Here is a 57,671-nt window from a genome sequence, read left to right as displayed (position 1 = left end):
AGTCCATCGATGTGCAGTTGGTTTACCGTTAGATTGATCAGTTGGTGCACCTGGGAGACTTGGATTGGGTGGTAGTGCCCTTGATTGATACGCATGATGTCGGCTTTACGTAAAATCTGCTGAGCGTTGAAATCATGGCCTAGAGATTGGCGTACGATCGATTCCCAATGACCAATAATCGCCTGTAAAAAGTGCTGGTGGTTCAAAGAATACACAGATGTTGTCCCGAAATGTCACTTTGCTGTCCTGAAGTGTAATTAATAAATCCCAGTTTAGCCACTATAATAACCCTATCTTGAGAAGTCGCCTGAGCGGTTGCTCCAATAACTAGAGGAATTATCCATGTTTAAGCCAAAACGTGTTGAAATTGCGAAAGAGAAATTAGACCTATACCAAGACATCTACTGGAACAAGTCAGATGCGGATTTCTACATCAACGAAGACATTGCTCCTATGCAAGCTCGCATGGCTGAGCAAGGCGTTGAAGCATTTAGTTTGCTAGGTAAGCAGCACGTTGGTGCATTTGGTGCGCCATATGTGAACAGCTTCGAAGGCGTTGACATTGCAATGTACGGTCTAACCATGGATAAGTGCTCACCAAACGCTGGTGGTCACAAGTTCGGTCCTGCTGCTATCCGTGAAGCATCAAAAACGGGTATGGGCATGATTCACCAAGATGGCACTATGCCGTTCGAACTGTGTAACATCATCGACTACGGAAACTGGGATGGCCTAGGTCAATTCAACCTAGATGAAGAAATGCGTGCCGCGCAAGAAGTTGTTGATGACATGGTTATTAATCACGGTATCACGCCATTCTTCTTTGGTGGTGACCACACTGTGGCTTACCCAGGTCCTGCGGCACTGGCTAAAGTTCACGGCCCTGTATCGCTAATCCACATTGACGGTCACTTTGACCTACTGACTCGCAAAGATTTTGACTACGAGTCATACTCAGGTAACTGGTACTGCCGTCTCGCATCAGAAGGTGCAATGGATCCATCTACCAGTGTCAGTCTTGGTATGCGTGGTCGCTGGTGTGCATCACAGCAAGGTAAGGCGAAAGCGATTGGTGGTAACTTCTTCCTAGCGGATGAAATCTACGACCTAGGCATCGACTACATTGTTGAGCAGATCCTTGAGAAGCAAGGCGATGGTCGTCCAGTATACCTAACGTTTGACCTAGATGGCCTAGATCTTCTCGATCACAGTGCAAACTCAAGCCCAGATCCATTCGGTGTGACTGCGCGCATGTACTACGATATCTTCCGTAAGCTTCGTGCGACTAAGCGTATCAACCTAGTCGGTGCTGATATTGCTGAATTTGCTCCTCAGAAGAACTCTGACGAGAAAGATGCGCTACTAACAGCAGCATTCGGTTGGGAACTACTGACATGGTTGGCAGAGTGTCGCCACATCCGTGAAGGCAAAAAGAACCCAACAAACTGGCCAATGAACTTCGGTCGTAACATCGAGTTCTAAAAAGACCTGATACGCCTAAGTCGACGTCATCCCTGCGCAGGCAGGGATCTTTTCGCAACGTTCACCAAGCCTTTAGCCGATTCCTGTCTGCACAGATACACGGCTAGTGGAATGACATAAAAAATGCCCGCTCAATTGAGTGGGCATTTTGTTTTTGTAGTAAAGGAAACTATTTGCTGAAGTTCATCGCCATCGCAACAGCGATGTTGCGAGATGTCATCTCGACATTAAATGCCGCTTCTTTCAAAGCTGTTGGCAGGTCAGTCGCACCAAGTACTACGCTGTAAGCTGCATCGATACCGTGCTCATGCACCACCTCACAATCTTTTGCCGTGCTACCCGCTATCGCAATAACTGGAATATCGTATTGCTTAGCGGTGCGCGCCACACCAATTGGCGTTTTACCATGGATAGTTTGGCTATCAATTCGACCTTCACCAGTAATCACAAGGTCGGCATCTTTTACCACTTCGCTAAGGTTGACTGCATCCATTACGATCTGAATGCCTGGACGAAGCTCGGCATCGAATAGACCTAATAGTGCAGCACCTAGACCACCCGCAGCGCCAGCGCCAGCGGTATTCACTACGTCACGACCATTGGTCGATTTAATCACTTCTGCGTAGCGCGCAAGGTTACTGTCTAGAGTTTCAACCATCTCAGGCGTTGCCCCTTTTTGCGGGCCAAACACATGAGAGGCACCTTTCGGGCCGCATAGCGGGTTATCTACATCACACGCCACTTCTAGCTTGATGTCCGCTAGGCGAGGATCCAGCTCAGCAAGGTCGATACTCGCAAGCTTGCTTAGCTCACCGCCACCAAACCCCAGTGCATTGCCGTCGGCATCAAGCAGTTTTGCACCTAGAGCTTGCGCCATGCCAATACCGCCGTCATTGGTCGCACTACCACCGATGCCGACGATAATGTGTTTTACGCCACGATCCAGCGCTGCTTTTACTAATTCACCGGTACCAAAGGTGGTGGTTACCAGTGGGTTGCGTTTTTCTGGTTCTACCAAATGAAGACCGGATGCAGCCGCCATCTCAATGATGGCGGCTGAACCATCACCCATCAGACCGAAGAAGCCCTCAACGGTTTGCCCGAGCGGTCCTGTTACGTCACAACTAACAATAGAACCGCCAGTGGCATCAACAAGCGACTGCACTGTGCCTTCGCCGCCATCTGCCATCGGAAGTTTGATGTATTCGGCGTCGGTGAAGATTTTCTTAAATCCTGCCTCAATAGCGTCGGCAACTTCCATGGCCGTAAGACTTTCTTTGTATGAATCTGGAGCGATGATAATTTTCATAATTAAACCTTAAACAAATAGACCGAATACACCGAAGATCATTACCGAAACGAACGCGATCATTAGACCAACCGCAGACTCGTAAGGAATGAGTTTAAGACGCTCGCGAATATCCATATGCACGGCGCCACCTGTGGCGTGAAAGAAACTACCGTGTGGCATGTGATCCAATACAGTAGCACCTGAGTGAATCATGGCGGCACCCGCTAGAGCAGGAACGCCGAGTTCAAGAATGGTTGAGCTAAATACGCTGGATGCAACCGCAGTGCCTGCTGTGGTCGATGCCGTTGCCAATGCCATCATGGCACCAGAAATTGGCGCGAGAAGGTAAGAAGGCAAGCCAGACGCGGTTAGCACATCAATAAGACCGTCTTTAAGACCTGAGTTAGCGATGATGCCAGCAAGAGTACCTGTACCAAGAAGCATTACAGCTACTGGCGCCATGCGCGATAGGCCAGATACTGCAAAGTGGTTGGTATCGGCAAAGCGTCCCATCACGACAGCACCGATTAGGCCACCTAGTGGCAGTGCGATAAGCGGGTCAACGTTGATGCCAGCAATAGGGCGAAGCGCAAGTAGTGCGATAGCAACGAGAGGGGCAACAATGGCAGCGCCAAATGTAGGCAGCTTAGAGTGGTCAACCGCAACCACTTCGCTTTCTGCTACTTTAGAGCCTTTGTTTACCAGCTTTTTCGCGATGAAGTAGGCGAAGATCATGCCACACAGACCAGGGATAACACCCGCGGCCATTACCGAGGTAAGAGGAACGTTGAATGCGTCTGCAGCAGCGATCGCATTTGGGTTTGGCGACATCACGTTACCCGCTTTACCACCGCCGACCATCGCCAGCAAGATTGCAGTTTTAGAGATGTCAGCACGGCGTGCAATCGCCAGTGCTATTGGTGATACAGTAATAACCGCCACGTCAACGAATACGCCAACCGCAGTTAAAATCATAGTGGCAATCGCCAGGGCGAGAAGCGCGCGAGTTTCGCCTACTTTCTTGACAATGGTTTCAGCAATAGAAGTTGCAGCGCCGGATTCGATTAGCACGCCGGCCAAAACACCCGCTGCCAGAATACGTAGCACTGCAGTGACAATGCCTTGTGCACCACCGATCATTAGAGCAACAGTATCGGTGAGAGAAACGCCGCCGACAACACCACCGACAAGGGCGCCGATGATCATGCCGTAAGCAGGTGGAACTTTCTTAAGAATAAGGGCAATGGCAACAATCAGAGCTGCTAGTGCGCCTAAGGTAGAGACTTCAATCATGGTTTGTTTTCCGCAATTTTAATAATTTTTTCGTTGGGTCTAAAAGCCCTTATTGAGCGGAAGAGTAGCCATTTAGGGGGAGGTTTTCTTTATGCGAACTGACGAATTTATCACTGATGGTTATGGTTAATTTGTGCAGATGCACAAATTAACCATTTTGTTACAAACATTTTAACGCGAGGTAGAGTTGTACTTTTTCATCTAAGTTATTGATGTTTAAGTTGGTTAATTGCTCTATTTTGTCGAGTCGGTATCGCAAAGTGTTACGGTGTATATGGAGGGATTCACAAGTTTGAGCTAGATCGCAGTTTTGCTCAAAAAAAGTGCGCAACGTCTTCAACAGCGCGCCTTTGCTGTCCGCGGCAATCAGTTTTTCAATCGGAGTCTTTAGTTGATTGGCGCGCCATGGGTCGTGTTTGATGCTGCTTATTAGTACCGATAACTTGCGGTCTTGATAGAACAAAATAGGGCCATCTAGACTGTGGCTACTTTCGATCGTCGCTTTGGCGGTTTCATAGGATTTAGCAATACCGACCAGCTCTGGGAAGTAGTCACCTATCGCCATTTGAATTGAAAAATCACACTCTTGGTCGATACGTTTTAGCAGCTTTGCCACACGCTTCTCTTCTTCTTTGCGGCTCCACGAGTCATTGATAATCGTCACCGGCTTTAATACCACGATCTCATTCATTGATACCGAAGCGATCCCGACGATGTTATCGCGCTCCGGATACTCCAATAGATGCACCAGCTTTTGTAGGTGTTCAAGCGTTACTGGCTCTCCTGGTCGTGGGATCACTTTGATCACAGTAGCAACACGAGGCTGAGCAAGGTCGAGATCAAGCCTTTGCGCGATAGAGAGCAATTGGCCTTCGTTTAAACTCGAGCCTTCTATTAGTTGTAAAAGCAGCTCTTCGCGATGTCGTTTATTCCATTGCACCTGCGACATTAAGGCCGCCTGTTCTACGATAAGCTCTGCGGTCATTTTGACCAGCTCACCATAACTGCGTACCTCTTCCGGTGTACCAGAGATACCCACAACTCCAATCACGTTCTCGTCGTAGATAATAGGTAGATTGATGCCTTTTTTAACCCCTGAAAGGGTAGAGGCAACGGAGTCATTGATCTCTAAGGTGCGGTTATCGCGGATCGCTAGTAGCGCGCCTTCGTGGATCTGATGCAGCCTCGAAGGATCACTTGAGCCAATGATGACACCATTTTCATCCATCACGTTAATAGAGTAATCGATGATCTTTTTCGCACGATCGACAATTTGTTTAGCAATGAGAGAGTTAAGCTGCATACGTTGAACATGTTATCGGAAGATGCTTTTGAGTATACCCGATTGTCTTGCAAACTAAGGTATACTCACCGCGAGATTACCAAGAGAAACAGTGATGGAATTCGAGTTTATTAAAAACAGCTTTACTGGGGAGTACCTAGTGAGATGTGAAATGGGCCAAGAAGTGATAGCCCGATTACTACAAGAAGAGATCAGTACCAGTGACCACACCATCACGGAAATAACAGCTTTGCTCACTAAAGCTGCCCAGTTTTCGGGCAATGAGTTTAAGTGGCAAGGTAAAGAGATCTCATTAAGTGTGGTGGACTCGGAGGTTCATGTTTACGAAAATTCCTTAGCTTTTGATAGCTTAATGGAGATGGATGAAGAGTTTTCTGTCTACGAGAGCGAGAGCCATAGCGAGTGTGGACTGGAAGATTTTTGTTCAGTTTTGGAGCAATGGGAGCGCTTTATTCATAACAGGTGCTGATCGTTTGCCCCAAATTTGCACACTCCTAGTGCTAATAACATTAAACGCATTATTTTTGTGAATACCTTGCACCAACTAAGTGCAAGGTATTTTCATTTGTGCAACATGAAAATATCAATCCTTTGTTTTTCAATGAGTTAAAAAGTTGGCACGTACCTTGATTACTAGAATACGTAACAGGGATAAAAGGCGAAGGGGATGCCATGAAACTTATTAACGCAATCATTAAACCATTCAAACTCGATGATGTAAGAGAAGCACTTGCAGATGTTGGTATTGAGGGAATGACCGTTTCTGAGGTCAAAGGATTTGGCCGTCAGAAAGGACACACAGAATTATATCGTGGTGCGGAGTATCAAGTGGACTTTCTACCGAAAGTAAAACTTGAGATTGCGACGCACGCAGACAACGTAGACCGAGTTATTGAAGCGATCACTAACGCTGCTCAAACCGGCAAGATTGGCGACGGAAAAATATTTGTGTACGACCTAGCCCAAGCAGTACGTATTCGTACGGGCGAAATGGACGCTGAAGCACTTTAAGGGATTGGAGAACTTATTATGGAATTAGCAACGACTGTGAGCGAACTGCGTTACGCGCTGGACACTTTTTACTTTCTTATTTCAGGCGCATTAGTAATGTGGATGGCGGCAGGTTTCGCCATGTTAGAGGCGGGTTTAGTCCGCTCAAAGAACACAACAGAAATCTTAACCAAAAACTTCTGTCTTTACGCGATTGCGTGTACTTGTTACCTCATCGTGGGCTATCACATTATGTATGTTGATAACGGTGAAGGCGGTTGGCTACCATCATTTGGTGCGCTAATTGGCACTCAAGGTGAAGGCGCAGACCACTCTCTAGAGTCGGACTTCTTCTTCCAGGTAGTATTCGTAGCTACAGCAATGTCAGTTGTTTCTGGTGCGGTTGCTGAGCGTATGAAGCTTTGGTCTTTCCTAATCTTCTCTGTAGTGCTAACAGCGTTCATCTACCCAATGGAAGGTTACTGGACATGGGGCGGCGGTTTCCTATCAGAAGCTGGCTTCAGTGATTTTGCAGGCTCAGGTATCGTTCACATGGCCGGTGCGTCAGCAGCTCTAGCAGGTGTTCTACTACTGGGTGCTCGTAAAGGTAAATACGGTAAAAACGGTGAAATCCACCCAATCCCAGGTTCGAACATGCCGCTAGCAACACTTGGTACGTTCATCCTATGGCTAGGTTGGTTCGGTTTCAACGGCGGTTCTCAGCTAATGGTTTCTGACTTCGAGAACGCAACAGCGGTTGGTCAAATCTTCCTAAATACCAACGCAGCAGCAGCAGCGGGTGCAATCGCAGCAATGCTAGTGTGTAAGACAACTTGGGGCAAAGCTGACCTAACGATGATTCTTAACGGTGCACTAGCTGGTCTGGTAGCAATCACAGCAGACCCACTGTCTCCATCACCAGTTTACTCTGTAGCAATCGGTGCAGTAGGTGGCGCGCTAGTGGTATTCAGCATCATCGGTCTGGACAAGCTTAAGATTGACGATCCAGTGGGTGCTATCTCAGTTCACGGTGTGTGTGGTTTCTTCGGCCTAATGGTTGTTCCACTAAGCAACGGTGATGCAACGTTCGGTGCACAGCTTTTAGGTGCGGCAGTTATCTTCGGTTGGGTATTCGCAGCGAGCCTAGCGGTATGGGCGGTACTGAAAGCAACCATCGGTATCCGTGTAACGGAAGAAGAAGAGCTAGAAGGTATGGACATGCATGACTGTGGTGTAGGTGCTTACCCAGAGTTTGTTAGCATGAAGTAACGTTTAGTTACACTTTTATTAAAAACCTGCCATATTTGGCAGGTTTTTTTATATCAGATCATTGTTTTCCAAATCATTATGAATATAATAACGCAACTGATAAACGTTCTCATTATGAATTAAAGGAACTAAACAATGAAAAAACTGCTAACTCTTTCTGCAATCGCAGCAAGCTTTGCCGCTCCAGCGATGGCTGCGGAAGAAGTCAACGTTTACTCTTACCGTCAACCTTTCCTTGTTGAACCAATGTTCAATGAATTCACTAAAGAGACGGGCATCAAGGTAAACGTTAAGTTTGCTAAGAAAGGCTTGGCAGAGAAGCTTGCGCAAGAAGGCGAATACAGCCCTGCTGACGTTGTGCTAACAACGGACATCAGCCGCCTTGCAGAGCTGACTGATAAGGACGTTGTTCAAGCGGTAGATAGCGACGTGATTAACGCGAACGTTCCTGCTCAGTACCGTGATAAAGAGAATGAGTGGTTTGCACTGACTCTGCGTACTCGTAACGTTTACTCATCACGTGACCGTGTTGGTAAGCTAGGTGCAGAGTTCAACTATGCAGACCTTGCTAACCCAGAATACAAAGGCAAAATCTGTACTCGTAGCGGTAAGCACCCTTACAATGTATCTTTGGTTTCATCTATGATTGCTCACCATGGTGAAGCAGAAACGAAAGAGTGGCTAGAAGGCGTAAAAGCGAACCTAGCTCGTAAGCCACAAGGCAACGACCGCGCTCAAGTTAAAGCGATCAAAGAAGGCCTTTGTGATGTTTCTCTAGGTAACAGCTACTACCTAGGCAAAATGGTTAATGATAAAGAGCAAAAAGCGTGGGCTGATGCGGTTTACATCAACTTCCCTAATCAAGAAACCACTGGCACACACGTTAACGTGAGTGGCATGGCAATGGCGAAATATTCGCCAAACAAAGAAAATGCACTGAAGCTAATGGAGTTTCTAACAGGCGAAAAATCTCAGCAAATGTACGCAGAAGTGAACTACGAGTACCCAGTGAAAGAAGGCGTTAAGCGCTCTGAGCTTGTGGAATCTTGGGGTGACTTCAAAGCAGATACTATCTCGCTAGACGACATTGCTGGTTACCACAGCACAGCGATCAAATTGTTAGATGAAGTTAAGTTCGACCTATAATCGAAAAAAGGGGGTATAATGCCCCCTTATTCAATCTGGTTTATGACTTCTCGACTTCGCGTCGCCTGATGTATGTTTAGGCAATGAAAGAAAAAAATGTTGTTTGGAAAACCAGTAGTGGAGTGCTTACTCTGCTACTGGTTTTGCCTATTTTAGCGATCTTCTATACCGCACTTGGTGAATCAAGTGATCTTTTCGCACACCTGATGTCGACGGTGATGCCCACCTATATCCTCAATACCATCAAATTGGTGGTTGGCGTTCTACTGCTTTCGCTTATTTTTGGTGTGCCAAGTGCTTGGCTGATGGCTATGTGCCGCCTGCCGACGGAGCGAGTATTGCAATGGGCGCTGGTGCTGCCTTTGGCGATGCCGGGCTATATTATTGGTTATATCTTCACCGATTGGTTTGATTTTGCCGGCCCTATTCAAGTGTGGTTGCGTGATGTGTTTGCCTGGCAAGCGGGCGATTACTGGTTCCCGGATATTCGCACGGTTGGTGGCGCCACGGTTGTGTTGTCTTTAGTGCTTTATCCTTACGTCTATCTGCTGTGCCGCGCGGCATTTATGGAGCAAAATGTCTCTTTGCTGCAATCGGCAAGGCTGCTTAAGTGCTCGCCGTTGGAAAGCTTTTGGCGTATCTCATTGCCACTCGCTCGCCCATCAATTGCAGTGGGTTTGTCGCTGGTGGCGATGGAAACCATTGGTGACTTTGGTACGGTAAGCTACTTTGCAGTCAGTACCTTAACCACGGCGGTTTACGACACTTGGCTTGGCTATTCCAACTTGAGTGCGGCAGCCAAAATTTCCGCCGTGATGATGGTAGTGATTGTACTCCTGCTAGGTGCAGAGCGTTACAGTCGCCGCAAGCAGAAACTGTTTCAAAGTCAGTACAATAGCCATGAAGATTTTCGTTATGAGTTACGTGGCTGGAAGAAGTGGGCGGCATTAACTTGGTGTTGGGGATTGGTATCGGCAGCGTTTATCTTCCCGCTTGGTCAGTTAGTGATTTATGCCTACAAGTACTTTGAGCAAAGTTGGACAGAAGAGTTCCAGACTTATGCCATCAACAGTTTGCAGGTCTCTATCATTGCCGCCATCATCGGTGTGATCGTCGCTTTGGTGGTTAACTTCTATCGCCGCCTAGATCCAAGTCGCAAGGGTGTTGTTTTCATGCGAGCCTCGTCTCTGGGTTATGCCGTACCAGGAACGGTTTTAGCGATTGGTGTGATGGTGACCGTTCTGTTTATGGATCATTCGGTAAATGATTTTGCTAAAGCAATGGACTGGCAGCGTCCTGGCCTGATCTTCTCTGGCTCGATGTTTGCGCTGATTTTTGCCATGGTGGTGCGTTTTTCTGCGGTAGCGATTGGCAGTATTGAAACTAGTCTCAGCAAGGTTTCCCCTTCGCTTGATATGGCCTCGCGCACAATGGGTTGTAAGAAGAACCAGATGTTGGTTCGCGTGCATTTGCCGCTCATTAAACGTGGCGTTTTGATTGCAGGCCTTTTGGTGTTTATAGAGTCGATGAAAGAGCTCAATGCTGCACTGTTACTGCGTCCATTCAACTTTGAAACCTTGGCCACCTACGTATTTAACTTTGCCTCAGATGAGCATCTGGAGCTTGCTGCGATGCCAGCCGTCTTGTTGGTACTAGTTGGCTTACTGCCGCTCATTATTGTAAACCGTTCATTGGAGCAAAATCACTGATGACCACTGCACTGTCGATTGAAAATTTATCTTGTCAGTATGACGATCAAACGATCCTTGAGAACTTGTCTCTAGAGGTTAATCAAGGTGAAATTGTTTGTTTGCTAGGCGCCAGTGGCTGCGGTAAGACGACTTTACTGAAAGCCATCGCCGGTCTATTGCCGCTCTCAGCAGGTAAGATGACGCTGGGTGAGCGTGAGATTGATAATGGTGAAACTTGGATGCCGCCAGAGCAGCGCAACATTGGCATGATCTTTCAAGACTACGCGCTGTTTCCTCACCTAACGGTGGCGCAGAACGTGGCATTTGGACTTAAGGGCATTTCGAAGTCAGAGCAAGATACAATCGTGAAGGAAATGCTGTCACTTGTGCATTTAGAACAGTTCATTGACCGTTATCCTCATCAGTTATCGGGTGGTCAGCAGCAGCGAGTAGCGATCGCGCGCAGTTTGGCCTACAAACCGGATCTATTGCTACTGGATGAACCATTCTCCAACATCGATACCCAAGTGCGCCACGAGCTGATCCGCGAGATCCGAAAAATCTTCAAAAAGCAGGGTGTGACTGCCATTTTCGTGACTCATAGCCGCGAAGAAGCGTTCGCGTTTGCCGACAAAATGGCAGTGATGAACCAAGGTGTGATTGAGCAATATGGCTCGGCATCGGAGCTCTATTTCTGCCCATCAAGTAAGTTCGTTGCGGACTTCTTAGGAGGTGGCAGCTACTTGCAAGCCAAGCATGTCAATGACACAACCTTCGAGACGGCTATCGGCCAAGTTGAAGCCCAGTCCTGTGCCTTGATTGAACACGGTGCTGATTGCCAACTCTTGGTGCGTCCACAGCACATTCAATTGACCCAATCAGATAAAAGCACTATTACGGTTATTGAGCAGCAGTTTATGGGTGATCATTGCCGCTATGTGGTGGATATTGAAGGCACCCGCGTACTGGCGACCTCATTACAAGCACTTGATGTTGGCCAAAGTGTCGCGGTGAGTGTTGATGCCCAAGGCATCGTTGCTTTTGCTTAATGCGTGCTGTGGAAACTAGAGCTCGATACGCTGACCATTATTCAGATAGGTGGTGCAGGCCACACGAAGCAGAGAGGTGAAGTTACCGATTTCGCCTCGCTTTTCGACCACTTCTCGATAAATCCTCGATAGAAACTCCGCCACCGATATCTCGGCGTCTTCCGCAATCTCTTCAATGATCTTCCAAAATACGGCTTCCAGTCGAATGCTGGTGACGACTCCGTCAATGCGCACGCTACGCGACTTCAATTCAAACAAGTTAGTCTCAGCACCAGAGTAGATTTCACACATTTGTGAGGGCTCCAATGAACAGTGGGTTTGAATAGCATAGCGGCTACTTCGTGATTGTCTGTTGTGCTTTAGTCTTAGGTTAGCAGTTTGTTGAATTGAGCTAACCAAGCCGGATGCGCAGGCCATGCTGGCGCGGTGACAAACTGGCCGTCGGTAACAGCGTCGGTGACCTCAATATCAGCGTAGCTGGCACCAGCGAGTTTCACCTCTGGGGCACAGGCTGGATAGGCTGAGATAGTGCGCCCTTCAATGACGTTGGCGGCTGCAAGTAGCTGTGCGCCATGGCAAATTGCGGCAATCGGTTTTTGCGTTGCTGCGAACGCTTGTACTAACTCGATCACCTCTGAGTTCAGTCTTAAGTATTCTGGTGCACGTCCGCCAGGGATAAGTAGGGCATCAAAGTCAGTGGCATCAATGCTGCTGAAGTCTGCATTGAGGGTAAATAGGTGCCCCGGCTTTTCGGTGTAGGTTTGGTCGCCTTCAAAATCATGTATCGCGGTTTTGATGGTTTCGCCTGCTTTCTTTTCAGGGCAGACCACCGAGACTTGGTGTCCCAGCATGAGTAGCGCTTGGAAGGGCACCATGAGTTCATAATCTTCCACAAAGTCGCCTGCAATAATAAGTACCTTAGCCATCGTGTTCTCTCCTTGTTGCTTGTCATGGTTGGGAAGTGAATCGCCGAATTCTGACGTTAACAAATTTTTTACAATGTTTGGTAGTAGTGGATTACTACAAAAAAGCCCGGAGACAGTCGTTCCGGGCAAAGATGTTCTCCACCTATAGGGAGCTTTTTGCTAATGGGCGGTCAAGAAGGTGAGTCGAGACCGCTTAGGGCAAAAAGAAAAGGAAACAGTGACTACAAAGACAAAAAGTCTTTCATCTGTTGAAGAACATATTCTGCTTGTTCCTTGTCTTCCATTTCACAGAAGATGCGTAGCAGTGGCTCGGTTCCAGAGAAGCGAGCAATCACCCAGCCGCCATTATTAAAGTACACTTTCGCGCCATCAGCGTAGCTAACCTTATCAATATCGTACTCAAACTCAGGGAGCAGTTTTTCGATGTAGAGTTTGTGGTACAGGCTGTCTTTTTGTGATGGTTTAAAGGTGCAATCGCCTTCGGCGGTATAGGCGTAGCCATACTTGCCGTAGATCTCTGATAGCAGTTCCGAGAGCGTCTTCTGAGTAACACTGAGCATTTCGACCAACAGGCTAGAGGCAAATACGCCGTCCTTACCTTTGATGTGGCCGCGAATGGTTAAACCACCTGAGCTCTCTCCGCCAATCAGTGAGTCGTCGGCTTCCATTTGGCTACTGATGTGCTTAAAGCCTACGGGAACCTCAAAGCTCTTTTCACCGTAGTCGGCTGCAACTTTATCCAGTAGGTGCGTGGTAGCGATATTGCGAACCACCGAGCCTTTCCAGCCTTTGTACTCAAGTAGGTAGTAGTAGAGCAGTAGTAAGACTTCATTAGGGTGAATGAAATTACCTTGCTCATCAATGATGCCAAGACGGTCAGCATCGCCATCGGTACCAATACCGATATCGTAGCCCTCTGCCGCCACTAGATGCTTAAGACGATATAGGGTTGCCGCACTTGGTGAAGGCATTAAGCCACCAAAGTCTGGGTTTTTGCCATCGTTGATGACGTCCACATCACAGCGTCCGTTGATAAGTACCGTTTGCAGTGCGTTTTTCGCCACCCCAAACATCGGGTCGATGAGCACTTTAAGATTGGCTTGTTTGATAGCATCGATATCGATAAGGTCGATGATCGAATCAACAAACTCGTTCATTGGGTTAATAACGGTGATAGCGCCGCGCTCGACGCACAGCTCGAAATCGCCAGAAATGACTTCTTGATGAGTCAGGGTAGCTATTTGTGCTTCGATTTTCTCGGTGATCACCTCATCAGCGTCACGACCACCTTCAATAAACACCTTGATGCCGTTGTAATCTGCCGGGTTATGAGACGCGGTGATGCACGCAGAATACGCACAGCCCATGCTTTTCGCCTTGTACATAACAATCGGGGTAGGTACGAACTTATCGATAAAGCTCACTGGGATACTGTTGGCAGCCAATACTTCTGCAAACCAACATCCCGCTTTGTCGGATAAAAAACGGCGGTCATAGCCAATCACGAACCCGCGATCGGCAACATTTTCAGCTTTAATAATGTTGGCGAGCGCCTGAGCGACGAGCTTCACGTTGTCCTTAGTGAACTCTTCGCCAATAAAGGCGCGCCAGCCGCCTGTTCCAAATTTGATCATCTCTCTCTCCTAAGAGGTTATCTGCTCATGCAGTGTGACCAATGATGAGCTCACACAAGAGCTCATCATTGCCGAGCGAATTAGCCCAATACCACATGAACTTGGTTCACGCTGCCTTCCGCTTGCGGTGGAATAGCACCCTCAATCGCTTCGCCGTTTAGGGTGATAGATTTCACGCCTTTGCTGACGTTGTTTGGGTTGTCGACTTTGATTTGATACGTCGCACCGCGCCATTGGCGAGTCACTTCAAATCCCGGCCACTCTGTTGGAATACATGGGTCAACCACGAGGCCATCAAAGCTCAGTCTTACACCTAGGATATAGTTGGTCGCGGCGAAGTAAGCCCAGCCAGAGGTACCCGTTAGCCAAGGGTGGTTAGCACGGCCATGGTCTTGGTGGTCACGACCCATGATGAACTGCACGTAAGAGTATGGTTCTGTAATGCGCGTTTCGATCATGTCGTTTTGGTTATACGGGTTGAGCGCGTCATAGTACTTCATCGCTTGATCGCCGCGCCCCAGTTTCGCTTCAGCGACCCATGCCCATGGGTTTGGATGCGAGAAGATCGCGCCGTTTTCTTTTACGCCCTGATAAACACGAGTGACAAAGCCGATATCATCGTTTGGTGTCGCGAATGATGGCGCATTAAGGTGTAGGCCGTAGTCTGAGTAGAGGTACTCATCAACCGCATCCATGGCTTTCTTGCCGCGCTCATCGCTCACTGCGCCAGACACCACCGCCCAGGTGTTGGACTCAAGGTGAACCTTACCTTCGGTTTGTTTACTGGTACCGACCTTGTCGCCGTTTTTGGTGATACCGCGGATATACCAGCCACCGTCTTCATCCCAAAGATGCGTTTCACAGGCGTCTTGAACTTTTTGCGCCATTTGTTGGTAGTAGGCGACATCATCAAGCTCACCACGGTTGCGTGCGAGGTCAACAAAGTCTTGCAGTGCCCAGAAATGTAGAAAAGCCACCATGGATGACTCACCACCGCCTAGGTTTAGACAGTCATTCCAGTCCGCGCGCAGACCTTTGGCGATACCTGTGGCACCCACGTGCTCATCGGTAAAGTTAAGTGCCGCTTTCATGTGCTCGTAAACGGTCGCATTGCCGCCGTCAGCGTAAGGGATCACCTCATCAAAGAAGTCTGTTTCGCCTGTTTCCATCACGTAGCGACAAATCGTTGGTACTAACCATAAATGGTCATCGGAACAGGTATCGGCAATGCCGTGGATCTTATCTTCATCACTTGGGGTTGGAACCACCGTTGGTGATTTTGATGGTTCAACATCGGCTTTTTCAGGATCGAACCAATCTGGATCGAATAGGTGCAAACCATAACCCGCTTTCACCTGACCACGCAGTAGATCAACGATGCGTTTACGTGTCATTTCCGGTGCTGAGTGAGGGACAGCCATCGCATCTTGCGCGGTATCGCGATAACCCAAACCAGTACGACCGCCGACCTCAATGAAAGATGCAAAGCGTGACCAAACTACACAGGTTTCCGCTTGGTACAGCGTCCATGTGTTAAGCATGGCGTCCAGACCCTCGTTAGGCGACGTCACTTGGAACTTAGCACAGCGCTCATCCCAGTGTGCTTTAATCGCATCAAAGGCTGCATCGACTTCAGACAAGTCTTGGTACTTGGCACGCAGACGCTCGCCGTTGCCTTTACCAATACCCAGTACGTATGCGAAACGCACTTCTTCACCTGGGGCAATAGTAAATTGCTTATGCAAAGAGCCACAATGGTTGTAACAGGTTTGGGTATGGTTCGAACATTGACCTTTTTCGACGGCAATCGGGTTTGATTCATCGCGGTACAAGCCAAGGAAGTTATCACGCTGACCATCGTAGCTGTCCGGAGTGAACGTAGACGCTAGGTAGTAGTAACCTTCAAAGTCATTGGTGTTGTAGAACAGGTCGTACTCAATCACGCCATCTTGATAGCTGGTACCCGCAGAATAGAGTGACATCTGATGGTTTTGGTTGTCTGAGGCAATGTGGCTAAACGAGAACTCGACAAATGAGAACGCGCTGATAGTGCGCGGTTTGTCGCCTGTGTTGCGGATCACTACATCCCATACTTCCGCATCTTCACCTTTTGGCACGAATAGGGTTTTGGTGGCTTCGATGTCGGAGTATTGGCATTTGAACTTAGAGTAAGACAGGCCGTGACGCACTTCGTAATCGGCTTCATCTAGGCTTTTTGCCACAGGCTGCCAAGAGATTGACCAGTAGTCGCCCGTCTCATCATCACGTAGATACACATAGTGCCCAGGACGATCAAACGTCGCGTTAGGACGGAATTTGGTGACGCGATTGTATTCTGGGGAGTTGTAGAACGAGTAACCGCCCGCGTTGTGCGAGATGACGGTACAGAATTTTTCTGTCCCTAGGTAGTTAGTCCAAGGAGCAGGGGCATCGGGACGAGTGATAACATATTCTCGGTTCTCGTTATCGAAGTAGCCGTATTGCATGATGATATCCTTATTGGGGAAATTAAAACCGGTTGTTTTGTTGTTGGCGCTGCGTTTGATATTGCGCGCCTTGTATTCCTTGCCCTGTCGGCCAAGGGTGCTTGTATTTCACGTGCTGCCTGTCGAGTAAACTAAGATGGCGTTTAAGCCGCGACAGAAAGGCGCGATAATCTTTGTGGTTACTGGTGCTCCACGCAGTTTCTGCTAATGCAGTAAGGCGTGGGAACATCATATAGTCGAGTGTGTCAGGTGAGGTGATCCTCTCTGTCCAGACAGCCGCTTGCATACCCAAAATGCGTTTCTTTACGGGATCATCTGGATGCAGCTGAGCCAGCGGCTCATAGTGATAGGCTTTCTCTAGGGTAATGGCGTTCGCGCTATGCACGCCGAGTTCGGTGGTGTTGTTGTCTTGCGCCATGTCGAGATAGGTGCTTTGACCTGGCTGTAGAATGACGTCGTAGCCGAGCTTGGCGGAGTTAATCGCCGCTTCTTCGCTTAGCCAAGAGTAAACAATGGTGTCTTTACTGACTTTGTTGACTAGGTTGCCTTCTTCCCAACCCAGCATGCGCTTGCCGAGTGATTTCAGTTTATCTTCAACATGACGCAGTAAATGGCCTTGGAGATCTTTTGGATTGTGATAACCATGCTCTGCCATCAATGTATGGCAGCTTGGACTGTCACTCCATACTCCAACCGGAACTTGGTCGGCGCCAATATGAATGAAAGGTGAAGGAAACAGAGCCGCCACTTCTTCAAATACAGTATCAAGAAACTGATAGGTGCCTGGTAAGCCGGGAGAAAGTACGTTATCGCAGTAGTTCTGGGCACTGCGATAGCTAGAGCTGTCTTCTTTGTCGACAAGCAGATGTGGCAACGATTTGATCGCGGCACGGCTGTGACCCGGGACGTCAATTTCAGGTATGACTTGGATGTTGCGCGCTGCGGCGTACTCAATAATCTCAGCCACCTCTTGCTGGGTATAGTAACCACCATAGTCGCGCTGGATACTGTGCAGTTGAGGCTCTAAAGCGCGCTCAGCACCGCGCCACGCACCCACTTCAGTCAGTTCAGGAAAGGCGTGGATCTCAAGGCGCCATGCTTCATCGTCAGTCAGGTGCCAATGAAAGGTGTTGATCTTGTAGTGAGCAAGGAGGTTCAAAAGACGCTTGATTTCGCTTATTGGCTGAAAGCTGCGTGCACTGTCGAGCATGACGCCGCGATAGCGAAAACGCGGAGCATCGTGAATTTGAACGTGAGGGACATACAAGGTGTGACGGTCTTTATCAAAGTCCATCAATTGCATCAGCGTTGCGCAGCCATACACAAACCCGGCGTTGCCATTGGATTCAATTTCAATTCCGGTGTGATCAACACGCAGTTTGTAGGCTTCATTGTCTAGCACTGGTGAGTGTCGAAAACGAATATCTTGCTGACCGATGGACTTGGTCGTGATCGAGAACAAACGATCGATCTCATCCTTAAGCCAATTGGCGACCGATTGCATCGCTTGATCTTCGACGCAGATCTGGCTGTAACGCGTTAGCTCATACACGCTGTCGCCAAGTTCGATGGATTGTGGCTCTGGGATCAGACCGTGTCTGCCTTCAAAGACATCGCCAATTGGATTAGATTTGTCTTCTCCTGAACCAAGTACAATAGGGGATGTGGTCACCGGATACTGGGTTAAGCTATCAGTATTGAGGTAGGCCTCTCGAATGCCATCATTGAGTGATTTTAAAGGTGCTGTGGCAATACAAAATTCAACGTATACATGGTTGTTAGCGTATAGAGGCGTCCCTTCAATGTTGAGGCTACAGAAGGTGCCGACCTGCGTAAGGTTGCCTTGAGATAAGCTGTCTGGCGTAATAAAACGCTCGAAAACAAAATGCAGCTGCCAATTGGTATGGCTTTTCTCAGACAAGTTATGCAAGGTTAAGCCAAAGCGGCAGCCTTTTGGCAAGCGTTCTACAATGGCTAAATCGACACGAAAATCCATATCCGCCCCTTACTAGTACAGGTTGTGTTTCTCAGTGCCTGCCATCATCAAGGCACCATCCATCGCATCTCCTTGTGGAGCGACGATCCAGCGCTGTGCGGCAGGCGATAACCAATCGAAGATGCGTTCAGCGATGCTGCCCATCAGGCAGATCTTGTCAGCACCGCGCTGGTTTAGCGCGCAAAGGAACATTTCAATATCGTCTGCAGTCTGTTGCAGCAGCGATTTGGCTAAGTTGTCGTTGAGGTAGGCGTATTCAAAAATTGCCGGTGAAAACTGCCCGTAATCGCGCGGTAGTGCGCTCTTAGACCACTCAACAATTGCATCAATATCGTGGTTGAAATGGGTCATAACAATCTCAGCGAGAGGGGAAGGCGGCTTGATGCCATCTTGAATGAGTAGCACTTGCTGAATCAGTCTTAGTCCCATTACTGCGCCGCCGCCCTGGTCGGAAATTGGGAATTCTCGGCCACCAACGACATGCTGCGTATTACCTTGAATGTAAAGGCCAACAGAGCCGGTGCCAGCAATCATAATTGCGCCATCTTCGCCTTGGTGGGCACCTAAACAAGCGCCATAGCCATCAGTATTGAGCGTCACACTGGCAAACGGGTGTGCGGTATTCATAAAGGCGTGGTAACTGGCTTTGTGTTCGGCACCGGCAAGCGCAAGGCCAACGTCCATTTGTGAAAACGATGACGCGTCTAAGCCGCCTTGCGTTGCTGCTTGCTCGATGGAATCGATGATAGATTGCATCGCCAGTTCTGCGCCTAGCATGATGTTGGCACTGCCGCTTTTGGCTTCGCCAACGAGTTGGTTATTGTCATCGATAATTCGAGCGCGGCAGGAGGTTCCCCCACCGTCGATACCTACTTTATACCGAGCCATGATGATTCCCTTTATTTTTTATAGTGTTGTTGCCACAGCGCTAGAGCCAGCAGAAGCCAGCCTGCGTGAGGGATCCATTGCTCTCCCCAGCGCCAGTTCTGTAGCATGTCGTCTTTGTGTTTTTCGGGTTTGAAGGCGATATCGGATTCATCTTCAAATCCAGATGTGATGCCATTACACACCCCCCCTAAGGCGTTAAAAAAGCCAATCTCAGGTAGGTAATCTGGATTGTTATGACCATGCCCATCGAGCATGCACATGTCGTATGGGTTAGCGCCGAGGACCCAGTTGATACAGTCATTGGCGTAGTGTTCGAGCTGAGCTTTAAGCTCATCATTAACAAGATGTGGCTGAGCTAGTAGCGCCATGGAGGCAAGGGAAGCGATGCGAGCATTTTCACCTTGCCACCAGTAACCAGATTCGTTGTTGTGCGGGACGAAAAATGCATTGTGTTTGTCTCCGTCTACCGCTTTTACATACTGTCTTGGATAACCAAATGGGTTGTAAACATCATCAGTGATGGACACTTCAAACTGGCAGGCTTGAGTCAGCAGTGATTGAACTTGCAATGCACGCTGGCGATCTGGCTCGATGGCGAGATATTCGGTCAGTGCTATCACGGGTAGCCCCGCCTCGGCGGCGTGGAAATAAGGGCGGCTACCATCTGAGTTCGCTGACCAGTAGAAGCTGTGCTGCTGGTCACTTTGAGCGCGTTGATTTAGTGCCTCTACCCAGTCGCGAACTTCGCTCAAGTATTGCTGCTCGCCGCTGGCTTGGAATAGGGCGATGCTGGCCATGAGTGCGCAGTATTCGTCGATAATGTTAGCTGTTTGGTCGTTCAAATAACGGTTGTTGTGCTCTTTGAGGTGCCAGTAGCCTTTTTTTGCTGCTTCCAAATAATCGTGTGATTGTTCGCGAGTCAGGCTCGCGACCTGACTGGTTTTCGCGAGCGCTGCGATGCTCATGCCGCCGCCTTGACGAAAGCCTGCCTCATAGTCATTTCTCTTATGACCAAGCTGTGTTTCGTAGGCACAGATTTCTCGCTGCGCGGTATCTTTGCTCCACTTATCAAATACCGTCATGTAGAAGAAACCACTAGGGTGCTGCATGCGTTTAAGGAACTCTGCGCCATGCAACGCTTCTTCAAGTAGTCGTGAGGTGACGAAATTAGGTTCTGCTTCTTTGCCTACCAAGTCGTGGGCTTTGAGCATATTCCAAACCACCATAGGAATTTGCTGGGGGTTTAGGTAGTTGGCATAGGACAGGTGACTTAAGTACTTGCTCACATCACCAGACGCGTCATACCAGCCGCCGTGCACATCAACGCGTTGTGAGCTCCCCACAATGGGAGCGCTCTTGTCTGCGATATCAAATTCACCGCCACAGCGCTGCGATTTGAAGTAGTGAATAATGTCGGAGAAACTGCGGTTGTGGAGCGAGGTGTCGCCCACTTCAAACGTCTGTGATTTGATGTTTTGGTAACGTAAATAGTAGCGGCCTTGCTCTGTCCACTGACTAAAGTCGATGGTGAAGAAAACACCCATGTGCCAATTATCCACTTTGGAACCACCGATAGGATTAAGCTCAAGCACAATCTCATCACTTTGCGCATCGATTAAGAATGCGCTTGCGACTTCGTGTTGAGCGAGTGATGCCATCAAAATGGCACGCTTCTCGCTGTTCGCATGGTAGCCAATGTGGTTGGTCAGCAGCTGCATGTTTTCTTCCATTACTTCTCTCTCGGTATGGATGGGCTCCCAAAACGGGAGCCAAAAAGTTTAGTTTTCGTATAAATAACAACGGACAAAGTGGTTGTCAGACAGTTTAGTGACACCAGGCAGTGCTTCACGACATTTGCTGGTAGCGTGTGTACAGCGACCTGAGAATGGGCAGCCGACAGATTCTGGCGTCCAAAGCGGGATCTCACCTTTGTTACCAGCCAGTTTTTCATGAATAGACTTCGCTGGATCAGGTACAGCTGAAACCAAAAGCTGGGTATACGGGTGTTGTGGGTTAGCAATGACCTCATCGGTATCGCCCCATTCCACCATATGGCCGACGTACATCACTGAAATGTCTTCTGCTATGTAGCGTGCGGTTGCAATGTCGTGGGTGATGTAGAGCAGCGACATTTGCTTCTCAAACTTCATCTCTTCCATCAGATTGAGAACACCGGCACGAATCGATACGTCGAGCATCGATGTTGGCTCATCTGCTAGCACGACTTCCGCACCTACAGCGATGTTGCGGGCTAGGTTAACGCGCTGTCTCTGACCGCCAGAGAGTTGGTGCGGGTATTTCGCTGCGGTCTCTTTTGGCGGGATCAAGCCCACTTGTTCTAAAAGACTGTATACACGCTCTTCGAGTTCTTTTTTGTTGCCTTTGCTGACCTTGTTGTGGATCAGCAGCGGACGCGCGATGTGGTGGAAAATGGTATGGGTTGGGTTTAGCGAGCCAAACGGGTCTTGCCATACCATTTGTACGCCTTCGCGGTATTGCATCAGATCGCGGTTTGATTTGATCTCTTGAATGTCACGGCCGCGATATTTGATTTCGCCGCCGCTTGGGGCATACATCTTAGCGATCATCTTAGCGGTCGTTGATTTACCCGAGCCCGACTCACCAACCACGGCAAGGCCGCGGCTCTTGTACATTTTGAACGAGACATCGTTAATGGCTCGCATCATAGGTTGAGATAGGGCATTACTGTTGATAGGGAAGTCCTTAACAACATTGTTGCCTTCTATCAGTAGTTCACCAAAGTTGCTCATAATGGTTCTCCAGAAATCCTTGTTAGTACTTACTTATTTCGCTGGTGGTCGTTATGACAACTCTTGCGCAACGGCAATAGGTTCACCGTACAAGTGGCAGTTAGAAAAACGGTTGTGCTCGATTTGACGCAGCTTAGTGGGTACTCGCGTACACGCTTCGTGGACACGTTCGCAGCGAGCTTGGAATCGGCACCCTTGTGGTATTTCCAGAAGGTTCAGTGGGTTGCCTGGAATACCCGTCAGCTTGGTTTTTGGGCCCGTCAAAGGTGGGAATGAGCTACCCAGACCTTTGGTGTAAGGGTGGTATGGTGACTCAAGGATCTGTTTTGACGGTGCCACTTCGATAAGCTCACCGGAATACATGATGCCAATGCGATCGGAGAACTCGACCATCAAAGAGATGTCGTGGGTTATGAACAAGATAGAGAAACCAAACTCTTCTTTCAGTGCGTAGATCTTTTGTAAGATCTCGCGCTGCACGACCACGTCGAGTGCTGTGGTTGGCTCATCCATGATGATCATCTTTGGATTCAGCGCTAAAGCAATCGCGATAACCAATCTCTGGCGCATACCACCAGAGAATTGGTGTGGGTAGTCGTTCAAACGACTTGGGTGAATATCGACGATTTCTAACAGACCTTGTGCGCGCTTTACTGCTTGCTGACGAGTTAAGTTAGTGTGACGCATAATCACATCGCAGAATTGCTCTTCCATGGTGAGTACTGGGTTTAGTGCGTTCATCGCACTTTGGAACACCATCGACATTTCACTCCAGCGGAACGACTGCATGCGTTCGTCACTGTATTGAAGAATGTCTTCACCATTGAACAGTACCTGACCACCGCTGATGTATGCAGGTGGCTTATGCAAGCGCATCAATGAGAAAGCAACGGTGGATTTACCACAGCCCGACTCACCAGCTAGGCCAAATACTTCGCCCTTGCCGATATCAAAGCTGACGTTGTTACAGGCACGGACATCGCCGGCATCAGTAATATAGTCAACACAAAGGTTACGGATTGAAATTAGTGGGTCTGACATGATTAACGATCTCCGCTCCATAGTGCATTTTGTGGCGCGACTTCAACCTCGCGTTCTTTTTTGTCTTGTGCTTGGATTTTCTTCCAGCGCTTCATGCCTTTGTGTGAACGAAGCTGAGGGTTAGCGATTTCGTCGACGGCAAAGTTAAGCAGTGCTAGGCCCGTTACCAAGAAGGTCAGTGCCAAACACGGTGCGATGACTTCCCACCAAGCGCCAATAAGCATTGCTGATGAGGTTTGCACGTTGTAGAGCATGATGCCCCAGCTGATCGTGTTTGGATCGCCCATACCTAGGAATGAGATGGTCGCTTCCATCAAGATGGCGTACATCACCGAACCGATGAAGCTCGCACCAACGATAGAGATAAGGTTTGGTAGTAGCTCTACAAAGATGATGCGAAGACGTGACTCACCCAGTACTTCTGCGGCTTTTACAAACTCTTTTTCACGTAGAGAAAGGGTTTGTGCACGGATAACCCTCGCGCCCCAGGCCCACGACATACAGCCAATCACCAGTGCGATGGTCAGTGGCCCTGCTTCACCAATGAAGGCTGCCACAACGAAGAGGAGTGGGAATGGCGGAATGACCAACATGATGTTCATCGCTGCGGTAAGTACTTCATCCACTCGGCCGCCAAAGTAACCCGCAGAGATGCCGATAACCGTTGCTAGAAAACACACCGTAAGACCTGCACCAAAGCCAACCATTAATGAAACACGTGCGCCATAAGCGACTTGTGACCAAACATCACGACCCATACGGGTTGTGCCCAGTGTGTGATCGGCTTTTTTCGACATCAGTAGAGTGCGGCGATCATCGGCGAGATTGGTGGCAACCCAACCGTCAGGGTTAGACTGAGCCATTTTCACGATGACACTTGGGTACTCATGAGAGTTACCAGTACGTTTATCTGGGGCATGTTTGGTAATCAGCGGTGCTGCAACCGCCACAAAGACGAACAAACCAATGATTGAGAGTCCAAGTCTGGCCGTTCCATTGCGCCATACTAGCTGTAAGAAACCTTTCATGGTTATTTGCCTCCCTTACGTAGACGAGGATCAAGCACGACATAAAGCATGTCTGCCGCTAAGTTAAAGAAGAGCATAAACAGAGTCATAATGAGTAGCTGCCCCTGAAGTACTTGGTAATCACGTGCGTGAATTGCGTTGAGTAGTACTGAGCCAAGGCCTGGGTAGTTAAAGATGATTTCGATAATCAATTGACCACCGATAGCCACACCAAGAGACATCGAAAGCGCCGTGACACTTGGCAGTAGTGCGTTACGAGCGGCGTAGTTAAAGACCACGCGGTTTTCGCTCAGGCCTTTGCCTTTGGCCATGGTGATGTAGTCTTCGTTGAGCAGGTTAATCATGTTGTTACGCATGTTTACTAAGAAGCCGCCGATTTGAATCACGGTTGCACAGATAAGCGGTAGTACTGCGTGATACAGCACATCTTTGATGAACTCCCAACTTGTCCAGTCAGGGAGCTGGCCGGCAGTGTAAGCGTAGCCTGTAGGGAACCACTTAAGGCCAATCGCGAAGATGAACATGGCCATCATTGCGATAACGACTTGTGGCATTGCTTGAATAATCAGCATGCCAGGAGTGATGAACGTATCGAACTTAGAACCACGTTTCCAAGCGGCGAAGATGCCAAGTACCGAACCAATAGAGAAAGAAAGGATAACCGCGGTACCAGCCAAGAATAGTGACCAGCCAAATGCACTGCCTAGTAGGCTGTTTACTGATAGCGGGAAGTACTTAATAGAAGTACCGAGCTCCCAGCTCAGAATGTTCTTCATGTAGTGAAGATATTGAACGAAATAGTTACCATCGACAAAACCAAGCAGCTCTTTCATTGCTGCAATACGCTCTGGGGTAACCTGTACTGTTGCGTTCGCGAACATCATCGTGACCGGGTCGCCCGGCATTGCACGAGGAATAATAAAGTTGATGGTGGCTGCAACAAGAAGTGCCACCAAATAAAAGGACAAACGTCTTAAAAAATAACCCATAACTCACACCTTAATTACCCAGCTTTTTCCTTGTGGCTGGTAGCCTCATCTCAAAATTTGAAACGAGTAACCCCCTGACGACGAGCGCCACGTATCTATAAATCACGTTTGGGGGAGGAAAGCGGTACGGACGTACCGCTTTTAGTTTGTGTTTACTTACTTAACTGGTTTTAGGTCCAGTACGTGAAGTAGACGCTCTGGGATACCTGCCCAGATGTTTGGACGACCCTTAGGATTTTGCTCGTTCCACCAGCCCGCAAAGCGAGTTGTGTTGTACTGGTACATGTAAGCACCAGACATGACAGGAATTGTTACCTGATCTTGAGCGATAATCTTCTGGATGCCATGAGCGATTTCTAGCTGCTCACCTTTATCTGCTGTTTTGTAGAAGCTGTTTAGAAGCTTGTCTAGCTCTGCATTTTGGTAGAAGTGCATTGCGAAACGTGGCATCCCATCACCCGCTTGAAGCGCAGAGTTATAACCTGTGTTCCAGTACTTGTGTGGATCTGAACCGTGGAAGTAGTTGGTGTACGCTACGTCGTAGTTAGCCTCTAGCATTGCTTGGTTGTACACAGAGAAGTCTGGTGTACGTGCTTTTGCTTTGATGCCAGCTTCAGCAAGCTGTTCTACCGCAAGTTGAACTGTGTTGTTAAAGTCAGTCCAGCCGTTTGGTGATTGAACTAGAAGCTCGAATGACTTACCAGATGGAGTGTCAACAAAGCCGTCACCATCTACATCTTTAAAGCCCGCTTTAGCAAGCAGTTTCTTAGCACCTTCAACGTCGTACGTGTTAAAGCCTTTGTACTTGTTGTGCGTTGTTTCGTCAGACCAAGTCGCAAATGCGTAACCTAGGCCTGATGCGAAATCATTCACTGTACCACCGCCGTAGAATGCGATGTCGATGATAGTTTGACGATCAAGAGCCATAGAGAATGCACGGCGGAAATCAACGTTGCTTAGTGCTTCCGCTTTTACTGGATCTTTGTGCTTAAAGTTCACTAGGAACGCTTGAGTACCTGATGGTGGGTACCAGTACTGGTGGTTAGGTGATGCTGCAGCGTAAGTGCGGTCAATGTCTGGAATGAATGACGACGTCCAGTCCATTTCAGAGTTAACGACTTTACCTAGGAACTGGTCGTTGTTCGCGATTTGTGGAACGCGCAGACAGTCAACTTCTAGGTTATCGTTATCCCAGTAGTTCGGGTTACGACATTGAACGTATAGCTGAGGAGTGAACGTGTCGATTACTGTGAATGGGCCAGAGCCAACTGGGTTCTCATTTAGGAACGTTGTTGGTTCTTTCACGTCTTTCCAAATGTGCTCAGGAACAACAGGTACCTTAACGATTTCATATGGAACGTTAGAGTTAGCTTCTGTCGCGTAGAACTTCACTTGGTAGTCGTTGATTTTCTCAACTTTAGATACCCAAGAGTTGATACCGCTTTGGTCAAGCGCTGAGTTCTCTTGAACAAGCTTGAAGGAGAAAATCACATCGTCCGCATCGAACGTTTCACCGTCAGACCATTTCACGCCTTTGCGGATATCAAAGGTCACTGACATTAGGTCATCAGCGATAGTGAAGTTTTCTGCTAAACGGAATACTGGCTCATTGCCATGCATTTCGTTAAAAACAACAAGCGGCTCGTATAGGAAGTCGGTTGTTGTGTGCAAGTAGGTCGTACCCAAGAATGGGTTGAAGTTACGTACAAAGGTATTGAACTCTTTAGGGTGGATAGTCAGTTCGCTGCGTTCTGCGGCTGTCGCTACAGAGCTAAAACCTGTAACTGCGGTTGCAATAATTGCTGTCGCTAGTGCTGTTTTTTTAATATGCGCAAGCATAGCTATTCCTTACTATTTGCTTTTGTTTCACAGAGAGACCAGTTGCTTCCCTCTCACATGGTTGCTAAAGCCTACCTCTTCAATCATTCCTAAAGAGTGGCCTGTAGGCCTTAGGCGTTACTAAGAAAACACCTTAAAGCACAATTTATCAATTACGCTCTCCGTTAAAAACGTCAAAATAATAACGAGCACTGTCAAAAACGTTAAAAACAGTGGCTTTTGACGGGTTTTTAATCAACTTAGGACGGTGACCTACGTCACTTGCTGAGCTTAAATTATGATTGTGTGTAAGTGCTTACTATCAATATGATAATTTTCTATTCATGGTTTCGGAGTTCTAGCGACAAATGTTGACAAGGATCACTTGCCAGTTTGACTCGTTAATTTACTTTGAAAACTAGGATGGTCGATTTGTTGTGATGACTATCGCAAACTGGTGAAGTTTCATCGTAGATGGTACGTAAATAGCAATAAATGATGATGTATTTTCTGCCATTACTTAACAATAGAAAGCTTATTTTACGCCGCTAAATTTTACGGTGAGGTATCGCTGTGCGCGTTTGTTTTCTCTTTTATGAAGGTGAGGAAAGGTGCGAGCAAAACGTCAATTGCCGTGGTTGCAAGTGAGTATATGAGAAAGCCAATGCAACCCGCACAATGTCGTGTGGAGCGTATAAAAAAGCCTGAGGTACTAAATGTACTCAGGCTTTGTCGTGATTTGTAGAGCCGTTACTTAGTGTGGAAAATCTGCTCAGTTTCCAGTGAAGTGAAGGCGCGGATTTGACGCCATACATAGTAGAAAATACCCATCATCATAAGCATGCTAGGGATCGCGATAGCCGGGTAGCTGTATAAGGTCAGCTTGCCCAATTCTTCGTTAAATGCCGCTGTACCTGCTGGGCTAGTAACTATCCAGGTTGCAAGGAAGTAGTTCATCGCCGATGAAAATGCGAACGTGCTGGCGAATAAGTAGTTCGATGACATTAGACAGCGTTCAAATGCTTGCGTTTTACCGCTTTGCTCTAGGCGCTCATTGATCAGTGCCAGGTTGAGTACAGTATCGTTGAGAAGCAGTTTCTGCATCATTGGATAGCGCGTGAATGTAGAGGCCAGCACAGCTAGACCAATCAAACCCGGAATTAGCGCTTCTTTTAGTGCTAACCAGCGAGTATCTAACTCCAAAAGACCAATACCACCGGTTAGAAGCACGCTGACAAAGCCCAGGGCGGCAATAAAGTTAAACTTCTTATTACGGATCAGATCCATTGCGCCGTAGAGCACAGGAAACAGCAGAGCGACAACCAGCGCCATCGCAGTACCTAGATGCTCATCACCACTAAACTTCATCAGAATGAAAGAGGGGATAAATACGTTGAATAGGATCTCAAATAGGGGATTCGACTTTTTCGCCGTTGTGGTGCTCATAATAGTGTGCTGACTCTAAGTTGTTACTGTTTTGTTTTCTACAGCGCAGTGTTCATCGCTTGATAACAGAAGTAAAGCATTAAACGCGTAAGATGTGTAACGACGTATAAAATGAGACATGGTTAATGCCGCAAGAACACGTGTTATTACGTTAGAGATGTAAAAAAGGCGCATAGATTACTCCATGCGCCTTTCTAGAATTTGGTGGCCCCTCGCAGACTTGAACTGCGGACCAATCGATTATGAGTCGACTGCTCTAACCACTGAGCTAAGGGGCCAATAGGTGGATGATTATAGGGGAAGGCTGCGCGAGTGTCTAGATGCAGTGTAGGCTAATTGCGCTTGCTTTTTAGTCACTTAAACCCGGTAGATACAAAAAAGGTGAGCTAGTGCTCACCTTTTTGTTAAAGCTTGATGCGATTACTCGTCAAGGAAGCTGCGCAGTGTTTCTGAGCGGCTTGGATGACGCAGCTTACGCAGTGCTTTTGCTTCGATCTGACGGATACGCTCACGCGTTACGTCGAACTGCTTACCAACCTCTTCTAGAGTGTGGTCAGTGTTCATATCGATACCAAAGCGCATGCGCAGTACTTTCGCTTCACGAGGTGTTAGGCCGGCTAGAACGTCTTTCGTTGCGACGCGTAGACTTGTCATTGTTGCTGAGTCTACAGGCAGTTCTAGCGTGGTATCCTCGATGAAATCACCTAGGTGCGAATCTTCGTCGTCACCGATTGGTGTCTCCATAGAGATTGGCTCTTTAGCGATTTTCAGTACTTTGCGGATCTTATCTTCAGGCATTTGCATACGCTCTGCCAACTCTTCAGGAAGTGGCTCACGACCCATTTCTTGAAGCATTTGACGAGAGATACGGTTTAGCTTGTTGATCGTCTCGATCATGTGCACAGGGATACGGATCGTACGAGCTTGGTCAGCGATTGAACGCGTGATAGCCTGACGGATCCACCATGTTGCGTAGGTCGAGAACTTGTAACCGCGACGGTATTCAAACTTATCTACCGCTTTCATCAGACCGATGTTACCTTCCTGGATCAGATCCAAGAACTGTAGACCACGGTTGGTGTACTTCTTCGCGATTGAGATTACCAGACGTAAGTTTGCTTCAACCATCTCTTTTTTCGCGCGGCGAGCTTTAGCTTCACCGATAGACATACGACGGCTGATGTCCTTGATGTTTTGAACCGAAAGCGACGTTTCTTCTTCGATGATGTCCAGCTTCTGGATAGAGCGGCGGATGTCATTTTCGTAGCGCTTGATCTTTTCTGCGTATGGCTTGTCTGATGCTAATACTTCGTCAAGCCATGCTTCGCTTGATTCGTTGCCCGTAAATAGGGCAATGAATGATTTCTTCGGCATTTTGCCGTACTCAACCGCTTGACGCATGATCAGGCGCTCTTGAGTACGTACACGATCCATCGACGTGCGCAATTCGTTCACTAGGTAATCGAACTGTTTCGGCGTTAGACGGAACTCGCGGAATACTTCTTGAACAAGCTCATGAGACTTCGCTACTTGAGGACTATCGTAACCAAACTCGTTTACCGCAAGTTGCAGATCTTGGTAAGTATTGCGAAGCGCAGTGAATTTCTCTAGAGCAAGCTCAGGGTCGATACCTGTATCTTCTTCTTCCTCATCATCTGAGTCGTCATCACTTTCTGCATCTTCTTCGTCTTCGTCTTCAAGGTCGGATTCAGACAGTTCAGAGCCGATGTGCGTAGCCGTAGGCGCCGCTGTTTCATCTTCGTTTGGATCTACGAAGCCATTGATAACGTCAGTTAGGCGAAGTTCTTCCGCTTGTACTTTGTCAAACTGTTCGAGAATATAAGGGATAGTACCCGGATACTCTGCCACTGAGCTTTGAACTTGGTTGATACCATCTTCAATGCGTTTTGCGATGTCAATCTCGCCTTCGCGAGTCAATAGCTCAACGGTACCCATTTCACGCATGTACATGCGGACGGGGTCAGTAGTACGACCGATTTCACTTTCAACGCTGGAAAGTGCAGCTGCAGCGGCTTCGGCTGCATCTTCATCAGTAATGTTGTTGTCATCATTCAGTGCAAGGTCATCAGCATCAGGAGCAGTCTCTACTACCTTAATACCCATGTCATTAATCATCTGAATAATATCTTCTACCTGTTCGGAATCGACGATTTCCTCAGGTAGGTGGTCATTTACTTCTGCGTAGGTCAGATAGCCTTGTTCCTTGCCCTTAATGACAAGTAGCTTCAGCTGTGACTGCGGATTTTGGTCCATAGACGATATCCAACTTAAGATCTGGTGAAGGAATTTTAGTATGCGAAATGCAAACCACTAATATTAACAAATTTATTCGTTGCTGACTAACTGAATTGGGTTACGCTTTTAAGTCTAGCATTAAGGCTAGCAGCTCCCGTTTTTCTTCGACTGATAAGCCGACACTTCTTTCTTTGGCCTGCAGGTTTTCAATTTGCTTTTCAATGCATTGAGACAGTATTTTGTCCAATGAATCGATAAATACGTCTTCTTGGTTGTCATCGTCAAGTGGAATTACCCAACTTGCGAGACGAGACAGAAGTGCCTCATTACTACTTCCACGCCATTGTTCTAATAGCTGGCCTGTAGTCATATGGGGATGTGCTTGACATTTATCAACCACTTCCACAAATAAATTAAGTCCAGGCAGTGATAAGTCTCTCACTGTGGACAAATCAGGTACCATTTCAGCATAGCTCGGATTTTGCAAAAGTAGAGCGATGACTTCACGCATTGGTGTGCGTTTGATTTCTTTATGAGGCTGAGCTCGCGTTTCTTGCCGACCTTGCTTGTCAATAAGCTGTTGAAGCTGCCTTTCATCAACCAAGCCCAACTTACGGCCGAGCAGCTCTCTCAAGTATAGTCGCAATGTACCACCAGGCACTTTGTCGATAAGTGGCACCGCTAACGTGCTGAGCTTTGCCATGCCCTCTTTGGTTCGGGTATCCACCTGCTGCATCAGTGAGGTGAACATAAACTCTGACAGAGGCATCGAGTTTTGCACTGCTGTTTCAAACGCGTCTTTGCCATGTTGGCGAATGAATGAGTCAGGATCCTCCCCATCCGGTAGGAACATGAACTTCAATTGCCTACCATCATTGAGGTAGGGCAATGCATTTTCCATTGCACGCCAAGCGGCATCACGACCCGCTCGGTCACCATCGTAACAACACACTACGGTGCTGGTTTGGCGAAACAGAACTTGAAGGTGATCGCCTGTGGTCGATGTACCGAGTGAGGCGACAGAATAATCAACGCCATACTGGGCTAGAGCGACTACATCCATATAGCCTTCGACAACTAAAACCTGAGGCGGCTCGCGATATGCTTGCAGTACCTCATAGAGTCCATAAAGCTCTTTGCCTTTATGAAAGATCGGTGTTTCTGGTGAGTTGAGGTACTTTGGTGTGCCGTCACCTAAAACGCGCCCACCAAATCCAATCACTCGTCCGCGTCGGTCACGGATCGGGAACATAATACGACCGCGAAAACGGTCATAACGATTCCCCTTGTCGTTTTCAATCAGCATGCCGCCGGACACTAGCATGTCTTGCGTCGCTTTTTGCTGACCAAAGTTTTTACGTACACTGTCCCATTCGTCAGCGACGTAGCCGATACCAAACTTTTGGACAATCTCTCCAGAGAGCCCGCGGCCTTTCAGATACTCTATAGCGACTTTATTGGTGGAAACTTTAAGTTGATCGCGATAGTACTGACCGATCGTTCCCATTAGATCATACAAAGATCGTTTTTGTTCGCTATTGGCGGTAGGCCCTTTGGAGAAATTACCCGGTTGTCCACTTTGCTGCTCTCTTGGAACATCCAAACCCAACGATGATGCCAGCTCTTCAATAGCTTCAACGAACTCGAGACGTTCGTACTCCATGAGAAAGTCGATGGCGTTGCCATGCACACCACAGCCAAAGCAATGGTAGAACTGTTTCTCTTGGCTGACGCTGAAAGAAGGGGTCTTTTCGTTGTGGAAAGGACAGCAAGCACCGTAGTTCTTGCCTTGTTTTTTTAGTTTTACGCGCGTGTCAATGACGTCGACAATATCAAGTCGAGCGAGAAGGTCATCAATGAAGCTACGAGGGATTTTTCCTGCCATAAAACCTTTTTACAAGAGAGAGATACAAACAAGCCGTGCGTTCCAAAGGATAGCACGGCTTGCTGCAATTTGGTTGGGCGGTTAAGCGAGTTTAGCGCGAACTAGACCACTTACCTTACCCATATCTGCACGGCCTTGAATTTGAGGCTTAAGCACGCCCATTACCTTACCCATGTCTTGCATGCCCGCTGCACCAGATTCGGTAATGGCACTATCGATTAGTGCTGCAACTTCATCATCGGTCAGTGGTTGAGGCATAAAATCCTCAAGTACGGCAATTTCAGCTTGCTCAGCATCAGCGAGATCCTGACGACCTGCTGCTTCAAATTGCGTGACAGAATCGCGACGCTGTTTAACCATTTTAGTCAGCACAGCAAGAATGTCATCGTCGCCCAGAGTAATCTGTTCGTCGACTTCACGTTGCTTGACGGCTGCTAAGGCTAAACGAATAGTACCAAGGCGCAATTTGTCCTTGGCTTTCATCGCTAATTTTTGCTCGTCTTTGAGTTTATCAATCAGAGCCATAACTAAAATCCTATTGGAACCTAGTTATTAGTACAGGCGAACGCGACGAGCGTTTTCGCGAGCTAGCTTCTTAGCGTGACGCTTTTGAGCTGCTGCTTTAGCGCGTTTGCGAACTGTAGTTGGTTTTTCATAGTGCTCACGACGACGCACTTCAGAAAGGATACCTGCTTTTTCGCAAGAGCGCTTGAAACGACGTAGTGCAACGTCGAACGGTTCGTTTTCACGTACTTTAACTACTGGCATATGCCTTTCACCTCAGGGGTTAACTGTTCATTAATGCTGGCGCTTTTTGGTTAGTACTAAGAGTTCATGCTTGAGCCCTTTGTTCTAAGCGTAAAACCAGCTAGATCAAAAATGGTGCGGAATTTTAATCCGATCGCTAGGGCTTTGTAAAGTACTTTGTCGCCTATCTCTTGTACAAAATTTGTTTGCGAGCCCATGACGCGGTAATATTGCGCCAATTTCGAAATAAGTCGAGAACAATATGCGCATTCTAGGTATTGAAACCTCTTGTGATGAAACTGGCATCGCAATCTATGACGATGAGAAGGGACTGCTATCTCATCAACTTTACAGCCAGGTAAAACTGCACGCGGATTACGGCGGTGTGGTTCCTGAATTAGCATCACGCGATCACGTGAAAAAAACGATCCCGTTGATCAAAAAAGCACTTGCGGACGCGGATCTTACTCCTAAAGACATCGATGGCGTGGCGTATACCGCAGGTCCGGGTTTGGTTGGAGCATTATTAGTGGGTACGACAATCGGCCGCAGCATCGCTTACGCTTGGGGTGTGCCTGCGGTACCGGTTCACCATATGGAAGGCCACCTTTTAGCCCCTATGCTAGAAGACAATCCACCGCCATTCCCATTTGTAGCTCTATTGGTGTCTGGTGGTCACAGCATGATCGTTGAAGTGAAAGGCATCGGTGAGTATCAGATCCTTGGTGAGTCTATTGATGATGCGGCAGGTGAAGCGTTTGATAAAACGGCAAAACTGATGGGGCTGGATTACCCAGGAGGTCCGCTGCTGTCTAAGCTTGCGGACAAAGGCACACCTGGCCGATTTAAGTTCCCGCGCCCGATGACGGATCGTCCCGGCCTAGACATGAGCTTCTCCGGTCTTAAGACGTTTGCCGCAAATACCATTGCTGCCAACGATGATAGTGAGCAAACTCGTGCTGATATCGCTTATGCGTTCCAAGAAGCGGTATGTGAGACGTTAGCGATCAAGTGTAAGCGCGCACTTAAGCAAACCGGTATGAAACGCATCGTGATTGCTGGTGGCGTGAGTGCTAACCGTTTCTTGCGTAAAGAGCTAGAAGCGTTAGCCAACAAGATGGGCGGTGAAGTCTACTACCCACGTACCGAGTTTTGTACTGACAATGGTGCAATGATTGCCTATGCGGGTATGCAGCGTTTGAAAAATGGTGAAGCCGCTGAGCTTTCGGTAGAGGCGACACCACGCTGGCCGATTGATCAGCTAAGCCCGATCAAAGGCTAACCATAAAGGTCACGTAAGTGGCCTTTTTTAATGACATTTTTTCACAAAACTCCTAAAGTCTGTGACTGACAGACCGTGCTAGAGTCTGGGTTAGCAACGTATTGGTTATTATTGATTAGGGAATAGAGTGACATGAAGCAATTTACGATTGAAGGACAAGTTATGGCGTATCAGGATGTCGGCGAAGGCCCGGTTATTCTGTTAGGCCACAGTTATTTGTGGGACAGCCAGATGTGGCAGCCGCAAATTGACGCGCTTAGCCAGCACTATCGCTGTATTGTTCCTGATTTATGGGCTCACGGAGAGTCGCAAGCAGCACCTGCGTCAATGGGTAATCTTACGGATTATGCAAAGCACCTGCTTGCTTTGATGGATGATCTTGGTATTGAAACATTTTCAATTGTTGGCCTATCGGTTGGTGGTATGTGGGGCTCAGAGCTCACAGCATTAGCACCGGCACGAGTCAAAAGTTTGGTGCTGATGGATACGTTTGTTGGTCTGGAGCCAGAAGTAGCGCACGCCAAATACTTCTCAATGCTGGCCACGATTGCTGAGCTTAAAATGGTACCCGCTCCAATTGTAGAGGCGGTCGTTCCTCTGTTCTTCGCCAGTAATGCTACGCAGGATAATCCGGAACTTGTCGCGAGCTTTGAAGCTAAGCTGGCTGCTCTGTCTGGTGAGCAGGCAGAACAAGTGGCACGAATCGGTCGCATGGTATTCGGTCGCCGCGATTTGTGTGATGACATTGAAAAGTTCGCACTACCGACATTGATCGCAGTAGGCGCTGAGGATAAACCTCGTCCAGTGCTTGAGTCATACTTGATGAATGATCTGATCACAGGCAGTTCGATCAACGTGATCCCGTCAGCAGGGCACATCAGTAATCTAGAGCAACCTGACTACGTGACGGCGATGTTGACAGAGTTTTTATCGCAGCATGCCTAGTGGCTATCTACAAATACTAAAAGAGCAGCCACAGGCTGCTCTTTTTTTGAAAGTGGAACGCTACGACGTTTTCTTCTTACCTAGCTTCGGCTCTGTGCCTTCAACCAACCTGCGAATATTCTGATGGTGCCTGAGCAGAATAAGACAACTCAACATCGCAACAGGTAGAGTAAATAAAGGGCGTGCCATCCAAGTGTAAACTGGCGCCATAAGTACCGTTACGATGGCCGCGAGAGAGGAGTAGCGAAATAAAACCGCAACCAACAGCCAGGTTCCGGTAATTAGGCCGGTGAGATCCCAACCTATCGGAGCAATAGCGCCAAGTGCTGTCGCTACCCCTTTGCCACCTTTGAAGTGGAAAAACAGTGGGTACATATGCCCAAGACAAGCGGCAATGGCAATCACGCCAAGTACTACTGCATCGATTCCTAAGTAGTAACCTGCCCAAACAGGAATGGTGCCTTTGAGCATGTCACACAGCAAAACGGAGAGTGCTGCGCCTTTGCCGCCGGTGCGCAGGACATTGGTCGCGCCCGGGTTATTAGAACCGACCGTTCTTGGATCAGGAAGGCGCAGTAGACGACAGATCAACACGGCGCTCGACACAGAGCCGAGTAAGTATGCTGCGATGATCATAGCAAGTGCTATTAGTGTCATGGGTGTCCTTTTCGCAAGAAATTATCCATAGGGACTGATATCATAACGAAAATAGTACGTTTTTTCCCGACAAATGGGTATCCGACCTCTAATCAAAGGACAAATCATGGCATTGGATAAAGTATTCATTGAGCAGCTCGAAGTGATCACTACCATTGGGGTGTATGACTGGGAACAAGAGATTAAACAAAAGCTTATTCTTGATATTGAGATGGCACACGACAATGCGCCAGCAGGCAAAAGCGATGACGTTGCCGATGCTTTAGATTACTCCAAAGTGAGCGAAGCGGTGTTGAATCACATTGAAAATGGCCGCTTTTTGCTGGTTGAGCGTGTAGCGGAAGAAGTCGCTGCCATTATCCAAAAGCAATTCAATGTGCCATGGGTCAAAATCCGCTTGGCGAAACCTGGTGCAGTGCCACAAGCGAAAGGCGTTGGCGTAGTGATTGAACGAGGTCAGGCATGATCACTACCTACATTGGCATTGGCACCAATGTGGAGCGCGAGAAACACATCAAAGCGGCATACCAAGAGTTAAATACTATTGGCGTTAACTTAGCGTTGTCGCCTGTGTACGCGTGTGAGTCGTTTGGTTTTGAGGGCAATGAGTTTTTCAATATGGTCGCGAGGCTCGATACCGAGCTTGCCCTTGATGAATTGTCTTCAGCGCTAAAAGATATTGAAGTGAAGTGGGGGCGCGCTGCTGATGCGGCAAAGTTTCAAGATCGAACGCTCGATCTGGATATATTGTTGTACGGAAAAGAAATCTCACAAAAAAAACCGCTGTTACCTCGCGAAGATATATTTAAATATTCCTTTGTCACACAGCCGCTGTATGATCTCGACCCGCAGTTGGTGATTCCTCAAGACGGACGAACCATAAAACAGATCTTAGAGACCATGTCTGATGTGGACTCGCTGAAAAGAATCGATTTTCAATTTTAGTTGGTAGTAGTTAAACATGAGTTATTTTGAAGCCTTTATTTTGGCACTGGTGCAAGGGTTTACCGAATTCTTGCCTATCTCTAGCTCGGCTCACTTGATTTTGCCTTCCGCCATTTTGGGCTGGGAAGATCAAGGGTTAGCCTTTGATGTCGCCGTACACGTGGGCACGTTGGCCGCAGTGGTGATCTATTTCCGTAAGGAAGTAGTGACCTTATTCAGCGCCCTGTTTGGTTCGATTTTCAAGGGTGAGCGCAGCAAAGAAGCCAAGTTGGCGTGGATGATCGTACTAGCGACGATTCCCGCCTGTATCTTTGGTTTACTGATGAAAGACATCATTGAGCTTTATCTGCGCAGTGCCTATGTCATTGCGACCACGACGATCGTATTTGGTTTACTGCTTTGGTGGGTGGATAAAAACGCCAAGCTAGCGGATGACGAGTATCAAGCGGGCTGGAAAAAAGCCTTGTTTATTGGTCTAGCACAAGCGATGGCGATTATTCCGGGCACGTCACGCTCTGGCGCAACCATTACTGCAGCGCTTTATCTTGGCTTTACGCGTGAAGCCGCAGCGCGTTTCTCATTCTTGATGTCAATCCCAATCATTACATTGGCGGGCGCGTACCTAGGCCTTAAGCTGGCGACTGGCACTGAGCCTATCCATGTTGGCTTCTTGCTTACTGGCATTGCGGTGTCATTTGTGAGTGCCTACATCTGCATTCACTTCTTCCTGAAGCTGATTTCACGCATGGGCATGACACCGTTTGTGATCTATCGATTGATTCTAGGTTTCGGTCTATTTGCCTTCTTGCTGATGAGTTAGAACCTGTTCTATTGCTTGAGCTCGGCGTTTGTCGAGCTCTTCTTTTATCGCCTTACCTTTAAAGCCATCGCCAATGATGGATTGTACATCCACATTAATGGCGGCTTGGTAGGCAAGCCTGAAGCGCGCCGCTTGCGGGTAGGCTTCATTCTCGAGTCCTTTTCTTCCCTGATGATCCGCTTGGCAGCACAGTAGAACGTGCTCTAGCTTTTCTGGCTTTCGCCACACATCCAGCTTGGCGAAAATCTTCACGAACGTGCTTGGCTTGAGTTCAAAGGCACGGTGGACATTGGAGTGCTGGGCACAGACCGCTAGCGCCAAGTCGCGATAGTCATTCGGAACTCGCACTCGCGCGCACAGCGCTTTAATCACTTTCTGGCCAGTGTGGGTATGCAGTTTGTGGCTTGGCCATTCCTCTTTTGGGGTTAGCGCTTTACCTAAATCATGCACCTGAGCGGCGAATCGAACCGTTGTTTGTTCACTCAACTTGGCGGCTTGCTTAGCCACCATGAGGGTGTGAATGCCGGTGTCGATTTCTGGATGCCATTGTTCTGGTTGTGGGACGCCAAATAGTGCGTCTAGTTCTGGAAGCACCACCTTGAGCGCGCCACATTGATGCAGAATGTCGAGAAAAACCTCCGGAGACGAGGTCGTGAGAGATTTATGCCATTCTTGCCACACGCGCTCGGCGGTCAGATACGCCAGTTCACCTTGTTCAACCATTTCTTGCATCAGCGCCATAGTCTCAGGAGCGACGTGAAAGCCGAGGTGCGCCAGTTTGGCTGCGAATCGTGCCACTCGCAATACACGCAGCGGATCTTCACTAAATGCAGGAGAGACATGCCTTAGCACGCGTTGTTCTAAATCGGCTTGGCCATGATAGGGGTCGATAAGATTACCCTGATCATCTTGAGCGATGGCGTTGATGGTGAGATCGCGGCGCATCAGATCTTGCTCTAGCGTCACATCGGGTGATGAAAAGCATTCAAAACCAGTGTAACCATTGCCAGACTTACGCTCAGTGCGGGCTAGTGCGTGTTCTTGTTTGGTTTTTGGGTGAAGAAAAACCGGAAACTCTTTGCCAACCGCTTGGTAGCCTTGTGTCAACATTTGCTCAGGTGTGGCACCAACCACGACCCAATCTTTGTCATAGACTTCAATGTTAAGCAACTGGTCGCGTACTGCGCCCCCAACAAGATAGACTTGCAAATTGGCTCCCCTTTTTACTACTTAGCCGTTGGCATTCCTGTGTGCCAATGGTACTTTGCTTTGACTGATATTGTAAGGTTAACCCATGTATAAGGATTATTTTGGTTTTCGAGAAGTGCCGTTCTCGATTGTACCTAGCTCACGCTACTTGTTTTTGAGTCAGCGCCATCGTGAAGCGATGCAGCATCTGCAAGCCGGACTTGGGCAAGGCGGCGGTTTTGCTATGCTCACAGGCGAAGTCGGTACCGGAAAAACCACAGTGGCGAAAGCCATGCTGGCGTCGTTAGATGATAAAACCGCGTCGGGACTGATCCTTAATCCCACTTTTTCTAGCCAAGATCTCCTTGAGGCCATTTGCGATGAGTTTTCCATCGACTATCCGCCGCAAGCCTCCCTAAAGCAGTTGAGCCAAGCTATCTACCACTACTTGCAGCACAATGAGCAGCTGGGCATCAACACATTGGTGGTCATTGATGAAGCGCAGCATCTATCGGCAGAAGTGCTTGAGCAGCTTCGTCTGCTTACGAATTTAGAAACGGATGACCGTAAGCTGCTTAAGGTACTTCTTATCGGTCAGCCAGAGTTGCAACAGAAACTGCGAACTACGCAGCTTCGTCAGCTCGCGCAGCGTATTACCGGGCGTTACCATCTCTTGCCACTATCTGAAGGTGAGACGCGCCAATATATTGAATTTCGCTTATCTACCGCAGGTGGCGACGCATCGCTGTTCAGTAAATCTGCAGTGGCGGTGATCAATAAAGCGAGTCAAGGTATCCCTCGATTGATTAACCTCATTAGTGATAAGGCGCTGCAATACGCCTACCACTCGGGTGAAAAGCGCGTCTCGAAATCGACGGCTCAAAAAGCGTGTGAGGATATTCTGTCGTTTCAAGCGCCAGGGGTAGGCAACAGCGCGCAAGAATCTGAGCTGCGACAAGCTATTAGCCGCTATGCACTTCCCGCACTGCTGGGTGTTAGCGTTGCTGCCGGGCTCTACTGGAAGGGCGCCGATGCACTGTCATGGGCTCAACAAACTATGTTACTAACCAAAACGCAGCAAGTTGCCAGCGAGAGTGCAGTTTCTCAGCCAGCAGCAATCACCGAGCCTGTTCCCGCGTCCGTAGTTCAGAACCTTCGTACTCAAACTGACTATCCAGTAGAGCTGCTACAATCGCTGTTTGCGCGTGATGACAAGATTGCGGCTATCCAAGAGCTTTACGCGGTATGGGGCTACCAAGCAGGTGTGCTAGATGGCATGTGTGAGTCAGGTGCAAACAGTTTATTCCAATGTCAGAAATATCTTGGCACTTTAGGACAAATCATAGAGCAGAATTTGCCTGTGGTAATGCCGCTGTATCACTTGGGCGATGAAAGCTATGTGGTGCTTTATCGTGTCAGAGGCGATGAGGTGGAAGTCCTCAATGGTCGCGAGCGTATTGTGATGTCAAAGAGTTGGTTAGAAGCTTTGTGGACAGGTGAGTACTACTCAATTTGGCAGCGTGATATCTACACCACATTGCGTTTGAACCAACGGGGAGAGCAGGTCGCTATATTGGACAGCAAGCTATCTCAAGTCTTAGGTGAGCCTGCGTCCGGAAGCGATGTGTTTGATAAAGCCCTAGAGCGAAAAGTGGAGCTGTTCCAACGTTGGCAAAAGATGGATGTAGACGGCATTGCAGGGCGCAATACACTGAAAAAGCTTGAATTGATGACACAAACTGATGCGCCAACATTAAGCGCATCCACGTTAAAGGAACCAAGGTTAAACATTGATGAGCCGCAGGAGGCCTTACAATGAGTCGTATCCAGCCCCTAAGCCTGCTCGTCGCCACACTTGTTTCGCACTCTTTGATGGCGCAGCCAGAGGTTGAGAATAGCTATAGCGTATTACCATACCCAGAGCTAAGCGAATTAAAGCCATTGCCAAAACGCAGTCAATCATCGACGGTAGTGAGTTTGCCAGTGTCATCCGCAGTCACTGTGGCATCCGATTCGGACTTAAATGAACCATTAGGGCAGCAGGTTGTGGTACCGGCCTCCACACAAAGTCGCCAAGCTACAGCTCAAAATGCTACAACGCAAAATAGTAGTGACGAACCGTTTGGGCTCGACGACCTAGACTTATCGGGTTTGGATCCAGAAATCGCTCGTAAGGTCGCAGCAGCGATGAATAATGAGCCGAGCGATCCGCGATTACGTAACGCCGACCACATTGCTCTTGAAAGCAGTGAGGCCCGTTATCGCGGACGGCTACCCGCGCTCAACTTCCAAACTCATATGTATTCTTCCGATGTTAATCGCCGATGGATAAAGGTGAATGGTCAAGAGCTTCAAGAGGGTGACCGTCTAAACTCTATTCAACTCCTGGCGATTGAACCTCAGTCGGTGACTATTCGTTTTGACAACGACATCATAGATATTCCCGCACTCTATGAGTGGGGAGGATAAAAAAACGCTCGCTAGATTTATCTAGCGAGCGTTTTGGTGTCTCTATCTGTTCGGCTACTTATTCTGAGACTCGGCTTGAGATTGCGTCTCTTGAGCATGGCTAACAGGTTTTACCGTAACCAATCCAAAGCTTTGCTGCGGGAAAAGATATTCAGCCTCAGCAAGGACTTGCTGCGCTTTATTTATCTCGCCGCTGCCTTGATAGGCCAAAATTAAATTGCGATAAAAAGCAGGTCTTGGCTTGCTCTTAATGACCTCCACAGACCAATCAATGTAAGGCTGTATGTACTCAGGGTTGTTGGTGGATAAGCCAAGTTTGAGGTAGGTGCTATAGAGATCCCAGTGATAGCGATCTTTCCATACTACTGGATTCGAAACCTTTTCTAACAGACTCGCATTCACTGGCTGTGACTTTTCAAACTGCGTAAGTACATAGTTAGTGTGTAAGGCCGCGACCATATAGACACTGACCAGGATTGGTATCAGTAATGAAAATACTCGGCAGGTGGTTTTAGTAATACTGCTGAAAGAGACGCTTTTAAGCCTTGGTGTGCGTTGGTCGACCCAGTAAATCAATAGCACGAAAGTGATCCAGTGGATCAGCGAGTGATAAAATGGGTACTCCAATTGACTGTGCAGAAAGATAGGCACAAATAGAGCAAAAATCGCTAGTCGAGTACCGGGTTTGGCAGTATAGATACGACTCAATACGAACAGCGCGGCCAGTAAGATCCCTAGAATCGGCAGCAATCCACCTTCGATACCCCATAGCAGAAGCTCGTTGTGAGGGTGATCAAGTGCAGGTATCCCAGGGGCAAAGCTATCATTGAGTTGATGCTGCCTCGCGGTATAAATCAAGTATTCAGATTCGAACTTTCCCAGACCGTAACCCGTAAACGGTTTTTCAATCAGCATATCCAGTGACTGGCCGTAGATGGTTGAGCGGATATCTTCTAGTTGAGCCTTTTTGGTGATCAGGCTCTGACTGCCAGAATTGGCAAAACCCATCAGTAGGCCTAAAGCTAGTCCGGCTAGAGCTGCCAGTGTCCAGCCTCTAAAGCGCTTCCGTGTGGAGTGGCGATAGAGGTAAGGTACCAGCAAGATGAAGCCAACCATTGCTCCGATCCAACCGGTACGAGAGCCGAGAACGACAACTAGAGGTAATACTATGATTGGCATTAAATACAAAATAGAGACATCACTGATGTGCCAGTTGTATTTGTGTTTTTGTCTTGCGAGCAAGTAGCCGGACAGCACAAAACTGGTCGCTAGAAAGCTCGCCATCACATTAGGCTGCTGGAAAATTCCATACGGGCGATTGCTTAGTACGTCGTACCCTAATGGATTGTTAGCGCTAAGAAGGAAATACTGAACATAGCCGAACAGCGCTTGGATACCGGCAGCGAGTACCACCAACCACAGTAAGCGCTGCTTTTGCTTATTGGTAAACTGAAACTGCTGCAATAACACAAACAGTAAAAATCCACTCCATAAGCCGATAAATCGTGGCATTACCGATTCAATATCAGGGTGGCTGTAGAGTAGTGGAGCGCTCATTAATAGACAGGCAAGCCCAAGACCTACAGTCAGTTTGCTGTACTTAAGGGCTTGGTTAGTACCAAGCTGATACAGGCCAATCCCTAACGCGAATGCGAAGGCTATCCAAGCTGTGTTATTGAATGACAGCGCTAGCCCAGTTCCGCCTGGATTAGGCCAAAAGAAATGCGTCGCAACGAGAAATAGCACCGCCATAGCGGTCATAAACTTGCGATTGAGTGGCGGGCGAACCTTAATCGGCTCTAGTTCAGTGCCATTGGTATGAATGATAGCCATAGTTGTGACGAGTAAAATCCAAGAAAATAACGGGGGCCAACATTGGCCTCCCGTGATAATGCTCTAATTTACCCTTTTAGCATAGGTTTTAGGAAGCGTGCGGTATGCGAACCTTCGACTTGGGACACAGTTTCTGGTGTCCCTTCTGCAATGATTTGGCCGCCACCCTGACCGCCTTCTGGGCCTAAATCAATCACCCAATCTGACGTTTTAACGACATCAAGGTTATGCTCAATGACGACAACGGTATTGCCGTGGTCGCGCAAACGGTGCAGTACCGAAAGCAATAACTCAATATCATGGAAGTGAAGACCAGTGGTTGGCTCATCCAAAATGTAGAGGGTTTTACCTGTGTCACGCTTAGAAAGTTCGCGTGCTAGTTTGACACGTTGTGCCTCACCGCCTGATAGGGTAGTCGCAGCTTGACCAAGTCGAATGTACGACAGACCCACATCCATTAGGGTTTGCAGTTTTCGGGCAATCACAGGCACTGGGTCGAAGAACTCACGCGCATCCTCTACCGTCATCTGCAGCACTTCATCAATGGTTTTGCCTTTATAGCGTACTTCCAAGGTTTCACGGTTGTAGCGCTTACCTTTACATACATCACAAGGCACATACACGTCTGGGAGGAAGTGCATTTCTACCTTGATTACGCCATCACCCTGACATGCTTCACAGCGCCCGCCGCGAACATTAAAACTGAAGCGCCCCGGTTTGTAGCCGCGAGAGCGTGCTTCTTGAGTACCAGCAAACAGCTCACGGATTGGAGTAAAGATGCCGGTATAAGTCGCTGGGTTGGAGCGTGGTGTTCGACCAATAGGGCTCTGGTCGATATCAATTACTTTGTCAAAATGCTCTAGACCTTCAATCTTCTTATATGGTGAAGGCTCGGCAGTCGTTGCCCCGTTAAGCCGAGTGTGGGCGATCTTAAAGAAGGTGTCGTTTATTAATGTTGATTTACCTGAGCCAGAAACGCCGGTAATACAGCTAAACAAGCCTACAGGAATAGTGAGGTCAACACTCTTCAGATTGTTGCCAGTCGCACCTTGTAGGGTGACCACTTTTTTCGGATCCATTGGTGTGCGATGCTCTGGAATCGCAATTTCACGCTTACCGCTGAGGTACTGACCAGTTAATGATTGTTCAGAAGCAACGATATCGTCGATAGTGCCTTCGGCAACCACAGAACCGCCATGTACACCGGCTCCAGGGCCAATATCAATGACGTGATCAGCGGTGCGAATAGCATCTTCATCGTGTTCGACCACCAATACGGTGTTACCCAAATCACGCAGGTGGGTTAGGGTGTTGAGTAAGCGTTCATTGTCACGCTGGTGGAGACCGATGGACGGCTCATCCAGTACATACATCACCCCGACGAGACCAGCACCAATTTGACTTGCTAAACGGATACGCTGAGCTTCACCCCCTGAAAGTGTTTCTGCGCTGCGTGATAGGTTGAGGTAATTCAGTCCAACGTTGACCAAGAAGTGCAATCGGTCGTTGATCTCTTTCATGACCTTCTCGGCAATCTGAGCACGCTGTCCTTCTAGCTGCAAAGACTTGAAAAAGTCCATCGCTTCGCTGATGCTCATCTCAACGATTTCTGGCAGCGTGGTATCGTCGACAAACACATTGCGCGCTTCTTCACGTAAGCGAGTACCGCCACAAGTGCCGCAAGACTTGGTCGAGATGTACTTAGCGAGATCTTCTCTTACTGAGTTGGATTCGGTGTCACGATAACGACGCTCTAAGGTATTGAGGATCCCTTCAAATGGGTGGCGTTTCACACGAATATCACCACGATCATTGACGTAGTTGAACTCAATTTCAGTGCGGCCAGAACCGGTCAAAACCACGTCTTTGATCTTTTTAGGCAGCGAGTTAAATGGCGCGAACAAATCAAAGTCATAATGTTTGGCGAGCGAGGTCAGCATTTGGAAGTAGTAGTAGTTCTTCTGATCCCAGCCACGAATCGCACCATCCGCAATACTTAAACTGTCATCAACGATCACACGCTCTGGGTCGAAATACTGCTGTACACCCAAGCCGTCACAGGTGTGACAAGCGCCCGCTGGGTTGTTGAAAGAAAACAGTCTCGGTTCCAGCTCTTGCAGGCTGTAGCCACAATATGGACATGCAAAGTTCGCTGAGAAGATAATGTCTTCTTTCTCGGGTTCATCCATCCAACCTACGCCGACAATACCGCCAGAGAGTTCCAGTGCCGTCTCAAATGACTCAGCAAGACGTTGCTGTAAATTGTCGCGCACTTTAAAGCGGTCAACGACCACTTCAATGGTGTGTTTTTTATGCAATTCTAGGGTGGGTGGATCGGAAAGATCGCAAGTTTCACCGTCGATACGAGCGCGAATGAAGCCTTGTGCGGCAAGGTTTTCTAATGTTTTGACGTGCTCACCTTTGCGCTCTTTGACGATTGGCGCCAGTAGCATCATCTTTGAGCCTTCCGGCAGCTCGAGCACCTTGTCGACCATTTGGCTGACCGTCTGGGCTGCAAGTGGCACTTTGTGAGTAGGACAGCGCGGCTCACCGACACGCGCATAAAGCAGTCTTAAATAGTCATAGACTTCGGTGATTGTACCTACCGTGGAACGTGGGTTATGAGATGTCGATTTTTGCTCAATTGAGATCGCTGGTGACAGGCCTTCAATATGGTCAACATCAGGCTTTTCCATTAAGGATAGAAATTGTCTTGCATAAGCGGACAGAGATTCCACATAGCGACGTTGCCCCTCGGCATAAAGAGTGTCGAAGGCGAGTGATGACTTGCCAGAGCCTGATAGGCCAGTGATCACTGTGAGTTTGTCGCGAGGAATTGTCAGGTTGACGTTTTTCAGGTTATGGGTACGAGCACCCCTAACTTCGATATTGTCCATTATTGCCACTCATGTAAAACGTAGTGTGACAAGTATTACATAGTGTGAAGTTTGTGCAAAGAAATACTGGATAAAAAAACAGGTCAAAAACAAAAGCGCGACGTAGTGAAATTACGTCGCGCTCTATTCAATGATTATAGACTTGAAATTCGCTTATGCTTTTTTTGTCGCGTGCTTACCGAGCTCAGCGGCTTTCTCATCTTTTAGGTATAGGTTTTCAAAGCAGTAGTTTGTCGCTTCGATGTAGCCTTCTACGCTACCACAGTCAAAACGTTGACCTTTGAACTTGTACGCCAATACGCAGCCCGCTTTCGCTTGCTTAAGAAGAGCGTCGGTAATTTGGATTTCGCCACCTTTACCTGGTTCAGTCTGCTCGATCAGCTCGAAGATATCTGGAGTCAGGATATAACGACCAATGATGGCAAGGTTGCTTGGCGCAGTACCTTGTTCTGGTTTTTCTACCATGTCATCAACACGGAACAGGTCATCTTTGATCATCTCGCCAGAGATCACGCCGTATTTGTGGGTTTCATCTTCCGGTACTTCTTGTACAGCAACGATTGAGCAGCGGAACTGCTTGTATAGCGCTACCATTTGCGCCAATACGCCTTGGTCTTCGTTGACGCAAAGGTCATCAGCTAATACAACGGCAAAAGGTTCGTCACCGACGAGCTCACGACCTGTCAGGATCGCGTGGCCAAGACCTTTCATCTCGCGCTGGCGAATGTAGGTAAATTGTGCAGAGTCGATGATATCGCGAATATCAACCAGTAGCTCTTCTTTGTTGGTGCCGCTGATTTGGTGCTCAAGTTCGTAGTTTTTATCAAAGTGATCCATGATGGAGTGTTTGCCACGACCCGTTACGATGCACATGCCGTCCATACCAGCCTGAATAGCTTCTTCTACACCATATTCAATCAGTGGTTTGTTCACCACTGGCATCATCTCTTTTGGCATCGATTTCGTTGCCGGAAGAAAACGAGTTCCATAACCCGCTGCCGGGAATAGGCACTTCTTAATCATGATAAGACCCTTTATCTTTATACGTTTGAATTCATTGCCAACTGTGGCGAATGGGATTAAGTCTACAGACTAACGAGCGGTTATGACAGTAGAAATGTTGTGAAGTTCGGTTCACATACAGACAAAGAGATCGAGTGCAAAAAAGCGAGTTATTTGTGAATCGAGAGCCTAAACGATGACAAGCTTATAAGGCAGTAATCGATGAAGACAAAAGCCATTCAAGACAATAGGTGCTGATTGGCCCAGGCGATGGCCTGCAGTCTATTTTTTACCGATAGCTTGCGAAATATCTGATACAAGTGTGACTTGACCGTTGACTCGGTAATGTAGAGGTCTCCAGATATCTCTAGGTTACTGGCACCTGACTGCAAGCAACGCAGAATCTCAATTTCACGAGAGGTTAAGTCGACCACGGTCGTGCACGTGTTAGCAGAAACCACGTATCGATAGTGGTGCAGTAATTGACTGGCGACATCTCTTGGCAGCCAGTTTTTACCATTAATTATCTCACCGAAGCCAAAAGTAATCTTATTGCCATCTTCATGGCTGTAGAACAGCCCTTTTAAATGGCCGTACTTGAGGATCTCTTCAGTGGTTAAGCGGTGAGGTACATTGATCAAAATGGTCTCAAAGTTTTTGCTGGCAAGGGGGAGGTTCAATACCTGCTTAAATAGATCTAGCGATTCTTCGTAGTCAAACAGTAAGATTCGATTTCTAGGTCCTGTCGCTGCGTTCAATAGATCTTGGGGTTCAATGGTCTCGATAGGATTAATGCAAAGATTGGAGAGCGCCTCAATTCGTTCGGTAACTTCGAGATCTTGACCGAGGCTGACGTGTTGTATGGTGCGTTTGTAACTGTTTCTTCTCATCGTCACTAATAATTTTTATCGCTGAATTAATGTGCATGTTGGTGTATATATGGGTGAGCGGCTAGTGTTGGCAGCACGAAATGAGAGAGACTTAAACTATTTTAAGTAATTGATATGTGTATAAGGTGGGCGGTGTGCCTAGATGGGTTGAAATTTCGGCGCTAGACTTATATTCAAACACCGAGTTGGGATTGTAGGATAGTTCACATAAGCGCTGTTGCTGTCTTGTGGGTTCATGGTATCCTACTGGGCTATTTTAAAACACACTGTGGTTACGGAGCAAAACATGGCAAGCCGTGGAGTAAACAAAGTCATTCTAGTGGGTAACTTAGGTAACGACCCAGAAATTCGTTACATGCCAAACGGCAGTGCCGTGGCGAATATTACAATCGCGACCTCGGAATCGTGGCGTGACAAAGCGACTGGTGAACAGCGCGAGAAAACTGAGTGGCACCGTGTTGCGTTATTCGGCAAGCTAGCGGAAGTGGCTGGTGAGTACCTAAGAAAGGGTTCTCAGGTATACATTGAAGGTCAACTACAGACTCGTAAATGGCAAGATCAAAATGGTCAAGACCGCTACACAACTGAAGTTGTAGTACAAGGCTTCAACGGTGTGATGCAAATGCTAGGTGGCCGTCAAGGTGGTGGTGCTCCTATGCAAGGTGGCATGAACCAAGGTGGCATGCAGCAGCAAGCGCCGCAACAGCAAGGTTGGGGTCAGCCACAACAACCAGTTCAACAGCCAGCTCAACAACCCGCTCAACAAAAGCCTGCTCAACAGCAGCCACAATACAATGAGCCACCAATGGACTTCGATGACGACATTCCGTTCTAAATCGAACACCCTTGTGCGCAGTGAAGCCTATTCACAGTACAGATGCTGAAAGGCCGCGACATTTGTCGCGGTTTTTTTTGTTTCTTAGAACCCTGCCATGGCTTGTGACTTAACGGTTTTGGCTAAATTTGATATAACAAACAATCAGCTGCCTGGCTGTTTTACTCTTGATAATTGGCAGGCGATAGCGACACTTCGTTCAAAAAGGACTTTGGCAAACTATGAGGCAAACCCCCACTCTAAAACTGAGCACGCGCTTGGTCGCTTTTGTTACAGTCATTGTAATGAGTGCGGTTTTTATTCTATTCGTGGGTGGTACCTTGTCCATCAAGCGTATGGGACAAGAGTATCTCAATCATCATCTTACAGGGATCATAAAGGTCATCGATAAAGAGCTTGAGGATCCCGATGCCGCCTACATGATGCAGCGCTGGATGCCCAAAATGCTGCAAGCCAGCAATATTATTGAAATGCAGCTGAAGTCTTCAGCTGGCGTCGTTTATCGTTATAAAAATACCTCGCCGATGCTCGACAGAACCATAGTGTACGAGCAAAGCTTCGATCTCGAGCGAAACGAAGGCTATCGTGTCGAGTTTGTTGCATTGCCTCCTTATCTTGATGTGCGCTACTCCCTTGAAGCGATGTGGTCGGTGACACTCGCGTTTGGCCTCATCGTATTTTGTTTGATGCAAGGGGTAAAATGGCTTCGCCAGCAGCTCGTTGGCTCAGAGCTTTTGGAAGAGCGAGGAAGGATGATCCTCGGCGGCCGAGTTGAACAATACGCGAAAGGCGATGAGCGTGAATGGCCGTACACCGCCAGTGAGGCGTTAGATATTCTGATTGAAGAGCTGCAAGATGCGCGTCAAGAACGTAGCCGTTTTGACACCTTTATCCGCACCCAGACGTTTTTAGATCCTCTTACAGGCAGTGCCAACCGAATTCTGTTTGATAGTAAGTTAGAGTCTGCTCTGCAAGAGAGTGGTGCGCAAGGTGGCGTGATCTTGTTCCGTATCGAAGATTGGGATCAAGCACAAGAGAAGCTTGGAAAATCTGAGGCAGACGATTTTCTCATTGAAGTTGGGGAAGTGCTGTCTCAAGCGGTACAAAAATACCCCGATGCGATTTTCTCTCGCTATTACGATGCAGACTTCGCCATATTTATTCCCCATCAAAGCTCTAAAGATGTCGCCGCCTTGGCAAGTCAGTGCATCCGTCAAATGGAGAAAGCGCCGCCGCCGGTTCCTTTGGATGAAGACAACTGGTGCCACATTGGCGTGAGTATGTACTCAGAAGGTGAGCGTCGCGGACGCATTATGGAAGAGGCGGAAACGGCGCTTAAGAGTGCGCAGCTGCAAAAAGTGAATAACTGGAGCCGCTTCCAAAAACAAGTTCAGAAGTTTGACGAGCGCGGTAGTGTTCGTTGGCGTACGTTATTTGACCGTGCACTGCTGCCTGAAAATCTGCTGATTTATGCTCAGCCCTGTTACTTGTATGAAAAGGGCAAAGAGCTCGCTCCGCTGCACAAAGAACTGTTTGCACGTATCGATGATCCAGAGCGAGGCACCGTCAAAGCCTCTCGCTTCCACTCAGCTTTATTGCAAGTGGGCTATGAGTCTAATTTCGATCGCGCTGTGTTAGGTAAAGTATTCAGAAGCATTAAGCAGGGTAAGATTACTCTGCCAGTGTCGATTAACGTATATGTGGTGCCCTTTGCTAACAAAAACTACTTCAAGTGGTTCAGGGACGAGCTACTGCAGTTGCCTGTCAGTGTCCGCAGTCAGCTTAGTTTTGAGTTTTCTGAGGCGCGCTTAGTGCAGCATTTGGACTACATCCGTCCGGTAGTGAAAATGCTGTCTGGTTTGGGATGTACCGTCATCGTTGGTCAGGCGGGTCGCTCGATCGTCAGTACTCACTACATTAAAGATCTGAAAGTGGATTACCTGAAACTGCATCGCAGCTTGGTTAAGCGTATCGATCAGCGCGACGAGAACCAATTGTTCGTGCGCAGTATGGTGGGGGCGTGTGGTGATGCACCTACCCAAGTTATAGCCGTTGGTGTTGAGACCAAGAAAGAGTGGCATACGTTAATAGACCTTGGTGTCAAAGGTGGTCAAGGGCGCTACTTTGCAGCTGAGACCCACTTGCTGCCAGAGGCGCAGGCCAAAACCACATCGATTAAACCAGGGCGCCGTAATCGCTGGAAGCGAACCTAACGGTGAGTCAAAAAATAAGCGCCTTAAGGGCGCTTATTTTTTATCAAGCAACTTACGAACGACTAGTTGATACGCGGTCGGTACTCAGTCCAAGACTGGTCATCGAAGCTATAGAACTGAGTGTCATTCACTTCGAGCATAGTCGTACCTGAGTTCTGCGAGATAACCGGCGTCGTCGGTAAGCCCTGGGTCAGTGACGTCAGAGACGTTGCGTTGCCCTCATACATGTTGCTAGTTAAGATATTGGCAAGCAGATCGCTTAGCGCTAAGAAGCTTACTGGCTGCTCTACATCGATTTGACTGCGGTTTTGAATCGCTACGTCACCAAAGAACTTTATGCCAACCGGTACATTAGTAATGGCTTTGGTTGGTATTTCACGCATTCCAGAGATTTGCATGCGATCGCCTCGCACCGCCGCACCGTGCTCGGGCAGCAGCACGACAACGACATTGCGTTTACTCGTCTTTAAAGCTTGGAAGAAGGCATACAGCTCATCTAGCAAGATTTTTTGTTGGCGTTTGTAGGTTACTAAACGTGAACCAGATTGACCCACCACTCGGTTACCATCGTGAATACTAATGGTGTTATATAGACTGACTGTAGGCTTGGTATGGTTGATTTGCTCCCACTGAGAGAGGATTTGCCCATCACTATAAATCCGAGTGCCATCGAACGCATATTGCGACGGTGTCATGGTCTCAATATCAACGGCTGGCGAAAAGTTGCCGATGTTATTGGCAATGTGTTTGTTGAAACCATCGAATTTACCGTCATGGTTCATAAACACTTCTTTCTCATAGCCAAGGCGTGCAAGCTGATCAAACAAAGAACATTGCGCAGTCAGATTGTCATTGAATAAGTCGGCGTGAGACTGCTGACCACAGTTAGCTCGCAAAATACGCAGTACCGCAGGTCCGCTGTAAGACGTTGCTGAGTTAAAGTGCTTAAACAGGATATCGAATTCTTTAAAGATCGGGTGATCGATGTTGCCCGAATACTCCAAGTCATCCCAAGCCAATGAGCAGACACTCAGAAACAGAATGTCAAAGTTAGGCTGCGTTGTTAGTGCGTCTATGTTCGACAGACTCGATGTCTTAGAGGCTTGGTCGCGAAAGAATTGTCCTACATACGTGGTGAGACCTTCTGATGAAGTATCCACGGCAACTTGAGTAGGTGCCGTTGTAGTTGGTGTATTATTGCTTGCGTTATTGGCTGTCGTCTCTACGGCTTGGCTGGTGGTTAATGACATCTGCCAAAATGAGCTTGGAATAGACGCGATCACCATACCTATGACGACAAACGCGGATAAACGTAGGATCTGGCTCAAATAGAGATAGCCAACGATGAGTACAAAGCCAAGTAATAGGAAGTCTAGGGAAATAAAATCTTTAGCCAGTGACAACAGATAGACGGTGTCGAATTGGCTGACTAAATCCCACTGGCTAAATAGCCGCTCCAGTGGTGGCAAATAGGAATCATGGTGTAGCAGTAGCAGTGCTAGACCAATCGCAATCATATGTCGGGTAATGTTGAGCCAGCGACTGTGCAGTGGTATCACTACAAAGCAGAGCAAACTGAAATTGTAGAGCGGTGAAAAGCTCAGAGTATCGCTGGCGTACAGTGCCAATTTCAGGGCAAAGTAGAGTGTCCACCAACCGAGTGAAATGTGAGCTGAGGGTTTGGTTCTATCCATGATTAAAACTTGGTTTCTCGTAAATGCTTAGGACGTATTTTGAGTTTTATAATTAGCCTTGATAAGAGACGCACGATACTTGGTGCGACGATACCGAGTGCTAGGCCAACAGCGGTAAATACGCCTGCGACCGTTAAAAAGTCTTCAATATTCATAGTTGATCCCAATCTACACGGGAAGCAAAACGACTGGCCGGTATCGCATTGTCAGGTTCTGCTTCTGTGATGCTTGGTTGTTCTGGGTAGTTGATACCTTGTATGTTGGAAAGTCGCGCTACGATCTCACCAGCATCCGTGTATTGTGACTGTTCGATAAACAGTTCATTCGGCGCCACCGCGAACACGTTCAATAACGCTTGATGGATCTCATAACGTCTTAATGAGCTAAAAAATATCAAAATGCGGCCATCAATTTGACAGGCAATATCCCCTTGGCGCTTCATTTGACTATAGGACATCGCCTCACTAAGTGGTACTGAAGAGAAAGGGGTTAACTCGACCAACGCATACTCAATCTGCGTATTACGACAAACCTCGATGGCATTTAGCGTGAGTGATTTAAATGAGTCGTAGCTAATAAACCCACTTTCATTGATAGGGCTTTCAAACTGTCGAAACAGCGAGGTTTCTGACAGGTAATTTGCCTCCATTTTTGTCATCGACGCCAAGCGTATTTGGTCGTAAAGCACCGCATTGCTTTTCGTGTGATCGACAATGCTTTGAGCACCTGCGGTGATGAACATGTGGAAATCATTGTAGCGAATACAAGGTTTTAGCTCTTTAACGACAAAGTGCACACTGTTCCCATAACGCTTCTTGTTATGGAGAATTGTTTTAGCGATACGCTTGATGTCATCAAAACCGCTGCAAGGGAGTACAACAACAGTGGCTACACTGGTTTCGAGTACCGCATTAGGGATGTCAAATTGCTCAAATAGCTGGAATCCATGCTCATCGATAAAGTCACGACTTGCTGCTTGAGAGGAAACCAGTACGGGCAAAACCTGCTTGTTAACTTGATCGCTCTCATTATCTGATAATAAAAATAGCTTATTGGCCAATTGAGTTTGACCATCTTGATAATGGATAGCCTTGATAAAAGTTTGTTGATTATGCTGTTTTAATTCACCAAGAAATATCCTTTCCCCCCGTAATGATTGTTTATATTCCTCAGGATTAATCGAATTATTAATATCTAGTAACAGAATTGTAATATTTATAAAATCAATTGTTGTTTGTTCGATCGCAAAATTAACATCTAGTTTTGAACTCTGCTCTAAGTCGAGCAATATACAGATATGAACATTGTTATTAATAGGCAATCTTGATAGGTCATCCAAAAACTCAGCCATTGATATAGCTGGGCTAGATAGGAATATCCGCGAGAAGTTTTGATTGATTAGCTCGGTAGATTTAACACTGAGCTTGTCAGATTGTGTAAGAAAATCCTTACCAGATGGAGAGGTAAATAGGTCAGCTTTAGTCTCAAAAAGTGGGGCTTTTTCGTGGTGGAATAACAGATTTTCCAAAGCTTGCCAAGAGTTAATGTGCATGATTTGCTGAATCATTAGCCTAATTACCATAAGTAATAGTGATATTAGTTGGAGCGTAGTGTACTATGCGTACAAATTTAGAACAAACTTATCTTAAGCTGAGTAGTAGAAGGTAATGCAAAACCATACCACCGATGTCGAACAAATTTATAAATCGTACGGCATTCCTATTTCTGGGTATCAGAATCTGGAACGTAGCGACGAAATAAGGTTATCGCAAAGTAAATGGAATTTTTTGCAATCAGAAAATACAGCGCAGAGTGAATCGCCAGAGCCAGCATTTGCTACGCTTAATAATAAGACGACGCCATCTCTGGCATCGTTAAAAGAGGAATAAGTTTTTCATGTCCATATTGTTGGTAAAAGGTATTCATGCGGGAGTGGGGGCAAGCACTGTCGCCGCGAACCTTGCGGCTGCCTATACCGTACTTGGACATAAAGTACTTTTGGTTGACCTTGACCCTAAGAATCTTAAGGGACCCTGGTTTGGCCATCCAACGGATAAAGCTTCTGGATGGACAGATGCTGTGCGCTGTGATGAAAGCTGGAAGCAAGCATTGCTAAGAGATCCGATTGGCAGTTACTTCTTGCCTCACGGCAGTACAATGCTGACCTCGAGTGAGTACGCCAGCTACTTAGATGAAATGCTAGCGGCTGCGCAGGATAAATTTGAGATCATCATTGTTTCTGCGCCGCATGATATTGAGCTGTCACCAACACATGCTAGCGCGTTGCTGAGACTGCGAGTTGTCAATCCAACTCCGATGTGCGTAACAATGTTAAACCGTCAAATTGCGCAGAACCCTCCCGACGACAAAACCCTATTTGTTCTTAACCAGTGCCGTCATGACATTGCCTTGCTGCGAGATATGACCTTGGTGCTGGAAGAGGCGCTCGGTACCCGACTTATTTCTGCACATCTCTATTATGACATTGCGATTCAAGAAGCTTTTGCCATGCTTGGTAATGTGATGACTGCTGCAACACGCTCCAATGCGGCGGTTGAATTTAGACAGTTGGCAACCGTTGTGTTGTCTCAGGTAGAAAAGAACCAGCTTCGCTCATAATCATGTTTGTCGCCCGATTTGTTTCACCAGACCTGCTTCGTCAGTTTAGCGGTTCGATTCAGTTACCCGAGTTAGCGTTAAAGAATCGACACACGCTGCTGTTGCTATGCTTTCTGATTTTGCTGGCAGGCACACGGGTGATGCCAACACGCTCAGACTGGGAGCGCGCGTTCCCACAGATTGACTTGAATCACTTCCGCTTTAGTGACAACTTCCGCCTGCTCATTCAGTTGTGTTGGTTAGCATTAATTAAGCAAAACTTTACGTGGCAGCAGTGGCATTTAACGCGTCATCTCCGCGCTATCAATCAGGTGATTTCGCGTTTCTTCACCGTTTGTCGACGCTTTTCGGCGACTGCCGTGACAGCCATTGATGACCAACTTGAAGGGCAGGGTGTAAAGCGCACAGCAAACCATTTCATCCCTGATAGCTTGCTCTATATCGTACTTATTGTGTTGACGATACTGTGTTTGACCGTACCATTTTCCATTACTGCGCAAATTGTGTTTGTGGTGGTGCTAGCTGCAGTTGCTGCTTCTGTCCGCGGGGTAAAAGGTCGCTTGCCGAACATGCTGCTGATCATTCTCTCTCTTATCGCTTCCTGTCGGTATTTGTGGTGGCGATATTCGTCGACCATCAATTGGGACAAAGATCTGGATATGATGCTTGGCTTGGTGCTGCTGATGGCAGAAACCTATTCTTGGATGGTGTTGATTTTAAGTTACTTCCAGACCATTTGGCCGTTGAATCGCACCCCGGAAACCTTGCCCGACGATCCAAAAACTTGGCCGAGTATCGATCTTTTCATTCCCACCTACAATGAAGAATTGGATGTGGTTAGAGCCACGGTACTGGCGGCAACCGCGATCGATTGGCCAAAAGACAAGCTCAATATCTATATCTTGGATGATGGTAAACGTGATTTATTTCAGGCGTTTGCTGAACAAGCCGGGGTTGGCTACATTCGTAGGCCTACCAATGAGCACGCTAAGGCCGGTAACCTTAACCACGCACTAAAACAAACTCGTGGTGATTATGTCGCCATCTTCGATTGTGACCATATTCCCACTCGAGCGTTCTTTCAGGTGACGATGGGCGCGTTTGTAAAAGATCCCAACTTGGCACTGGTACAAACGCCACACCACTTTTTCTCGCCGGATCCGTTTGAACGTAACTTGTCGCGTTTTCGCCAACTTCCGAACGAGGGCAACTTGTTCTATGGTTTGATTCAAGATGGTAATGACATGTGGGATGCGACGTTTTTCTGTGGCTCGTGTGCGATTTTGCGTCGAGGTCCGTTGGAAGAAGTGGGCGGCGTTGCAGTAGAAACCGTGACGGAAGATGCTCACACCGCACTAAAAATGCATCGATTAGGCTATCGCAGTGCTTATCTCAAAGAGCCAATATCGGCTGGTCTTGCTACGGATAGTTTGTCGGCACACGTCGGTCAGCGTATTCGCTGGGCGCGCGGCATGGCGCAAATTTTTCGAACCGATAACCCGTTACTTGGGAAAGGATTATCTTGGCAGCAGAGATTGTGTTACCTCAACGGCATGATGCACTTCTTAAGTGGTATTCCACGGCTGATTTTTATGATCGCGCCTCTGGCGTTTTTGATTTTAGATGCCTACATCATCTATGCCCCAGCAATTGCCATCGTACTGTTTGTACTGCCGCACATGTTTCACGCCAACGTGGCTAACTCACGGATACAGGGTCAGTACCGCCACTCGTTTTGGGGGGAGGTGTATGAAACGGTATTGGCTTGGTATATCGCGATTCCAACCACCGTGGCTTTATTCGCACCGGGACGCGGCCGATTTAACGTGACGGCGAAAGGTGGATTGATTGACAAGCGTTTCTTCGATTGGGACATCAGTAAACCTATTATCGGTTTGCTACTACTCAATCTCCTCGGGTTTGCAGTGGGTGTTTATCGTTTGTTTGATTACCAGTT

The 57,671-nt window shown here is 47.8% G+C and carries 49 protein-coding genes and 1 tRNA gene (2 of these 50 only partly in view); 19 read left to right on the top strand and 31 right to left on the bottom strand.

Annotated elements, in window-relative coordinates; genetic code table 11:
* A protein-coding gene (locus L4C42_RS06995) for a helix-turn-helix transcriptional regulator (RefSeq protein WP_353497132.1) crosses the window boundary here: on the bottom strand, positions 1–215 show its beginning. Its footprint begins 811 nt before the window's first position; 215 of the gene's 1,026 nt are visible here — the first part of the coding sequence; it begins with the start codon at positions 213–215; its stop codon lies beyond the left edge, outside the window.
* A 127-nt stretch (positions 216–342) separates the two neighbouring features.
* Here L4C42_RS06995 and L4C42_RS06990 point away from each other — a divergent pair, with 127 nt between their 5' ends.
* On the top strand, positions 343–1,482 hold the full coding sequence (locus L4C42_RS06990) for an arginase family protein (RefSeq protein ID WP_353497131.1): 1,140 nt from the start codon (positions 343–345) through the stop codon (positions 1,480–1,482).
* A gap of 169 nt (positions 1,483–1,651) precedes the next feature.
* On the opposite strand, the gene L4C42_RS06985 is transcribed toward L4C42_RS06990, so the two are convergent.
* The 3 genes from L4C42_RS06985 to L4C42_RS06975 all read right to left on the bottom strand — a co-directional run bounded on the left by L4C42_RS06985 (position 1,652) and on the right by L4C42_RS06975 (position 5,369).
* Positions 1,652–2,791: a glycerate kinase gene (locus L4C42_RS06985; RefSeq protein ID WP_353497130.1), complete on the bottom strand. Its 1,140-nt coding sequence runs from the start codon at positions 2,789–2,791 to the stop codon at positions 1,652–1,654.
* 9 nt (positions 2,792–2,800) lie between these two features.
* Complete coding sequence (locus L4C42_RS06980; protein ID WP_353497129.1) at positions 2,801–4,066, bottom strand: GntP family permease; 1,266 nt, start codon at positions 4,064–4,066, stop codon at positions 2,801–2,803.
* Positions 4,067–4,226: 160 nt separating this feature from the next.
* Positions 4,227–5,369: a sugar diacid recognition domain-containing protein gene (locus tag L4C42_RS06975; RefSeq protein ID WP_353497128.1), complete on the bottom strand. Its 1,143-nt coding sequence runs from the start codon at positions 5,367–5,369 to the stop codon at positions 4,227–4,229.
* A gap of 94 nt (positions 5,370–5,463) precedes the next feature.
* Between L4C42_RS06975 and L4C42_RS06970 the strand changes: the two genes are divergently transcribed.
* The 6 genes from L4C42_RS06970 (at position 5,464) to L4C42_RS06945 (ending at position 11,514) form a co-directional block, all read left to right on the top strand.
* A complete protein-coding gene (locus L4C42_RS06970) occupies positions 5,464–5,838 on the top strand; it encodes a YacL family protein (RefSeq protein ID WP_353497127.1) in 375 nt (124 codons plus the stop codon).
* A gap of 203 nt (positions 5,839–6,041) precedes the next feature.
* Positions 6,042–6,380: a P-II family nitrogen regulator gene (locus tag L4C42_RS06965; RefSeq protein ID WP_038229080.1), complete on the top strand. Its 339-nt coding sequence runs from the start codon at positions 6,042–6,044 to the stop codon at positions 6,378–6,380.
* Between the two features lie 18 nt (positions 6,381–6,398).
* The gene (locus L4C42_RS06960; RefSeq protein ID WP_353497126.1) at positions 6,399–7,628 is read left to right on the top strand and encodes an ammonium transporter; all 1,230 of its coding nucleotides are present in this window, start codon (positions 6,399–6,401) and stop codon (positions 7,626–7,628) included.
* 135 nt (positions 7,629–7,763) lie between these two features.
* Positions 7,764–8,774, top strand: coding sequence for a Fe(3+) ABC transporter substrate-binding protein (locus L4C42_RS06955; protein ID WP_353497125.1), 1,011 nt, complete (start codon positions 7,764–7,766; stop codon positions 8,772–8,774).
* 83 nt (positions 8,775–8,857) lie between these two features.
* Entirely contained in the window at positions 8,858–10,483 is a 1,626-nt protein-coding gene (locus L4C42_RS06950; protein WP_353497124.1) for an ABC transporter permease, read from the top strand.
* Positions 10,483–11,514: an ABC transporter ATP-binding protein gene (locus L4C42_RS06945; protein WP_353497123.1), complete on the top strand. Its 1,032-nt coding sequence runs from the start codon at positions 10,483–10,485 to the stop codon at positions 11,512–11,514. The genes L4C42_RS06950 and L4C42_RS06945 overlap by 1 nt, the downstream gene beginning before the upstream one ends.
* A 15-nt stretch (positions 11,515–11,529) precedes the next feature.
* Here the strand turns inward: L4C42_RS06945 and L4C42_RS06940 are convergent, their stop codons facing one another.
* The 18 genes from L4C42_RS06940 to rpsU all read right to left on the bottom strand — a co-directional run bounded on the left by L4C42_RS06940 (position 11,530) and on the right by rpsU (position 33,446).
* Positions 11,530–11,805 carry a ribbon-helix-helix domain-containing protein gene (locus L4C42_RS06940; RefSeq protein WP_042496304.1) on the bottom strand — a complete coding sequence of 92 codons (276 nt, stop codon included), beginning with the start codon at positions 11,803–11,805 and terminating at the stop codon, positions 11,530–11,532.
* Between the two features lie 74 nt (positions 11,806–11,879).
* The gene (locus tag L4C42_RS06935; RefSeq protein WP_353497122.1) at positions 11,880–12,440 is read right to left on the bottom strand and encodes a DJ-1/PfpI family protein; all 561 of its coding nucleotides are present in this window, start codon (positions 12,438–12,440) and stop codon (positions 11,880–11,882) included.
* Positions 12,441–12,661: 221 nt separating this feature from the next.
* The gene (locus L4C42_RS06930; protein WP_353497121.1) at positions 12,662–14,074 is read right to left on the bottom strand and encodes a phosphoglucomutase/phosphomannomutase family protein; all 1,413 of its coding nucleotides are present in this window, start codon (positions 14,072–14,074) and stop codon (positions 12,662–12,664) included.
* Positions 14,075–14,154: 80 nt separating this feature from the next.
* Positions 14,155–16,560, bottom strand: coding sequence for a glycoside hydrolase family 94 protein (locus L4C42_RS06925; protein ID WP_353497120.1), 2,406 nt, complete (start codon positions 16,558–16,560; stop codon positions 14,155–14,157).
* Between the two features lie 22 nt (positions 16,561–16,582).
* Positions 16,583–18,556: a beta-N-acetylhexosaminidase gene (locus L4C42_RS06920; protein ID WP_353497119.1), complete on the bottom strand. Its 1,974-nt coding sequence runs from the start codon at positions 18,554–18,556 to the stop codon at positions 16,583–16,585.
* 12 nt (positions 18,557–18,568) lie between these two features.
* On the bottom strand, positions 18,569–19,444 hold the full coding sequence (locus L4C42_RS06915) for a glucosamine kinase nucleotide-binding domain-containing protein (protein ID WP_429759889.1): 876 nt from the start codon (positions 19,442–19,444) through the stop codon (positions 18,569–18,571).
* A gap of 11 nt (positions 19,445–19,455) precedes the next feature.
* Positions 19,456–21,162 carry a glycoside hydrolase family 9 protein gene (locus L4C42_RS06910; protein ID WP_353498732.1) on the bottom strand — a complete coding sequence of 569 codons (1,707 nt, stop codon included), beginning with the start codon at positions 21,160–21,162 and terminating at the stop codon, positions 19,456–19,458.
* 60 nt (positions 21,163–21,222) lie between these two features.
* The gene (locus L4C42_RS06905) at positions 21,223–22,215 is read right to left on the bottom strand and encodes an ABC transporter ATP-binding protein (protein WP_353497117.1); all 993 of its coding nucleotides are present in this window, start codon (positions 22,213–22,215) and stop codon (positions 21,223–21,225) included.
* A gap of 51 nt (positions 22,216–22,266) precedes the next feature.
* Positions 22,267–23,256 carry an ABC transporter ATP-binding protein gene (locus tag L4C42_RS06900; protein ID WP_353497116.1) on the bottom strand — a complete coding sequence of 330 codons (990 nt, stop codon included), beginning with the start codon at positions 23,254–23,256 and terminating at the stop codon, positions 22,267–22,269.
* A 2-nt stretch (positions 23,257–23,258) separates the two neighbouring features.
* Positions 23,259–24,284, bottom strand: coding sequence for an ABC transporter permease (locus L4C42_RS06895; protein ID WP_353497115.1), 1,026 nt, complete (start codon positions 24,282–24,284; stop codon positions 23,259–23,261).
* A gap of 2 nt (positions 24,285–24,286) precedes the next feature.
* Positions 24,287–25,273: an ABC transporter permease gene (locus L4C42_RS06890; RefSeq protein WP_353497114.1), complete on the bottom strand. Its 987-nt coding sequence runs from the start codon at positions 25,271–25,273 to the stop codon at positions 24,287–24,289.
* Between the two features lie 156 nt (positions 25,274–25,429).
* A complete protein-coding gene (locus tag L4C42_RS06885) occupies positions 25,430–27,112 on the bottom strand; it encodes an ABC transporter substrate-binding protein (RefSeq protein WP_353497113.1) in 1,683 nt (560 codons plus the stop codon).
* Between the two features lie 729 nt (positions 27,113–27,841).
* Positions 27,842–28,537 (bottom strand): VC0807 family protein, encoded by a 696-nt coding sequence (locus L4C42_RS06880; RefSeq protein ID WP_353497112.1) that lies wholly within the window; start codon positions 28,535–28,537, stop codon positions 27,842–27,844.
* Positions 28,538–28,739: 202 nt separating this feature from the next.
* A tRNA-Ile gene (locus L4C42_RS06875) sits at positions 28,740–28,815 on the bottom strand.
* Positions 28,816–28,957: 142 nt separating this feature from the next.
* Positions 28,958–30,811, bottom strand: a complete 1,854-nt coding sequence (gene rpoD / locus L4C42_RS06870; RefSeq protein ID WP_353497111.1) for an RNA polymerase sigma factor RpoD — start codon at positions 30,809–30,811, stop codon at positions 28,958–28,960.
* Positions 30,812–30,911: 100 nt separating this feature from the next.
* Positions 30,912–32,678: a DNA primase gene (gene dnaG / locus L4C42_RS06865; protein ID WP_353497110.1), complete on the bottom strand. Its 1,767-nt coding sequence runs from the start codon at positions 32,676–32,678 to the stop codon at positions 30,912–30,914.
* A gap of 81 nt (positions 32,679–32,759) precedes the next feature.
* Entirely contained in the window at positions 32,760–33,203 is a 444-nt protein-coding gene (locus tag L4C42_RS06860; RefSeq protein ID WP_353497109.1) for a GatB/YqeY domain-containing protein, read from the bottom strand.
* 27 nt (positions 33,204–33,230) lie between these two features.
* The gene (gene rpsU, locus L4C42_RS06855; RefSeq protein ID WP_001145625.1) at positions 33,231–33,446 is read right to left on the bottom strand and encodes a 30S ribosomal protein S21; all 216 of its coding nucleotides are present in this window, start codon (positions 33,444–33,446) and stop codon (positions 33,231–33,233) included.
* A gap of 241 nt (positions 33,447–33,687) precedes the next feature.
* On the opposite strand from rpsU, the gene tsaD reads away from it, so the two are divergent.
* Positions 33,688–34,707 (top strand): tRNA (adenosine(37)-N6)-threonylcarbamoyltransferase complex transferase subunit TsaD, encoded by a 1,020-nt coding sequence (gene tsaD, locus L4C42_RS06850; protein ID WP_338165347.1) that lies wholly within the window; start codon positions 33,688–33,690, stop codon positions 34,705–34,707.
* Positions 34,708–34,839: 132 nt separating this feature from the next.
* Positions 34,840–35,652 (top strand): alpha/beta fold hydrolase, encoded by an 813-nt coding sequence (locus tag L4C42_RS06845; protein ID WP_353497108.1) that lies wholly within the window; start codon positions 34,840–34,842, stop codon positions 35,650–35,652.
* Positions 35,653–35,712: 60 nt separating this feature from the next.
* Here L4C42_RS06845 and plsY read toward each other — a convergent pair whose 3' ends face one another.
* Entirely contained in the window at positions 35,713–36,309 is a 597-nt protein-coding gene (gene plsY, locus L4C42_RS06840; RefSeq protein ID WP_353497107.1) for a glycerol-3-phosphate 1-O-acyltransferase PlsY, read from the bottom strand.
* Positions 36,310–36,415: 106 nt separating this feature from the next.
* Between plsY and folB the strand changes: the two genes are divergently transcribed.
* Genes folB through L4C42_RS06825 form a run of 3 tightly spaced genes read left to right on the top strand, consistent with a single transcriptional unit; the run spans position 36,416 to position 38,074 of the window.
* On the top strand, positions 36,416–36,775 hold the full coding sequence (gene folB, locus L4C42_RS06835) for a dihydroneopterin aldolase (protein WP_353497106.1): 360 nt from the start codon (positions 36,416–36,418) through the stop codon (positions 36,773–36,775).
* Positions 36,772–37,254, top strand: coding sequence for a 2-amino-4-hydroxy-6-hydroxymethyldihydropteridine diphosphokinase (gene folK, locus L4C42_RS06830; protein ID WP_353497105.1), 483 nt, complete (start codon positions 36,772–36,774; stop codon positions 37,252–37,254). Before folB ends, folK begins: the two co-directional genes overlap by 4 nt.
* Positions 37,255–37,270: 16 nt before the next feature.
* Positions 37,271–38,074 (top strand): undecaprenyl-diphosphate phosphatase, encoded by an 804-nt coding sequence (locus L4C42_RS06825; protein ID WP_353497104.1) that lies wholly within the window; start codon positions 37,271–37,273, stop codon positions 38,072–38,074.
* Here the strand turns inward: L4C42_RS06825 and L4C42_RS06820 are convergent.
* Entirely contained in the window at positions 38,048–39,283 is a 1,236-nt protein-coding gene (locus L4C42_RS06820) for a multifunctional CCA addition/repair protein (protein WP_353497103.1), read from the bottom strand. The genes L4C42_RS06825 and L4C42_RS06820 overlap by 27 nt on opposite strands.
* An 85-nt stretch (positions 39,284–39,368) precedes the next feature.
* On the opposite strand from L4C42_RS06820, the gene L4C42_RS06815 reads away from it, so the two are divergent.
* Both L4C42_RS06815 and L4C42_RS06810 read left to right on the top strand, forming a co-directional pair.
* The gene (locus tag L4C42_RS06815) at positions 39,369–41,081 is read left to right on the top strand and encodes an ExeA family protein (protein WP_353497102.1); all 1,713 of its coding nucleotides are present in this window, start codon (positions 39,369–39,371) and stop codon (positions 41,079–41,081) included.
* Positions 41,078–41,731: a general secretion pathway protein GspB gene (locus L4C42_RS06810; protein ID WP_353497101.1), complete on the top strand. Its 654-nt coding sequence runs from the start codon at positions 41,078–41,080 to the stop codon at positions 41,729–41,731. The genes L4C42_RS06815 and L4C42_RS06810 overlap by 4 nt, the downstream gene beginning before the upstream one ends.
* A gap of 54 nt (positions 41,732–41,785) precedes the next feature.
* On the opposite strand, the gene L4C42_RS06805 is transcribed toward L4C42_RS06810, so the two are convergent.
* The 4 genes from L4C42_RS06805 to L4C42_RS06790 form a co-directional block, all read right to left on the bottom strand.
* Complete coding sequence (locus L4C42_RS06805) at positions 41,786–43,564, bottom strand: PglL family O-oligosaccharyltransferase (RefSeq protein ID WP_353497100.1); 1,779 nt, start codon at positions 43,562–43,564, stop codon at positions 41,786–41,788.
* A gap of 68 nt (positions 43,565–43,632) precedes the next feature.
* Complete coding sequence (gene uvrA, locus L4C42_RS06800; RefSeq protein WP_418641953.1) at positions 43,633–46,461, bottom strand: excinuclease ABC subunit UvrA; 2,829 nt, start codon at positions 46,459–46,461, stop codon at positions 43,633–43,635.
* Between the two features lie 153 nt (positions 46,462–46,614).
* Positions 46,615–47,484, bottom strand: a complete 870-nt coding sequence (galU, locus tag L4C42_RS06795) for a UTP--glucose-1-phosphate uridylyltransferase GalU (RefSeq protein WP_353497098.1) — start codon at positions 47,482–47,484, stop codon at positions 46,615–46,617.
* A gap of 218 nt (positions 47,485–47,702) precedes the next feature.
* Entirely contained in the window at positions 47,703–48,353 is a 651-nt protein-coding gene (locus L4C42_RS06790) for a LuxR C-terminal-related transcriptional regulator (protein WP_353497097.1), read from the bottom strand.
* A gap of 286 nt (positions 48,354–48,639) precedes the next feature.
* Here L4C42_RS06790 and L4C42_RS06785 point away from each other — a divergent pair, with 286 nt between their 5' ends.
* The gene (locus L4C42_RS06785) at positions 48,640–49,188 is read left to right on the top strand and encodes a single-stranded DNA-binding protein (protein ID WP_112459523.1); all 549 of its coding nucleotides are present in this window, start codon (positions 48,640–48,642) and stop codon (positions 49,186–49,188) included.
* A gap of 221 nt (positions 49,189–49,409) precedes the next feature.
* Positions 49,410–51,401 carry an RNase E specificity factor CsrD gene (gene csrD / locus L4C42_RS06780; RefSeq protein ID WP_353497096.1) on the top strand — a complete coding sequence of 664 codons (1,992 nt, stop codon included), beginning with the start codon at positions 49,410–49,412 and terminating at the stop codon, positions 51,399–51,401.
* A gap of 62 nt (positions 51,402–51,463) precedes the next feature.
* On the opposite strand, the gene bcsG is transcribed toward csrD, so the two are convergent.
* From bcsG to L4C42_RS06765, 3 genes are read right to left on the bottom strand one after another with little or no spacing between them, the layout of a single operon-like run.
* Complete coding sequence (bcsG, locus tag L4C42_RS06775) at positions 51,464–53,095, bottom strand: cellulose biosynthesis protein BcsG (RefSeq protein ID WP_418641955.1); 1,632 nt, start codon at positions 53,093–53,095, stop codon at positions 51,464–51,466.
* Positions 53,096–53,097: 2 nt separating this feature from the next.
* Positions 53,098–53,250, bottom strand: a complete 153-nt coding sequence (locus L4C42_RS06770) for a hypothetical protein (RefSeq protein ID WP_418641956.1) — start codon at positions 53,248–53,250, stop codon at positions 53,098–53,100.
* Entirely contained in the window at positions 53,247–54,662 is a 1,416-nt protein-coding gene (locus L4C42_RS06765) for a BcsE family c-di-GMP-binding protein (RefSeq protein WP_429759877.1), read from the bottom strand. Before L4C42_RS06765 ends, L4C42_RS06770 begins: the two co-directional genes overlap by 4 nt.
* Before the next feature lie 100 nt (positions 54,663–54,762).
* Between L4C42_RS06765 and L4C42_RS06760 the strand changes: the two genes are divergently transcribed.
* The 3 genes in view from L4C42_RS06760 to bcsA are tightly spaced (at most 7 nt apart) and all read left to right on the top strand, a layout consistent with a single transcriptional unit that may run on beyond the window.
* Positions 54,763–54,984: a hypothetical protein gene (locus tag L4C42_RS06760; protein WP_353497092.1), complete on the top strand. Its 222-nt coding sequence runs from the start codon at positions 54,763–54,765 to the stop codon at positions 54,982–54,984.
* A 7-nt stretch (positions 54,985–54,991) separates the two neighbouring features.
* On the top strand, positions 54,992–55,714 hold the full coding sequence (locus L4C42_RS06755; RefSeq protein ID WP_353497091.1) for a cellulose synthase operon protein YhjQ/BcsQ: 723 nt from the start codon (positions 54,992–54,994) through the stop codon (positions 55,712–55,714).
* A gap of 2 nt (positions 55,715–55,716) precedes the next feature.
* Positions 55,717–57,671: the 5' portion of a UDP-forming cellulose synthase catalytic subunit gene (gene bcsA / locus L4C42_RS06750; RefSeq protein ID WP_353497090.1), read on the top strand. Its footprint extends 589 nt past the window's final position; only the first 1,955 of its 2,544 coding nucleotides appear in the window; its start codon is at positions 55,717–55,719; its stop codon lies beyond the right edge, outside the window.

The organism is Vibrio wakamikoensis (assembly GCF_050337275.1).
GTDB lineage: Bacteria > Pseudomonadota > Gammaproteobacteria > Enterobacterales > Vibrionaceae > Vibrio > Vibrio chaetopteri.
Note: the sequence above shows the minus strand (reverse complement) of the source record. Positions and strands in the feature narration are given on the sequence as shown.

Coding starts and splice junctions, on each gene's coding strand:
- L4C42_RS06885 (WP_353497113.1), bottom strand. CDS start 27,112: ATGCTTGCGCATATTAAAAAAACAGCACTAGCGACAGCAATTATTGCA.
- L4C42_RS06970 (WP_353497127.1), top strand. CDS start 5,464: ATGGAATTCGAGTTTATTAAAAACAGCTTTACTGGGGAGTACCTAGTG.
- L4C42_RS06935 (WP_353497122.1), bottom strand. CDS start 12,440: ATGGCTAAGGTACTTATTATTGCAGGCGACTTTGTGGAAGATTATGAA.
- L4C42_RS06985 (WP_353497130.1), bottom strand. CDS start 2,791: ATGAAAATTATCATCGCTCCAGATTCATACAAAGAAAGTCTTACGGCC.
- folB (WP_353497106.1), top strand. CDS start 36,416: ATGGCATTGGATAAAGTATTCATTGAGCAGCTCGAAGTGATCACTACC.
- L4C42_RS06905 (WP_353497117.1), bottom strand. CDS start 22,215: ATGAGCAACTTTGGTGAACTACTGATAGAAGGCAACAATGTTGTTAAG.
- L4C42_RS06880 (WP_353497112.1), bottom strand. CDS start 28,537: ATGAGCACCACAACGGCGAAAAAGTCGAATCCCCTATTTGAGATCCTA.
- dnaG (WP_353497110.1), bottom strand. CDS start 32,678: ATGGCAGGAAAAATCCCTCGTAGCTTCATTGATGACCTTCTCGCTCGA.
- L4C42_RS06945 (WP_353497123.1), top strand. CDS start 10,483: ATGACCACTGCACTGTCGATTGAAAATTTATCTTGTCAGTATGACGAT.
- tsaD (WP_338165347.1), top strand. CDS start 33,688: ATGCGCATTCTAGGTATTGAAACCTCTTGTGATGAAACTGGCATCGCA.
- L4C42_RS06770 (WP_418641956.1), bottom strand. CDS start 53,250: ATGAATATTGAAGACTTTTTAACGGTCGCAGGCGTATTTACCGCTGTT.
- L4C42_RS06900 (WP_353497116.1), bottom strand. CDS start 23,256: ATGTCAGACCCACTAATTTCAATCCGTAACCTTTGTGTTGACTATATT.
- galU (WP_353497098.1), bottom strand. CDS start 47,484: ATGATTAAGAAGTGCCTATTCCCGGCAGCGGGTTATGGAACTCGTTTT.
- L4C42_RS06790 (WP_353497097.1), bottom strand. CDS start 48,353: ATGAGAAGAAACAGTTACAAACGCACCATACAACACGTCAGCCTCGGT.
- L4C42_RS06765 (WP_429759877.1), bottom strand. CDS start 54,662: ATGATTCAGCAAATCATGCACATTAACTCTTGGCAAGCTTTGGAAAAT.
- uvrA (WP_418641953.1), bottom strand. CDS start 46,461: ATGGACAATATCGAAGTTAGGGGTGCTCGTACCCATAACCTGAAAAAC.
- L4C42_RS06895 (WP_353497115.1), bottom strand. CDS start 24,284: ATGAAAGGTTTCTTACAGCTAGTATGGCGCAATGGAACGGCCAGACTT.
- L4C42_RS06785 (WP_112459523.1), top strand. CDS start 48,640: ATGGCAAGCCGTGGAGTAAACAAAGTCATTCTAGTGGGTAACTTAGGT.
- L4C42_RS06760 (WP_353497092.1), top strand. CDS start 54,763: ATGCAAAACCATACCACCGATGTCGAACAAATTTATAAATCGTACGGC.
- L4C42_RS06815 (WP_353497102.1), top strand. CDS start 39,369: ATGTATAAGGATTATTTTGGTTTTCGAGAAGTGCCGTTCTCGATTGTA.
- L4C42_RS06975 (WP_353497128.1), bottom strand. CDS start 5,369: ATGCAGCTTAACTCTCTCATTGCTAAACAAATTGTCGATCGTGCGAAA.
- L4C42_RS06845 (WP_353497108.1), top strand. CDS start 34,840: ATGAAGCAATTTACGATTGAAGGACAAGTTATGGCGTATCAGGATGTC.
- L4C42_RS06805 (WP_353497100.1), bottom strand. CDS start 43,564: ATGGCTATCATTCATACCAATGGCACTGAACTAGAGCCGATTAAGGTT.
- L4C42_RS06950 (WP_353497124.1), top strand. CDS start 8,858: ATGAAAGAAAAAAATGTTGTTTGGAAAACCAGTAGTGGAGTGCTTACT.
- L4C42_RS06890 (WP_353497114.1), bottom strand. CDS start 25,273: ATGGGTTATTTTTTAAGACGTTTGTCCTTTTATTTGGTGGCACTTCTT.
- L4C42_RS06755 (WP_353497091.1), top strand. CDS start 54,992: ATGTCCATATTGTTGGTAAAAGGTATTCATGCGGGAGTGGGGGCAAGC.
- L4C42_RS06980 (WP_353497129.1), bottom strand. CDS start 4,066: ATGATTGAAGTCTCTACCTTAGGCGCACTAGCAGCTCTGATTGTTGCC.
- L4C42_RS06810 (WP_353497101.1), top strand. CDS start 41,078: ATGAGTCGTATCCAGCCCCTAAGCCTGCTCGTCGCCACACTTGTTTCG.
- rpsU (WP_001145625.1), bottom strand. CDS start 33,446: ATGCCAGTAGTTAAAGTACGTGAAAACGAACCGTTCGACGTTGCACTA.
- bcsG (WP_418641955.1), bottom strand. CDS start 53,095: ATGGATAGAACCAAACCCTCAGCTCACATTTCACTCGGTTGGTGGACA.
- L4C42_RS06930 (WP_353497121.1), bottom strand. CDS start 14,074: ATGATCAAATTTGGAACAGGCGGCTGGCGCGCCTTTATTGGCGAAGAG.
- rpoD (WP_353497111.1), bottom strand. CDS start 30,811: ATGGACCAAAATCCGCAGTCACAGCTGAAGCTACTTGTCATTAAGGGC.
- csrD (WP_353497096.1), top strand. CDS start 49,410: ATGAGGCAAACCCCCACTCTAAAACTGAGCACGCGCTTGGTCGCTTTT.
- L4C42_RS06965 (WP_038229080.1), top strand. CDS start 6,042: ATGAAACTTATTAACGCAATCATTAAACCATTCAAACTCGATGATGTA.
- L4C42_RS06920 (WP_353497119.1), bottom strand. CDS start 18,556: ATGGATTTTCGTGTCGATTTAGCCATTGTAGAACGCTTGCCAAAAGGC.
- L4C42_RS06825 (WP_353497104.1), top strand. CDS start 37,271: ATGAGTTATTTTGAAGCCTTTATTTTGGCACTGGTGCAAGGGTTTACC.
- L4C42_RS06955 (WP_353497125.1), top strand. CDS start 7,764: ATGAAAAAACTGCTAACTCTTTCTGCAATCGCAGCAAGCTTTGCCGCT.
- folK (WP_353497105.1), top strand. CDS start 36,772: ATGATCACTACCTACATTGGCATTGGCACCAATGTGGAGCGCGAGAAA.
- L4C42_RS06910 (WP_353498732.1), bottom strand. CDS start 21,162: ATGCAGCTGCTGACCAACCACATTGGCTACCATGCGAACAGCGAGAAG.
- L4C42_RS06925 (WP_353497120.1), bottom strand. CDS start 16,560: ATGCAATACGGCTACTTCGATAACGAGAACCGAGAATATGTTATCACT.
- plsY (WP_353497107.1), bottom strand. CDS start 36,309: ATGACACTAATAGCACTTGCTATGATCATCGCAGCATACTTACTCGGC.
- L4C42_RS06940 (WP_042496304.1), bottom strand. CDS start 11,805: ATGTGTGAAATCTACTCTGGTGCTGAGACTAACTTGTTTGAATTGAAG.
- L4C42_RS06915 (WP_429759889.1), bottom strand. CDS start 19,444: ATGGCTCGGTATAAAGTAGGTATCGACGGTGGGGGAACCTCCTGCCGC.
- L4C42_RS06860 (WP_353497109.1), bottom strand. CDS start 33,203: ATGGCTCTGATTGATAAACTCAAAGACGAGCAAAAATTAGCGATGAAA.
- L4C42_RS06960 (WP_353497126.1), top strand. CDS start 6,399: ATGGAATTAGCAACGACTGTGAGCGAACTGCGTTACGCGCTGGACACT.
- L4C42_RS06990 (WP_353497131.1), top strand. CDS start 343: ATGTTTAAGCCAAAACGTGTTGAAATTGCGAAAGAGAAATTAGACCTA.